The following is a 56,255-nucleotide window of genomic DNA, read 5'->3' on the forward strand; positions in this document are numbered from 1 at the left end:
AACACCGACACGTGCGGCAGGGAACTCGCCTTCTCGGGCGGCCAGTTGTACTTCACCACGCCCTACTCGCAGTACGTGGGCGAGTGCAACAACGCCCAGACCTATCTGGACGGCATCGTCAACGGTGTGCACACGCGCACCGGGTGGAACGACTACGGCAAGCTCAAGCTCGAGGCCGGCCCCGGCGACCGGATGCTGATGGGCCAGCCGCACAACGACTACGCGGCCAACCCCTTCCTCGCGGTGTATGACACCAGCAACGGCTCTCTCGTACGGAACGCCACCCGCCGTTTCGCCGACAGCGCGGGCAACGGCGCACTCGACCTGAAGGACATGGCGTTCTCCGCCGATGGCAGCAAGGTCGCCGTCGCCGACGCCGCCTACGGCACCCGGCTGCTCAACACGGGCGACCTGTCCGACGCGGCGAACGGATACCAGCCGCTCCCGGTCGGCGCCACCGCCAGCTCGGTCGCCTTCAGCGGCGACGGAAAGTACGTGGCACGCGGCGCGGCGGCCACCGGCTCCACACCCGACCTGCTGCTCCAGCCCGCCGACCCCACCGACTCGACGGCCCCGCTGGAGTTCGTCTTCGAGGGCAGCCTCGACGGCGACCGGGTCGCCCCGCGCGGGATGGAGTGGTCGGCCGACGGCTCCCGGCTGTTCACGGTCACCACCAACGCCGTCGGCAGCCAGTACTGGCTGCACATCATCCAGCCCCCGGCCGTCCAGTACGACACCCGCTTCACCGGCGACCTCACCCACAGCCCCGCCCGAGCGGTCGCGGGCGAGCCGCTGGCCGTGCGCGGCAGGCTGGAGTTCGACGGGCCGGCTCCCGGCACTGCGCTGAAGGTCACGGCGACCCGCACGGACGCGACCGGCACCCACGACCTGGGCACCGCCACCGTCAAGGAGGACGGCACCTTCGCGGTCCTCGACGAGCCGGACCTCGTCGGCGACGCCACGTACACGGTGTCCTTCCTCGGCGACCTGACCCACCGCCCCGCCACGGACATCGTCCACACCGTGTCCGTGGCCAAGGCGCCGGCCTCGATCGCGCTGACCGCCCCGGCGCAGGCGACACTCGGCGGCGTCCGGATCACCGGCACCTTCAGCGCGCAGGGCAAGGCGCTGCCGGACCGGGCCGTGCTGAAGGTCGTACGGACCGACAAGCTCGGTACGGGCACGCTGTCGTCGGTGCCCGTCGCCGCGGACGGCACGTTCACCATCGACGACATTCCGCGCGCCCGGCGCGAGGTGACCTACACGGTCAGCTGGCCGGGCGACGACCTGCACGAGGCGTCCGAGGCCCGGGCAACGGTCTACGTCACGCGCTGATCCCTCCGGTCCCGCCCCGGCCCTCCAGGTACCGAGTGCGGGACTCCTGACGGTGGGCCTCCGTCTGCTTCGGACGTCACTCAGGGGCGCACGTTGCCTCGGACACACAGCGCGAGGCCATCAGTCACATGGACCGCCCGCTCAGGCGTCGTCCCGACCGTGAGTGACCGCCCCGGTCGATGTCACCCGTGGACGCCGAACGCCCCGGACCGATCTTCGGCCGGGGCGTTCGTGCTGTTCGGCGGGAGAGCCCCCTGTCGGATTCGAACCGACGACCTTCGCTTTGCAAGTTCGATCGCGAGGCTTAGATGGAGCCTTGGCGCTCTTGCTGGCCCAGCGTTCGCGGTCGCTCAGGGCCGCCTGTGTACGCCGCCGTTGATGTCAACTGGTGATGTCACCGGCTGGCAGGCCGCCTACCGCCGCTGGCGTCCCCCGGTCGAACGCGCCGTCGCCTGGTTCGTCCAGCACGGCAATCGTCGCCTGCGCTATCGCGGAACCATCGCCAACAGCATCTGGCTCCACACCCGCGCAGCCGCCCTCAACCTCCGCCGACTTGTCAACCTCGGACTCACCCAAACCGGCGGCACCTGGCAACTCGCCCCGGCCACCACATAGCGAAAAGAGGCTGCCCGTCCTACGGCCGAACAGCCTCTCACCAAGATCTTCATGAGCCTTCTAGCGTCCGTCGGCGCGCTTCCGGGTGGCGATCACGGTGGCGGCCGTGCCCGCCGTTCCGTACAGCGTGTACAGCAGGCCCTGGCCCAGGAGGTCGCCGCGCTTCACCTCCTGGGCGTACTTGAGCTGGTCGTACGTGGCCGTGCCGGTCGAATCGCCGCCGCGGACGCTGTAATCGAGCGCGCAGGTATAGCCCTGCCGCATGGGGCCGGGGTGGTCCTCGCCGTCCTCGCCCAGCTGGAGCCCCGGGCAGTCCGGGACGCCGTGGGCCGCCCCGGCCCTCAGCAGGGTGATCATCCCCCACGCCAGCGGGACCAGGAAGAATGCGATGAACACTCCGCGTGACCTCATTGCGGCACCCTAGTGCCGTGCTTTAGCCACCCACTTCCTCAACCACAACCCTCCCCGGCTCCCATCCCGTCCGCCGTCGACCCACACACTTTCCAAGTCTGTTGGTGGTCTGGCCGGCCCGATGCCAGGGCGTTCACCAGGGTTCATGTCCGTCCAGCGGTTCAACGAGACCCGACGGCCGAACCCTCTTGAACGTCGGCGTCCGTGCCTGAATGAGACGGAAACTGAGACGGGCAGCCTGGGCCTTCGGGTGCTGGTACACCGAGCACCTCGTCCGCTGGCACCAGTAGCCGAGGAAGTGAAGGGCCGGGTTTCTGACCTTCGATGCGGACTATCGCTGTGGTCTGTCGAGTCAGCCGCGGAGTGCCATGGAGAATTGACCCCATGGCCACGATCCATCGCCGCACCGACACGCTGCCCGTCGGGATAGTTCTGGCATCAGTCGGGGGATTCCTAGACGCGTATACGTTTGTCCGCTATGGCGTATTCGCCAACTTGCAATCCGGCAACCTGGTGCTGTTCTGTGTCCAGGCCACGGACCGTCATTGGCACGCAGCGGTCTTGTCGGTCATCCCGATCGGGGCCTTCATTGCCGGCGTACTCGCCGTGGAGATCCTCGGCGAGTACCACGTGGGAAGGCTCGTTCGCCGCCCCCTCAGGCTTATGTTGACGATTCAGATCGCGCTACTCGCAGCAATTGCATCATTGCCCGATGGCACGCCTGGGCCTGTGACGACGGTAACGGTATCGCTCGTGGCCGCGTTGCAATTCGCGACGTTCACGACCCTGCGCAACGCCCCCTACGCCACGCTGATGGCAAGTGGGAATCTGCGCACGAGCATCGTCGCCGCGCACGAGTGGGTGGTCAGCAAAAAGCCGGAGGACGCGCGGCGCGCGGGAAGGTATGCCGTTGTGGTTGGGGCATTCGCGGTCGGCGCAGTGATCGGTGCGATCTGCACCAGGTTCGTCGGCACCCCGGCGGTCGCCGTGGCTGCCGGCCTACTCGCCGCGGTGCTCGCGATGCTGATCAGCGAGACGCGGCAGCTTGAGCGTGGTCAAGCAAACGTGTAGCCGTCCGCGACATCGCCTCCAACCGCCCGCTGATCAGCACGCATGAAGAAAAGCACGACGCCCGCTTTAGGAGCGAGGTTGGGCGATCTCTGGCTTGCCCTGCGGTTTCCCTAGCCTGGGCACAGTCCGGTGCAACTTACCCCTGCGGACCCTGGTTCCCCGTGAGTCCCCGTCCGTTCTGGCACGGGAGTGGCACGAGCCAGGGAACCCCGCCCCGGACCTCTCGATGCGAGCTACGGGCGGGTAGGGCACTCAGGTCATCCGACCTGGCGGTTCATCACCGAGATGGTTCCGCTCCTCGGATCGGTGGCTCAGCTCTCCGGGTCGTACATGATCTCGCGCACCTCCTGCGCGCACCGGCACGCCTCGGCGATCTTCGCAGCCCACATCAGCGCGTCCTCGCGCGACGGGACCTCGATGATCGAGAAACCGCCGACGACTGTCTTGGTCTCGGGGTACGGTCCGTCCGTGACCGTACCGTCGGTGGCCACGATGCTCGCCTGCTGACGCTCCACTCCGGCGCCGAAGATCCAGACACCTGCGTCCTTGGCCTCCTGGACCACCCGGTGGGATGCCTCGCCTACCGCCGGGAGGTCCTCCTCGGGGAAGGTCATCGATCCGTCGTCGAACGAGATCAGATACCGCGCCATCGTGTTCGCCTCCTTGTTCAGCGACCACCCGGCCGCCTCGTCGCCGCTCCTGGTTAGACAGACCGCGTGTCGGCTTCTCATCGGTCGTCTCGCCCCGCTTCAACGAGAGGTCGGCGGAGCGACTATTGCCGGGAGCCGCTTTGGGGCGAGTGATCACGGCCCCACAAATCCAGCCAGGCAACCGCGGTCGATTCGCTGGACGTGCGCTCGGCGCCCCCGGAGGGCTTGCAGCGGAAGACCAAGGCGACGATGCCCCTGGTTGTGTTCTTGTAGACGCATGGCAGCTGACCAGTTCATTTTCGAGTACAGGATCCCCGCAGCCGACTGGCACGCCTTCAACTCCCCACAGCCCGCCGTGAGTTCTTCTTCGCGGCGCCCCGCGTCGTCATGGAGATCTTGGGCCACAGCCAGATCAGCATCACGATGGACGTCTACACGCACGTGACATCGGACACGCAGCGCGAGGCCATCAGCCACATGGACCGCCTGCTCAGGCGCCGCCTCGACCGTGGGTGACCGCCCCGGTCGATGTCACCTGTGGATGTCAAACGCCCCGGACCGATCTTCGGCCGGGGCGTTTGCGCTGTTTAACGACGGAGCCCCCTGTCGGATTCGAACCGACGACCTTCGCTTTACAAGAGCGGCGCTCTGACCAGCTGAGCTAAGGAGGCCTGCACGCGCGCCCACCGCGGGCGTGCCCGTGCAGTGTACCCACCTCCCCGCCGGGCCCCGTCGAAAATTTCCGCGAAGTTCACAGGGCTCCGGGTGCTGACAGACCACGTGAACGCCAGGTAGCGTCCTGACCCAGTTCACCCTTGTGGACTACACCACCACCTTTACAACGGATCGTCCGGCACGTTCCTGCCGGTGAAGGGGGCCCATTCACCATGGCCACTGTTTCGTTCGACAAGGCGACCCGGATCTACCCGGGTTCCGAGAAGCCCGCCGTCGACGGCCTGGACATCGAGATCGCCGACGGCGAGTTCCTCGTCCTCGTCGGTCCGTCCGGCTGCGGCAAGTCCACCTCGCTCCGCATGCTCGCGGGGCTCGAGGACGTCAACGGCGGAGCCATCCGCATCGGCGACCGCGACGTCACGCACCTGCCGCCCAAGGACCGGGACATCGCGATGGTGTTCCAGAACTACGCGCTCTACCCGCACATGACGGTCGCCGACAACATGGGCTTCGCGCTCAAGATCGCCGGCGTGCCGAAGGCGGAGATCCGCCAGAAGGTCGAGGACGCGGCGAAGATCCTCGACCTCACCGAGTACCTCGGCCGCAAGCCGAAGGCCCTCTCCGGCGGTCAGCGCCAGCGTGTCGCCATGGGCCGCGCCATCGTGCGTGAGCCCCAGGTCTTCCTCATGGACGAGCCGCTGTCGAACCTCGACGCCAAGCTCCGTGTCTCGACCCGTACGCAGATCGCGTCGCTCCAGCGCCGCCTCGGCATCACCACCGTCTACGTCACCCACGACCAGGTCGAGGCCATGACGATGGGCGACCGCGTGGCGGTGCTCAAGGACGGTCTGCTCCAGCAGGTCGACTCGCCGCGCAACATGTACGACCGCCCGGCCAACCTCTTCGTCGCCGGCTTCATCGGCTCCCCGGCCATGAACCTGGTCGAGGTCCCGATCACCGACGGCGGCGTGAAGTTCGGCAACAGCGTCGTCCCGGTCAACCGCGAGGCCCTCAAGGCCGCCGCCGACAAGGGCGACCGCACGGTCACCGTCGGCGTCCGCCCCGAGCACTTCGACATCGTCGAGCAGAACGGCGGCGCCGCGAAGGCCCTCTCCAAGGAGACCGAGGACGCCCCGGCCGGCCTCGCCGTGTCGGTGAACGTCGTCGAGGAGCTCGGCGCCGACGGCTACGTCTACGGCAGCGCCAAGGTCGGCGACGAGCACAAGGACCTCGTCGTCCGCGTCAGCGGCCGCGCGGTCCCGGAGAAGGGCGCCACGCTGCACGTCGTGCCGCGTCCGGGCGAGACCCACGTGTTCTCCACCTCGACGGGTGAGCGTCTCTCCGACTGACACCGCCGAGGCGGATTCCACACCCGCAGGGGTGGAATTCACCCAAGTTGACGAAGAGGGCCCCGCAGCCTGCTGCGGGGCCCTCTTCGTTGTCGACAAATACCCCGGCAGACCGGGCATTTCGATACGTGTGCGTCAACCCACTACCCAAAGAACGCCGATTTCCCATCCCCCGAACCGGTGACTAAATGTCGCCAAATCATCACCGCGCGCTACCCTCACTCGCGTGAAGCACTCCACCACTAACCAACGGACCCGGCGTGGCCGTGGCCCCGCCCGCCGGATCGGCCGCACCCTCGCCCTCGTTCTGCCTGTCGTCCTGGTGCTCTCCGGGACCCTCGCGGTCACCCGAGTCAACTGGTCGGGGAACCCCGCGGACTCGGTGCTCACCGCGGCCGAAGCCTCGTCGGCGGACGTCTCCACCCGGGCCGCCTCCCGCACCCCCCAGGACGTCCTGCGCGACAAGCTGCTCCTGGAACTCCAGGAGAAGGATCCGGGCGTCGCCCTCACCCACCTCCAGGAAGCGGTGAACGGACGGCCGTCGCTGGCGAAGCACTGCGTCTCCATCGCCCGCGCGCTGGGCCGGGCCGCCGTCCGCGCCTACGGCCCGACGCGCGCCCAGTCCTTCGCCCGCCCGGTGTGCGACACCTCGTTCGCCTCCGGGGTCGCGACCACCCGTCTCTGAACCGCGGCACTCCCCCGCTCGACGGGCGGGGGCGGTCGGCCGACGGCTGTCGCGGAACGGCCCGTTCAGGGCCGCCGGGGAACGGCTGATTAAGGAACGGTTGCCGCCGGAAGCCACGAGCGGGGCGCCACGTACAGTTCGGGCATGACCGATCCGAACGCCGCGTCGCGCCCCGTTCAAGCCGTTGTCCTGGCCGGCGGCCAGGGATCCCGGCTGCGCCCGTACACCGACGACCGGCCCAAGCCGATGGTCGAGATCCCCGGCACCGGGACCCCGATCATCGGACACCAGCTGACCTGGCTCGCCGAGGAGGGCGTCACCGACGTCGTCATCTCCTGCGGCCATCTCGCCGACGTCCTGCAGAAGTGGCTGGACTCGGCGGACCTCCCGGTCACCGTCAAGACGGTCGTCGAGACCGAGCCGCTCGGCCGCGGCGGCGGCCTCAAGTACGCCGCCGCGCACCTCCCTCACCCCGACAGGCCCTGGTACGCGACGAACGGCGACATCTGGACCCGTTTCTCGCTGCGCGAGATGGCGGACTTCCACACCGAGCGCGACGCCGTCGCGACCCTCGCGCTGGCCCGGCCGCGCATCCCGTGGGGCGCCGTGCAGACCGACGGGTTCGGTCACATCACGGACTTCATCGAGGCCCCGCCCTCCACCTTCGAGATCAACGCGGGCGTCTACGTCTTCTCGCCGGAGTTCGCCGACCTGCTCCCCGAGCGCGGCGACCACGAGCGCACCACGTTCCCGCACCTGGCCCGCGAACGCCGCCTGGCCGGCTTCCCGATCCCCCAGGGCGCCTACTGGCGCGCCATCGACACGGCGAAGGACCTGACCGAGGCGGCCAAGGAGCTCGCGGCTCTGGGGCGCTGAGCGGCCGGCCCCCGCCCGGCCACACCCCGTACGACGACGAGGGGCCCCGCACGGAACATCGTGCGGGGCCCCTCGTCGTCGTGGCCGGACGGCGTCCACCCCGGTGACGGGGCGTCGGACCGGCGGCCGGTGGGGTCAGCCCAGCAGGCCGCCCACCAGGCCCGGCTGGCCGCCGGAGGAGCTGCCGCCGCCGCTGCCGGAGCCGCCGCCCGTCGAACCTCCGGTGGTGCCGCCGCTCGCGGTGCCGCCACCGGACGTCGGTCCCGCGCTGGTGCTCGGGGCCTGGTCCACCGGGGCGGACTGCTGGGGCGGGGCCTGGCCGGTGCCCTGGGTCTGGCTGGGCCCGCTGGTGACCGTGCCGCTGCCGCGGGTCGCGCCCGGCGTGGTGGCCGCCGCGCCCGACGGGGACGAGGAGCTGCCCTGCGTCGGCGCCTCGGAGGAGGCCGACGGGGACGCCTTGTGGTGGCGCTCGCCCGGCGTCTCGGGGAGCGGGGAGCCGGGCAGTTCGTTGCGCGGTGCCTCGCCGGGGCCGGGCACCACGACGCGGCCGGCGTCGCGGACGGCACCGCCGAGGAGGGAGCCGATGAGCAGGGTGAGGCCGACGACGACGGTCGACACGAGCGCGCCGCGGCGCAGCACGCGCCGTCGCAGCTCCCCGAGCTCCGCGCGCGGTCCGAGCGTGCGCCAGGCCTCGCCGGACAGGCGTCCGTCGACGGAGTAGACGGGGGCCCCGGCGATGATCAGCGGGGACCAGGCGGCGAGGTAGATGATGTCCGGCGCGTCGTAGGCGGGGACCGTCTTCCAGCTCACGGTGACGATGAGGGCGGCGGACAGCATGGCGCCGACGACGGCGGCGACCCGCTGCCACAGCCCGAGCACCGTGAGGACGCCGACGATGACCTGGAAGAAGGCGATGACGAGACCGGCGCCGACGGGGTGCTGGAGCGCGAACTGCCGCAGCGGCTCGGCGACTTCCCAGGGGTGCAGGGTGTTGAGCCACTTCACCATGGAGCCGCGCTTGCCGCCGTCGAAGTAGACGGGGTCGCAGAGCTTGCCCATGCCGGCGTAGATGGAGATGAATCCGAGGAAGACGCGCAGCGGGAGCAGCACGACCCCGAGGTTCATGCGGCGGCCGGGGTAGTAGGCGTGCCGGACGCTCCCGGAGGAGGCGCCCGACGCCGCCCTGGAGCCGCGCCGCTCGTCCTGGTCCTCGTCCTCGTCGTCCGCTTCGTCGAGTTCGTCCTCGTACTCGTACTCGTACTCGTCGAACTGGTCGTCGGCGTAAGGGGGTTCGTCGTAGGCGCTGCCCACGGTGCGCATGCGCGGCAGCAGCCGGGTCTCACTGGCTTCCGGGGTGCGCTGGCTGCCGACGATGGGCGTCTCGACGGTGTCGACGCCCATGTCGGCTGCGTAGCCGGGGTGTTCGCCGACGCGCGGGATGACCTGGGTCGCCCCTGCGTCGACCGGACCCACGCTGGAGCCGCGTACGGCCTGGAGCAGCCGGTGGGCGCCGGTGTCGTCCGGGGCGGACCGCCCGCTCCAGACGACGGGTGCGCGGCGGCGGCCCCCGGCCGCCGACCCCGCTCTGCCCGCCGTGCCGACGGCAGGGAAGCGCGCGGCGTCGCCGGTGGAGCTGAAGTGCCGCGCGATGCGCGGGGATTGTTTCCGCGCCGGGGCGCCTAGCTGCACGCGGAAGCTCGCATGATTGACGATGACCTGCGCCGGATCGCTCGGCACCTTCACCATGCTCAGCGCGGGAGCGTCGTCGAATCCCGACGAGCGGTCCCCCGTGGGTGTGCGGGGTGTTCTGGTGTCCACACTCATCTAACCGAGTGATGTGTGTTTAGGACACTGCTTTGACCGCACCCATCTGTCCGGACCGCGTCAAGGTCGCCCCGAACGTCCCGATCCACCCGCGGGGGTGACGACGCGCACGCCTGTTCAGGCGCGCCGCCGTGCCGCCTCGTACAGCACAACTCCCGCCGCGACACCGGCGTTCAGCGACTCGGCGCCACCCGGCATCGGGATCCGCACCCGGAAGTCGCAGGTCTCGCCGACGAGTCGGGAGAGGCCCTTGCCCTCGCTGCCGACCACGATGACCACGGGGCCGCCGAGCGCTTCGAGTTCGCCGAGCTCGACCTCACCGTCCGCGGCGAGGCCGACGACCATGAGGCCCGCCTTCTTGTACGCCTCCAGGGCGCGGGTCAGGTTGGAGGCGCGGGCGACCGGGGTGCGGGCCGCTGCGCCCGCGGACGTCTTCCAGGCGCCGGCGGTCATGCCGGCCGCGCGCCGCTCGGGCACCACGACACCGTGGCCGCCGAAGGCGGAGACGGACCGCACCACGGCGCCCAGGTTGCGCGGGTCGGTGACCCCGTCGAGGGCGACGATCAGCGGGTCGGCGCCCTCGTCGTACGCGGCGGCGGCGAGGTCCTCGGGGTGCGCGTACTCGTACGGCGGGACCTGGAGGACGAGACCCTGGTGGTTGAGCCCGTTGGTCATGCGGTCGAGCTCGGTGCGCGGGGCCTCCATCAAGTGGATGCCACCGCGCTCGCCGGCGAGCTGGAGCGCCTCGCGCACCCGCTCGTCGTTGTCGATGAACTGCTGGACGTACAGCATCGTGGCGGGCACGCCCTCGCGCAGCGCTTCCACGACGGGGTTGCGGCCGACGACCATCTCGGAAGTGCCCTTGCCGCCCCGGCCGCGCGGCGCGGGACGGCGCTGCGCCTGCTTGGTCTTGGCGGTGGCGATGCGGTTCTTCTTGTGTCCCTTGCGCATCTCGGCGGGCGGGGTCGGGCCCTTGCCCTCCAGGCCACGGCGCCGCTGACCGCCACTGCCGATCTGCGCGCCCTTCTTGCCGGACATGCGGCGGTTGTTAGCGGCCATGACCTACCTGTCTGTGTGAAGCGTGCGTGTGTACGTATATGAAGTGTGCCGCCCGGAGGCCCGGGCGGCACAATCGATCAAGGTCGACGGAGCGGGCCGCTAGCGCGGTCCGAGCGTCCAGCGCGGCCCCTGGGGGCTGTCCTCGATGACGAGACCCGACTGGTTGAGCTGGTCGCGGATCGCGTCGGCGGTCGTCCAGTCCTTGCGTCCGCGGGCCGCCTCACGCTGCTGGAGCACGAGGCGTACGAGGGTGTCGACGACGCCGTGCAGGTCCTCGCCCCGGTCGCCCTCGCCGGCCCACTGCGCGTCCAGCGGGTCGAGTCCGAGGACGCCGAGCATGGCCCTGACCTCGGCGAGGCGCGCGACGGCGGCTTCCTTGTCGTCGGCGGCCAGGGCGGAGTTCCCCTGACGCACCGTGGTGTGCACCACGGCGAGCGCCCCCGGGACGCCCAGGTCGTCGTCCATGGCCTCCGCGAAGGCCGGCGGCACCTCGTCGGCCGGGGCCACGACCCCGCCCGCCTTCTCCACCACGCGCTGCACGAAGCCCTCGATGCGCGCGAACGCCGACTCGGCCTCGCGCAGGGCCTCTTCGCTGTACTCGATCATCGACCGGTAGTGCGGGGTGCCCAGGTAGTACCGCAGCACGATGGGCCGCCACCGCTTGGTCATCTCGCTCACGAGCACCGAGTTGCCGAGCGACTTCGACATCTTCTCGCCGCTCATGGTGACCCAGGCGTTGTGCACCCAGTACTTGGCGAACTCGTCGCCGAAGGCCTTGGCCTGCGCGATCTCGTTCTCGTGGTGGGGGAAGATCAGGTCGATCCCACCGCCGTGGATGTCGAACGCGGAGCCCAGGTACTTGTGGGCCATGGCGGAGCACTCCAGGTGCCAGCCGGGGCGTCCGCGGCCCCACGGCGTCTCCCAGCTCGGCTCCCCGGGCTTCGCCGCCTTCCACATGGCGAAGTCGCGCGGGTCGCGCTTGCCGGTCTCGCCCTCGCCGGACGGCTGGAGCAGGTTGTCCAGCTCCTGGTTCGACAGCGACAGATACCCCTCGAACGAGCGCACGTCGAAGTAGACGTTGCCGTCGGCCTCGTAGGCGTGGCCGCGTTCGATGAGCCCGCGCATCATCTCGACCATCTCGGTGATGTGGCCGGTGGCACGCGGTTCGTAGGTGGGCGGGAGGCAGCCGAGGGCGTCGTAGCCGTCGTTGAAGGCGCGCTCGTTCTCGTAGCCGATGGACCACCACGGGCGGCCCTGCTCGGCCGACTTGGTGATGATCTTGTCGTCGATGTCCGTGACGTTCCTGATGAACGTCACGTCGTAGCCGCGGTACTCGAACCAGCGGCGCATGATGTCGAAGTTGAGACCCGAGCGGATGTGCCCGATGTGCGGCGCTGCCTGCACGGTCGCACCACACAGGTAGATCGAGACGCAACCCGGCACGAGCGGGGTGAAGTCACGGATCTGCCGGGCGCTGGTGTCGTACAGGCGAATAGTCACCACTCCAGGGTAGTGGCCCCCGGGTAGTGCCCCGCGACCCTTCCGGCTCAAGGGGCACGTATTCGTGACATGGAGGGGTGACACCCGGGCAAGTCGGGCCCGTCCCGGGGGTCCGAAGGGTGACACCCCGGCAGGTCGGCCCTGTTCCGCGGTCCCCGCTCCCGGCCTCAGCCGGTGCGCACCACCAGTGCCGTGGCGACCGCCATCAGTCCCTCCTCCCGGCCGGGGAAGCCGAGACCGTCCGTCGTGGCGCCGGAGACCGACACGGGCGCCCCGACCGCCTCCGACAGCAGCTTCTGCGCCTCCTCGCGGCGCTTGCCGATCTTCGGCCGGGGGCCGACGACCTGCACCGCGACGTTGCCGACGGTGAAGCCCGCCTCGCGGACGATCCGGGCCGCCTCGGTCAGCAGCGTGACGCCCGAGGCGCCGGACCACTCGGGCCGCCCGGTCCCGAAGTGGGCGCCGAGGTCGCCGAGCCCGGCCGCCGAGAACAGCGCGTTGCACGCGGCGTGCGCGACGACGTCGGCGTCGGAGTGGCCGGCGAGGCCGGGGCCCTCCCCGTCCCACTTCAGGCCGGCGCACCACAGCTCGCGGCCCTCCTCGAAGGCGTGGATGTCGGTGCCGATCCCGACGAGCGGGATCACGGGTGCCTCAGAACCCATCGTTGAGCCTCCGTCGCGCGAGAACCGCCTCGGCGAGGACGAGGTCCAGGGGGCGCGTCACCTTGAACGCCTCCTCGTGTCCGGGCACGACCACGACCTGAAGCCCCAGCTGCTCGACCATGCTGGCGTCGTCGGTCACGTCGTCCGTCACGGTCTCGTGGGCCCGCACGAGCGTGTCGCGGTCGAAGCCCTGCGGAGTCTGCACGGCGCGCAGCCGCGCCCGCACGGGCGTGGCCACGACCGGCTCGGGCGCCCCGGGGACGGCCGTGGGCTCGACCTCCTTGACGGTGTCGGCGAGCGGCAGGGCCGGTACGACGGCGGGAGCGCCGTCGCGTACCGCCTCGATGACGGCGTCCACGGTGTCGACGGGCACGAGGGGACGGGCCGCGTCGTGCACCAGGACGATGTCGATGCCGGGCGGCAGCGCGTCGAGCCCGTACTTCACGGACTCCTGCCGGCTGTCGCCGCCGGGGACGACGAGGAAGTCGGTCTTCCCCCAGCTGCCGCTGGGGTTGTCCCCGGGCAGGGCGTGCGTGTCGAGCAGCGCCTTCACCTCGGCCGCGCCGTCGGGCGGGGCCACGACGACGACCAGGGACACGGCGCGGGACGCGGCCATCGCGCGTACCGCGTGGATGAGCATGGGGGTGCCGTTCAGCGCGCGGAGCGCCTTGGGGGCGCCCGGACCGAGGCGCACGCCCCGGCCGGCGGCCGGAATCACGACCGCGGTACGTGCGCCCGACGGCGAAGGGCGCGAATCGTCAGACATCGGTTCCTGTCAGGTTTGTGTGCTCGGCCTTGATGGGTATGGCCCTGGGGGTAACCCCCGGCTCACCGAGTTCGGGGGAGTGCCGGGCGCGACGCCTCGACCGGAACCCTTCCGTGACATCCGGTCGAGCGACTGCACGGGCCCGGCACGCCAGTATCGGGTACTTCGGTCACCCGGGACCGGATTCCCGGGTGAACACCGAGTGGGCGCGGGTGAAAGACTTCCGCGGGTACGAACATGCCGCAGCGCCCGGCGACAGCAAATGCGTCATCGGGCACCGCGGCATTTCGTTGCGCAGCTGCGCGGGCGTGTGCGTAGTCGGGAGGACCGCCGTGGAAAGGCGACCGTCTCGGCGACCGCGGCCTGCGTCAGGACGCGAGAACCTCGTCGAGCAGGGCCTCGGCCTTGTCCTCGTTCGTGTTCTCCGCGAGAGCGAGCTCGCTCACCAGGATCTGGCGGGCCTTGGCGAGCATGCGCTTCTCACCGGCGGAGAGTCCGCGCTCGCGCTCACGACGCCACAGGTCACGCACGACTTCCGCGACCTTGATGACATCGCCGGAGGCGAGCTTCTCCAGATTTGCCTTGTAGCGACGCGACCAGTTCGTGGGCTCCTCGGCGTACGGCGCGCGCAGCACCTCGAAGACCCGGTCCAGCCCGTCCTGACCGACCACATCACGCACGCCGACGAACTCCGCATTGTCCGCTGGCACACGCACCGTCAGGTCGCCCTGGGCGACCTTCAGCACCAAGTAGGTCTTGTCCACGCCTTTGATCTGGCGAGTTTCGATGGCCTCGATCAGCGCGGCCCCGTGATGGGGATAGACCACGGTGTCGCCAACCTTGAACGTCATGTGACAGGTACCCCTTCCGTGGCTATCCAGGGTAACACGGATACGGCGTCTTCTGAATGGCGTTTTCGCAGGTCAGGGCATATCTCGGGGCTTGACAACCACAACAGGAACGTGCTGCGAGGGGCGAGCGGAAGAGGGTATTCGCAGGTCGGAGCCGCTGTCCAGGGGGAGCGAAACGCGCACGTTACACACACCGAGAGCCCCTGACCAGCGTCCGAACATCCCGTTTTGTCCCGCTCCAAGGGTGCGACTTCCGCTACTCCGTTCGGGGAGCGGAGCCGAGTACGAGTCGAATCCGGAATTGATCAAGAAGGCCGATGATCGACCGCCGATCTGCCGGCCGTCCGGCCGCGATCAACCGCGGTTCAGTCCGTGATCGATTTTAGAGAGCGCCGAGCATTCCTTCACCCTCTTACGACGCCTTACGGGAAAATCCGCAAGCCGATGACGGGGGAACTTATGTGAATGGCGGACCAGCATGTCACCAAAACAGTCCCGCCGCGTCGGTGAAGTGCGCGACGGACGCGCCGCGCACCCCGCGCGGCGGAGCCCGTCGACGCTTAGAGGCGGGTCGGGTGCGGTGGCGTGGGAACGGCTCGGTAACCTAAGGCCGCTGACAGACCCTTAGGGCGGCTTTACAACGAAGTCGCCCTGCTTCGCCCACGTTCAAGGAGTTGCCGCCGCCGTGAGCAGCAGCCTTCGACGCGGCGCTCTCGCCGCCGCCGCCATCGCGTTCTCGATCGCCTCGCTCGCCGCATGCGGTGCCGGCAGCAACGCACAGACGCTGGAGGTCAAGCCGGACAACGCGGCCACCTCCGTCGGCACCATCAAGATCCAGAACGCCACCGTGATCACGCAGCCCGACCTCCAGTCGACGGGCCCCGCCGTGATCTCCGCGACCATCTTCAACAACGGCCGCACCCCGCAGACGCTGGACTCGATCACCATCGCCGAGACGAACAAGGCGGCCACGATCTCGCCCGCCAAGGGCTCCGGCAAGCTGACCATCCCCGCCGGCGGCTCCGTCGTCATCGGCGGCAAGGGCAACGCCTCCGCGGTCCTGGACAACAGCAGCGAGGCCGTCCAGGACGGCAACGCCCAGAAGGTCACCTTCGGCTTCAGCAGCACCGGGGACGTGAGCCTGCGCGCCTTCGTCGTCCCGGCCGAGAGCTACTTCTCCAAGTGGGGCCCGAGCAACATCCCGGCGGCCCCCGGCGCCTCCGAGACCGGCACGGCGACGACCAAGCCGTCCGGCAGCGCGAGCGGCTCGCCGTCCGGGTCCGCCTCGGGCAAGCCCACGGGCACCGCCTCGTCGAACGCGACGGCCACGGCGACCGCCACGGGCACGGCGACCGCCTCGGCCGGTCACTGACCTGTCCACGACGAAGGGCGGGACCCCCGGAAAGGGGTCCCGCCCTTCGTCGTACTCGCGCGACCGGACCGCCTCGGCGGCACCGCGCCTCGGACGCGCCCGGACGTGAGGCCGGTCTACGGCTCGAACTTGTAGCCGAGGCCGCGCACCGTCACCAGGTAACGCGGCGCACCGGGGTCGGGCTCGATCTTCGCGCGCAACCGCTTCACGTGGACGTCGAGCGTCTTGGTGTCGCCCACGTAGTCGGCGCCCCAGACCCGGTCGATGAGCTGCATACGGGTCAGCACCCGGCCGGCGTTGCGCAGCAGCATCTCCAGCAGATCGAACTCCTTCAGCGGGAGGTCGACCTTGGAGCCGGAGACGGTGACCACGTGACGGTCGACGTCCATGCGGACCGGTCCGGCCTCCAGCGCGGCCGGGGTGACCTCCTCGGGCTCCCCGCGGCGCCGCAGGACGGCGCGGATGCGGGCAACCAGCTCGCGGGAGGAGAACGGCTTGGTGACGTAGTCGTCGGCTCCTATTTCGAGCCCCACGACCTTGTCGATCTCACTGTCCTTGGCGGTGACCATGATCACCGGGACGTTGGAGCGGCCGCGCAGCTGACGGCACACCTCCGTGCCGGGCAGTCCCGGCAGCATCAGGTCGAGGAGGACGAGGTCGGCGCCGTTGCGCTCGAACTCGTCGAGTCCGTCGGGCCCGGTGGTCGCGATGGCGACCTCGAAGCCCTCCTTGCGAAGCATGTACGACAGGGCGTCGGAGAAGGACTCCTCGTCCTCGACGACGAGCACACGGGTCACGGAAGGACCTCCGGGGCAGGAAGCGGTTCGTACGGGGATGAGACGGTGGTCGTCCCGTCGGGCTGCCCGGTCTCGTCCTCTTCGTCGAGTCCGGGCATGTGGTGTTCGTGCGCACGGTCGCGGGCCGCGCCCGCCTCCGGCAGCCGCAGGGTGAACGTGGAGCCCTGACCCTCGGAGCTCCAGACCGTGACCTCTCCCGCGTGCGAGGCGGCCACGTGCTTGACGATCGCGAGGCCGAGACCCGTACCGCCGGTCTGGCGGGAACGGGCCGGGTCCACGCGGTAGAAGCGCTCGAAGATGCGCTCCTTGTCCTTGTCGGAGATGCCGATGCCCTGGTCGGTCACGGCGATCTCGATGAGGTCCCCGCCCGGCGCGGTCACCCTGCGTGCGGCTATGCCCACACGGGTACGGGCCGGGGAGTAGTTGACGGCGTTCTCGACGAGGTTGCCGAGAGCCGCGGCGAGCTGGCCGCGGTTCCCCCAGATGCTCAGGTCGGCGGTGCCGCCCGCGGCCATGGTGATCTGCTTGGTGCCGGCCTGGTGGCGGCACCGGTCGATCGCCTCGGCGACAAGCTCGTCGACACGCACCGGCTCGGCGTCCTCCAGGGGGTCGTCGTTCTGCACCCGTGACAGGTCGATGAGCTCCTGGACCAGGTTGGTCAGCCGGGTGGCCTCTATCTGCATGCGCCCGGCGAAGCGCTCCACCGCCTCCGGATCGTCCGAGGCGTCCATGACCGCTTCGGAGAGCAGGGAGAGGGCGCCCACCGGGGTCTTGAGCTCGTGGCTGACGTTCGCGACGAAGTCGCGCCGTACGGCCTCGATGCGCCGGGCCTCCGTCAGGTCCTCCACGAGCAGGAGCACGAGCCGCGAGCCGAGCGGTGCCACGCGGGCGGAGACGGCGAGGGCCTCGCCCCGGCCCGTCCCGCGCCGCGGGAGGTCCAGCTCGACCTGGCGTATCTCCCCGTCTCGGCGGGTGTCACGTGCCATCTGGAGCATCGGCTCCACGGACAGCTTGCCGCCGCGCACCAGCCCGAGGGCGTACGCCGCCGAGCTGGCCTTGACCACGGCGTCCGCCTCGTCGAGCACGACGGCGGATGACCGGAGCACGGAGAGCACGGTGTCGACACCGGGCGGAAGCACCGGGTCCGTGTGCAGGGAAGTACGGGTAGGGCGTTTCTGGTCGCGCTCGCTCCAGCGGAACGCCAGCATGGCGATGACACCGGTGAGCACTCCGGCGATCGCTGCCGCTGCGGCGACCGCCGCGTTCACGTCCATGCGTCCAGGTTAGGCATGCCGTCATGCCTGGCCACAGCCATCAGAGTGCGAGCTCGAACACTCGTCGCCCAGAGTTCACCTAGGAGCTAGGGTCGGTTCACTTGAGGTGACGGAAACGGACGCGTACGGGCCGGAACGTGGGAGCGTGGGGTTCATGGGGCCTGTCCGAGGTCAGGGCCCTGCCCCCGGACCCCCAAGCTGACGTGAGAGAGGGACAACCAGATGCGGGACGCGTACCACGAGGAACTGGACTCGATCGGCGAGGGCCTGGTCGAGATGGCCCGGCTCGTCGGGTCGGCGATCGGGCGCGCCACGACGGCCATCCTCGACACCGACCTGAAGCTCGCCGAGAGCGTGATCGCGGCCGACCAGAAGGTCGACGATCTGCAGCACGACCTGGAGGCCCGTGCGATAGCCCTGCTGGCCCGGCAGCAGCCGGTGGCGACGGACCTGCGCATCGTCGTCACCTCCCTGCGCATGTCGGCCGACCTGGAGCGCTCCGGCGACCTGGCCCAGCACGTCGCGAAGCTGGCCCGGCTGCGCTTCCCGGAGCGCGCGGTCCCCAGCGACCTGCACGCCACCGTCCTGGAGATGGGCCAGCTCGCCCAGCGCCTGATGGCCAAGGCCGCCGAGGTCGTCATCACCAAGGACGTCGACCTGGCGCTCCAGCTGGAGCAGGACGACGACGAGATGGACCTGCTGCACCGCACGCTCTTCCAGCACCTGCTGGACGACCGCTGGAAGCACGGCATCGAGACGGCCGTCGACGTCACCCTGCTGGGCCGCTACTACGAGCGCTTCGCCGACCACGCGGTCTCGGTCGCCAAGCGAGTGGTGTACCTGGTCACGGGCGAGCACGCGGACGACCTCCAGCCGGACATCCAGCCGGTGACGGGCGTCGAGGGGACCTGATCAGGGACCTCGCGGGGGCCTGACCGGGGTCCTGCGGGCGGCACGATCGGGTCCCTGCGGGGCCTCGGCCATCGTCCCTGCGGGGGCTCGATCGAGGTCCGTGCGGGGGCTCGACCGGGGTTCTGCGGGGGCTCGACCGGGGTTCGTCCGGCGGTCGTCGTCCCGCTGTGGGGCGCGTGTGCACCTCAATGCGCCGTTGATGCGCCTGCCGTACTGGGCATGAAATGGGCGACAGGAGCTGTGCGGTGCAGTGTGCCTCGCACGCCTTCGCGCCTGAAGGAGGGACCTATGGCCGAATCGCCCAGCACGCCCGACCCCACGCAGGACCGCGACACCCAGCAGCCCGCCGAGATCAAGAGCCTCCCACTGTTCGGAGCCTGCGGATGCGGCTCCGGCTGCGGGTGCGGCTGCCAGTCGGGCAATCCGTGCCAGTGCGGCTGACCGAGTAGCACGACGAAGGGCCCCGCTCGTGCGAGCGGGGCCCTTCGTCGTCGTCGCGCCCCGACGGCTCGGGCCTTTCGGCCGCGGCCGACGACACGACGACGGGGTGAAGGCCTTCGAGACCTCCACCCCGTCGAGGTGGGTTCCGCGGGCCGGGCGTCAGGAGCCCGTCCGGTCCGTCGGTGAGGGGCGGTCAGCGGGTGCGACCGTCACTCACCACCGGAGTCCATCGAACCGCCGTCCGATGAACCGGCGTCCGACGAACCCTGGTCCATGGAGCCCTGGTCGGACGAGCCCTCATCGGACGGGCCGGCCTCGGTACCGGGGTCGGTCTGGCTACCGTCGGTACCGGGGTCCGTCTGGCCCGGGTCGGTCTGGCCCGGATCGGTCTGCGGGTCCGTCTTCGGATCGGTCTGCGGATCGGTCTGCGGGTCCGTCTGCGGGTCCGTCTGCGGATCGGTCTGCGGATCGGTCTGCGGGTCCGTCTGCGGGTCCGTCTGCGGATCGGTCTGCGGATCGGTCTGCGGGTCCGTCTGCGGGTCCGTCTGCGGGTCCGTCTGCGGGTCCGTCTGCGGGTCCGTCTGCGGGTCCGTCTGCGGGTCCGTCTGCGGGTCCGTCTGCGGATCGGTCTGCGGATCGGTCTGCGGATCGGTCTGCGGGTCCGTCTGCGGATCGGTCTGCGGGTCCGTCTTCGGGTCGGTCTGCGGATCGGTCTTCGGGTCCGTCTTCGGGTCCGTCTTCGGGTCCGTCTTCGGGTCCGTCTTCGGGTCCGTCTTCGGGTCCGTCTTCGGGTCCGTCTTCGGGTCCGTCTTCGGGTCCGTCTTCGGGTCCGTCTTCGGGTCCGTCTTCGGGTCCGTCTTCGGGTCCGTGCCCGGCTCTCCCGGCTTACCGGGCTCCCCAGGCTTGCCCGGCTCTCCCGGCTTACCCGGTTCCCCAGGCTTGCCCGGCTCCCCCGGCTTACCCGGTTCCCCAGGCTTGCCCGGCTCCCCCGGCTTACCCGGCTCTCCCGGCTTACCCGGCTCACCAGGCTTACCGACCTTGCCCTCGTCCTTCCAGTGGTCCTTGTCCTTGGTGTTCCAGTGGTCCTTGTGGTGCTTCCACCAGTGGTGGTTGTTGTGGGTGTCCCAGAAGTAGTACGCATGGTTGCCCTGCCACACGTAGTAGCACTTGTGGTGGTCGTCCCAGTAGTACTTGTAGTGGTCGCCCCAGCAGTAGTGCTTCCTGTGCTTCTTGTCCCAGTGACCCTTGCCCTTGTTCCAGCAGTAGTGCTTGCCCTTGCCCTTGCCGTGGTGTGCGGCGGCATTGGTCACCATCGAGGCGTCGGACATCGGAGCCGCCGATGCGGCCGCGGCCGGCAGAACCACGCCACCGGCGACCACGACGGACGACGCCACGATCGTGGCGATGTTCAGCCGGCGCTTGGGACGGACGGCGCCGTGCTTTCGGATGATATGGGCCATGATTTGTTTCCTCCTGGCGATGGAATTCGCTTTGTGCGACGCGGAGCCTCGTTTTCCTTCCGGCCTTTCCGGTGAGGCCCGCACCACCAGTAGGCCCGAATCGCGCAGCAGGATCACGTTCCGAGGGTTCGGGACTTGACGAGCGCCAGGACAGCGGGTAAAAGCCACATAAGGGGCACTCTCGCGGATCACCCCCACTTCACAGAAGTGGCATCTGATCTGCGACGGCGTCGACGACATGCCGTCCCCCGCACTCCGAACCCGCCCGGCGTCGAACCGCGCCGCGGAGGACACCGGGGTGACCCGGATCGCGGACGCACCGCGCAGAGACCGACCGGGAAAAATCGATCCACCCCGATATCAATCCGCCTCGATATCGAAGAAATTCGGAATGTGCTCGGCGATTTCACGGCCGCGACCGTCGCCACGCCCTCATCACCGCTCCGTCATCACCGCTCCGTCATCACCGCTCCGTCATCACCACGCCGCCATCGTCACGCGACCGGAATTCCCGGCCGGGGCACGGCCGTACGCCGGCCGGACGGCCACGGTCCGCCCGGCATCACCCGCGGTGGGTGATGTCCTGACGACGCCTCGGGGGAACGCTGGACGAGTGCCGGACGGCCACGCGCGCACGCCGTGGCCGCATCCGTGCGTCGGAGGAGGGCCCGTGAACCAGTACCCGCCCATCGCGGAGCACGGAATGGTCGGCGATCTCCAGACGGCGGCCCTGGTGTCGTCGGGCGGGACGGTCGACTGGTGGTGCACCCCCCGCTTCGACTCGCCCAGTGTCTTCGCCTCGCTCCTGGACAGCGAGCGCGGCGGCCACTGTCGTCTCGCCGCCGACCAGGCGGAACGGAACGGGATGACGGTCCGCCAGTTGTACCTGTCCGACACGGCCATCCTCGTCACCCGGTTCATGGGGCCCGGTGGCGTCGGCGAGGTCGCCGACTTCATGGAGCCGATCGATTCCCCCACGCCGACGGACCGGCACCGGCTCGTCCGGATCGCCCGCGTCGTGCGGGGCAGTCTGCCCTTCACCCTCGACTGCCGTCCGCGCTTCGACTACGGACGGGCCCCGCACACGCTCGCCCTCGTCGACGACCACTCCGCCGTCCTCCACGGACCCGGCACGGATCTTCATGTGCAGTCCACCACCGGTGTCCGGGCCGACGGCGACGACCTCACCGCCCACTTCACCCTCGACGCGGGCCAGGCGGCCGCCGTCGTGCTGACCAGCACCGCGAGCGGCGGTCCCGCTCCGGCCCCGCCCACGCTGGACGGCATCGCCGAAGTACTGGAGTCGTGCCGGGCGTTCTGGCAGTCGTGGCTTCGCTCGTGCACGTACCGCGGACGCTGGCAGGACATGGTGAACCGCTCCGCGATCACCCTCAAGCTGCTCACGTACGCACCCACGGGGGCGCCCGTCGCCGCGGCCACCATGGGACTGCCCGAACAGGTCGGCGGCGAACGCAACTGGGACTACCGCTACACCTGGATCCGTGACGCCTCGCTGTCGGTGCGGGCCCTGATCGATCTCGGCTTCGACACGGAGGCGCACGCGTTCCGCCGCTGGCTGCGCCATCGCATCGAGGCCGGCGGCAACGCCTCCGGCGACCCGCTGCAGATCATGTACCGCGTCGACGGCGACCCCCACCTGGCCGAGGAGACCCTCGACCACCTGGAGGGCTACATGGGTTCGCGGCCGGTGCGCGCGGGCAACGGCGCGGCCGGCCAACTCCAGCTCGACATCTACGGCGAGGCCTCCGACGCGCTCGTCGTGGCCGGCGACATGGGGGCGATCCGCGGCTGGAAGTCGCTGCGCGACGTGCTGGACTGGCTCACCGACCACTGGGACCAGCCCGACGAGGGCATCTGGGAGACCCGCGGAGGTCGGCAGAACTTCACGTACAGCCGCCTGATGACCTGGGTGGCGTTCCAGCGCGGTGTCCACGCGGCCACCCACTTCTCCCGCCCCGCCGACGTCGCCCGCTGGACCGAGGCCCGCGACGCGGTCTTCCGCCAGATCATCGAGAAGGGCTGGCACGAGAAACGGGAGGCCTTCGTCCAGCACTTCGACACCGACGTCCTGGACGCCTCGCTGCTCCTGATGCCCCGGGTCGGCTTCCTGTCGCCGCAGGACCCGGACTGGCTCAGCACGCTCGACGCGATGGACGAGGACCTGGTGAGCGACAGCCTGGTCTACCGGTACGACCCCGCGGCCTCGCCGGACGGACTGCGCGGCTCCGAGGGGACGTTCAACCTGTGCAGCTTCCTGTATGTGGAGGCCCTGGCCCGTGCCGGGCGGCTCACCCAGGCCCGGTACGCCTTCGACAAGATGCTCACGTACGCGAACCCCGTCGGCCTGTTCGCCGAGGAGATCGGCCCCTCGGGCGAACAACTCGGCAACTTCCCCCAGGCGTTCACCCATCTCGCCCTGATCACCGCCGCCATGGCTCTGGACGAGCAGCTCGCCAAGGCGGAGACGGGGCCGGATCACGGCGCCGGCCGGCCGACGCCGTTCCGCTACCGCTACGCGGTGCCCCCCGAGGGCAGGACCGGAGGAGGCGGCACCGGTGGCTGAGACCGTCGCGGCGGGGCAACGGAGCGGACACCGGCGGGAGTTGGCGGCCCTCGCCCTCGCCCAGTTCATCTGCAGCTTCGCCGGCTCCAACATGAACGTGATGATCAACGACATCAGCCGCGACCTGGACACCACCGTGCAGGGCGTGCAGGTGGCGATCACGATCTTCCTGCTGGTCATGGCCGCCCTGATGATCCCCGGCGGCAAACTGACCGACCGCTACGGCCGCAAGCGGTGCCTTCTGACGGGCCTCGTCGTGTACGGCGTCGGCGCGCTGCTCAGCGCCGTCGCTCCGGGCCTGGGCGTGCTCATCCTCGGCAACTCGATCCTGGAGGGCGTCGGCACGGCGCTGCTCATCCCGCCCGTCTACATCCTCACGACGCTCCTCTACCCCGACATGACCTCCCGCGCCCGCGCGTTCGGGGTGATCATGGCGCTGGGCGGCATCGGGGCCGCCGCGGGTCCGCTGATCGGCGGACTCATCACGACGGGCATCAGCTGGCGGGCGGCCTTCGTGTTCCAGGCCCTGGTGATCGTGGTGATCGTCGTGCTGAGCCGGGGGATCGAGGATCCGCTGCCGCCCGAGCCGGACCGCCCCTTCGACACCGTCGGCGCGGTCCTGTCCGCGGTCGGTCTGGTCCTGATCGTCATGGGCATCCTGGCCGCGGACAACGACGTGTGGCTGATGCTCGGCCTGCTGCTCCTCGGCATCTTCATGCTCTGGTGGTTCTTCCACTGGGTGCGCGCCAGGGAGACGTCCGGCAAGGAACCGCTGCTCTCGCTCTCCCTGTTCCGCAACCGCACCTCCAACCTGGGGCTCGTGACCCAGAACGTCCAGTGGCTGCTGCTCATGGGCTCGTCGTTCACCGTGGCCGCCTACCTCCAGGTGGTGCGCGGCTACGACGCCATCGGGACCGGTGTCATCTTCACGGCGGCGACGCTCGGGCTGCTGGTCTCGTCGCTGGCGGCCGAACGTCTCGCCCGGCGGCACCCGCAGCGGACGCTGATCATGACCGGTTTCGCCGTCTCCGTGGTGGGCGTGGCCGTCCTGATCGTCCTGGCCGGCAGCCTGTCCTCGGCCTGGGCCTTCGCCCCCGGTCTCCTGCTCCTCGGCCTCGGCCTCGGCGTGATGCTGACCCCGTCGGTGAACGTCGTCCAGTCGAGCTTCCCCGAGGAGCAGCAGGGCGAGATCTCCGGCCTGTCCCGCAGCGTCTCGAACCTGGGCTCCTCCTTCGGCACGGCGATCGCCGGCACCATCCTGGTCTCCGGCCTCACCAGGGGCGCCTACGCCGCGGCGATGCTCGTCCTCGCAGCGATCGGCCTCGCCGGCCTGGCAGCGGCCGCCCTCCTCCCCCACGACCGGCCTCGGCCTCCGGCCCGCCCCTCCTGATCACGGGCGCCCGGCGTCCGGCGCTCCGACGACGGCCGGCACGTACACGTTCACCGTGACGGCCACCGACCCCGATTCCGACGTGCCCGCGGCCTCACGGCCCAGTTCCCGGCCGATCCGCCGGTGGTCCGGGCCGCCCTCTGGGAGGAAGGCGGCCCGGACACGGGGTCACTTCGAGACCGTCACCTTGAGCGGGGCCAGATTCGGGCTCGGAACGAGCTTGCCGGTGCTCGCGGACAACGGCTGGGAGGCCGGGCTCTGCGGGATGTCACCCTTGTAGTACGAGGTGTACGTGTAGTTGCTGTCGACGCCGATGGCCCTGCCGATCAACGGGACCACCTTCGCGTCGACGGAGGCGTTGCCGCCGAACACGGCCACGTGGTTCAGGCTCGCCGACGTGCGCATCATGTACCACTTGGTGTCGTACGTCAGCGAGGTGACGTCGGTCCACAGCAGCGGGCCGAACGTGGTCATCGCCGACGACGCGGAGACGCCGCCGGTCCAACTGTTCACCGAAGCCAACGCGGCGTCCGACGGCGACGACCACCAGAACTCGGCGAGCCTCGCGGCGACCGGCGCCGGACTGCCGCCGAAGCGGTAGTAGCTGTACTTGCTGGGCCAGTGGGGCAGCTTGCCGGCGTTGTACGCCTTGGCCAGCGCCGACTCGGCGTCGACCCCCACCGTGATGATCTTCGTCGTGCTCGGGCTGTACTTGTTCAGGTAGCCGTACACGGACGGGGTCATGGTCGAGCCCTCGGTCAGCAGGACGACCGCGGTGCCCGAGGTACCCATGGCGCCGGCGGCGGAGCTGGCCGCGAGGGCGTTGTGGTAGTCGGTGCCGGTCGCCAGGAACACGTACTTCGGGGCGCTGGTGATCGTCTTGGCCACGGCCACCGAGGTGGAGTAGCGCGACACGTCGGACAGCCGCTTGGCGACATACCCGAGCGAGGTCACCTTGGACGCCACCGAGCTGTTGAGGATGCTGGTGCCGCCGACCAGGTAGACGGTCTTGCCCTTGGGCAGCATGCGCTTCAGCTCGGTCTGGACGGAGGAGTCCAGGCCCGTGCGGGAGGTCATCAGCACCGGTCCGTGCTTCTTGCCGGCCAGCGAGGTCGCGGTGGTGGCGTACGCGGAGTCCGACTTGCTGATCAGGACGGCCGCGCTCGCGTTCATCAGGCCCGGCACGCTCTTGCCGAGGGTGTTCCACGTCCACTTGGACGACGCGATGTTCGTGCCGTAGGTGTCGGCGCCGTAGACCCGGGAGATCGCGTTCTTCCGGAGCGGCTGCCAGGCCACGTCCGTGCCGTCGGCCATCGGCACACGTGTCTCCGTGCCCGCGGCGAGGTCGCGGATCCATATCTGCGAACCGCTGGCGGTGTCCGCGCTGCCGGTGAAGTAGGTGTCGTACGCGATCCGGTCGCCCTTGGGCGACCAGGCGGGACGGTTGTGGTCGACGGGGTCCGTGGTGACCTGGGTCAGCCCGGTGCCGTCGGCCTTGACCGTGAAGAGCTGCTTGTGCCCGGCGACGCTCCGGGTGAAGACGAGCGACTGCCCGTCCGGGGACATGCTCGGCTCGTCCGCGTTGGCGGCCACCTTCGTGAACGCCTTGGTGGGGCCGTTGTAGACCCAGACGGCCGGAGTGCCGGTGGTGGAGCAGCTCGTGCCGGTGCGCACGAAGGCCAGCTTGCCGTTGACGGCGCCGCTGGCCTTGGAGTCGCAGCCGTCGACATCGGTGCCGAACAGCGCCTGAGGAGCGCGGGCGCTGTTGGCCACGGCCAGCCGAAGCCGGCCTCCGGCGGTGAAGACGATGTCGCCTCCGCCGTACCAGAACGTCGGATCGGTCGGATGCCAGCCACTGCCCGTCGGCATGACGATGTCGTCGCCCGATATCGACTCCTGGGCGTACGTCTTCGTGCGGAGACGGCCGTCGGCGGAGCCCACATAGGCGATCTGGCTGCCGTCGGCGGACCAGGCGGCCTGATTCGCCGTCTCGTTGAACGAGGCGCTCTTGGTCCCGTCGGGGTTGATGTAGCGCAGCCAGCCGCCCTCGTTGTACAGCAGCCTGCCGTCCGTGGCCGGCCAGCCGGCGGTGTCGGCGGTCGCCCGGCCCGGGAGCCCGGCGACGAGACCGGCCGCGAGTGCGGCGACGGTCGTGAGCGCCGCGAATCCGCGACGCGCAGAGATGTTCAATGTGCCCCCACAGATGAATGGATGGCTGCGTCGCCCCTCCCCCGAGGCGAACGGACGGCATCGTGTTGGTCGTCCGTACGGCAGCGGCGAAACCTTAGCGCCGTGCCACGGCATTTGTGGAGGCAGGGGCACCCGGTGCCGACGCGCGCGCTCGTGAACCGCCGGCCGACGGCCAGCCCGTCCGACGGCAGCAGGGGGCGGGGGCGGCTCACGCACGGCGCCGCCACAGCATCAAGCCCCCTGCCACGCGAAAGATCGCAGGTAGGGGGCTTGATCGCGTCTGGTTACTTCTTCTTGCCCTGGGTCTTGTCGGGGATCTTGATGAGCTGGGTATTTGCAGGTCAGGGGCGATGCGCTCGTGCCCTTGGTGGTCGTCATTGGTCATCATTGGCCGCTGTTGAGCAACCTCGCACGGCCCAGGGACGGCCCAGGACTCGGCCGCCCGGCGTCCACACCGGAGCGGGAAGCGACGGTCCGCCGATCACTCAAGAGGTTGGGGAGCGGCTGGAAGCTGTTCGCTGTGGAGCCAGCCAACCGGGACCGGCATTGGCCGTGGCTGGCCGCCCGTGGTGGCACGGCTGTGGCTCGCGGTTGGGGGAGAACGGCTCCGGGCGGGTGGTACGGCCCAGGCGCGGCAGTGGTGCGACGGACGCGGGCCACCGTCCAAACCGGCGGGGGTGGGATTGTTCTGCGCCGAGGAGTTCGCGTACCCGGGCAACCGGCTCATACTGGGTGCAAAAGACGCGCACGTCCTGGAGCACCCGCAATGCCGGATCCCATGATGGCGGGGGAGCCGATCGCTAGGGTCGGGAAGGCCGCGGCCTGGTGCAATGTGCTGCCGGTCGCCTTGATCGTCTCGGACGGCGCCGGACGGATCATGCAGTGGGCGAAGGCTGCCCCGGAGCTGCTCGGCTACACCGCAGATGAGGCCATCGGCCGTACCATCACCGACCTCGTACTCCCTGACAGCAGCCTGGCGGTTCGCACCGTGCAAGACTCGGTCGCTTCCGGACGCAGCGTGACCGGACTGTTCCCGGTGCGGCACAAGAACGGCGCCATCGTCGAGGTGGAGGTGTGGGCGTGCCCTGTCGCGGCCCAGGTCGGGCCGGGCTGGAACGCGCTGATCCTGGCCGCCGAGGCCCACGCCGCACGGCAGGCCCGTGAGGGCGGTGCGCTGCTGGACGGACTGTTCGCCCGCTCGCCGGTCGGTATGGCGGTCTTCGACACCGAGCTGCGTTTCCAAGAGATCAATCGCGCATTGGAAGTGATGACCGGACTACCCAGCTCGGCGCATGTAGGAAGGCGACTGCCGGAGATGCTGCCCGGCGTCAACAGCGAGCAGATGGAGGCGGCGATGCGCCGGGTACTGGTCACCGGCGACCCCGTGGTGAACTTCCGCAGCGTCGGCCGCACCCCCGCCGACCCCGGCCACGACCGCTCCTGGTCCTCCTTCTACTTCCGCCTGGAGAACGCGGTCGGCAAGTCGCTCGGGATCAGCGCCTCGATCATCGACATCACCGCGCAGGCGGAGACCGCACAAGAGGCCAGCGGCCATCAACGCCTGGAACTGCTCAACAAGGCCGCGATGCGGGTCGGCACCACCCTCGATGAGACCCGCACCGGGCAGGAGCTGGCCGACATCGCCGTACCCGGCCTTGCCGACATCACCACGGTCGACGTCCTGCCCGTTCTCACCGACGACGCCGACCCCATGATCAGCCTGAGGGGCGGCGCCGTCCTGCGCCGCCTCGGCAAGGCCCACGCCCGAGGGTTCCCGGGCGCCGACATCCTCACCCCCGTCGGCAGCACCCTGCGCTTCCCCGCCGTCGCCCCCTACACGCAAGCCATGATCGACCGGCGCCCGTTCCTCCTGCCACACATCGACGCCAGTGCTATCGACCCTGCCGCTCCCTACACATCCACCCCCGAAAGGCTCCGCTCCCTGGGCGTGCACTCGATGATGATGGTCCCACTCATCGCCCGTGGCCTGGTCCTCGGCGTCGCCACCTTCCTGCGTGGTGACGAGAGGTCGGCCTTCGACGCCGCCGACCTCACGCTCGCCGGTGATCTAGCCGCCCACGCCGCTGTCTGCATCGACAACGCCCGGCTGTACCACCGCGAGCGCGACACCGCGCTCACCCTGCAGCGGAGCATGCTCCCCCGCCGGGTGGAACCCCCGTCAGGCTTTGAGATCGCCCACCGCTACTGCCCCGCCTCTGACGTCAACGAGGTGGGAGGGGACTGGTACGACGTCACCACCCTCGCCCCCGGCAGGGGCTCCCTCGCCGTCGGTGACGTCATGGGGCACGGCATCCAAGCCGCGGCCATCATGGGACAGATGCGCACCACCGTGCGTGCTCTTGCTCACCTGGATCTGGCCCCCGACCAGCTCCTGGACAACCTCGACCATGCATTGCAGGAACTCGACAGCCCCGTGCTGGCCACCTGCCTGTACGGCGTCTGCGACGCCACGGCCCACCGCTGCTGGTTCAGCCGCGCAGGCCACCCCCCGCCCGCGCTTGTCACTCCCGACGGCACCGCCCGCCTCCTCGATCTGCCGTCCGGCGTCCCCCTCGGTATCGGCGGGATCCCGTACGCCACGACCGAGGTCACCCTCGAACCCGGCAGCGTCCTCGTCCTGTACACCGACGGCCTCGTCGAAAGCCGTGCAACCGACCTGGATCAGGGCCTGGACGAACTCATTCACCTCCTCACTGGCGCCCACCTCGACGTCGACCAACTGTGCGGCACCCTCATCGACCACCTCGCCCCGTCCCCTGTCGAGGACGACATCACCATCCTTGCCGCCCGCATCGGCTCTCCCACGCCTTGACGGCTGATCGTCGCGTCAGTACGGCCTCTGTACCGCTGACAGCACCTGGAGGACGAGCACGGCGGCCTGGCAGACCAAGCGATCGATCCTGAAGAGGATCGTCTGGAGGCCATCCCGGCCGAAAAGTTCCAGCGGGTGTGGGCCCGGTGAGCGCGCTGTACAACCACTTTAGGAGCGAGGTTGGGCGTTCGAGGGCCTGACCTGCGGGATACCGACGCCGCGCCTGCCGGGTCTGGGCTCCCCCAGCAGCCGCAGTTCCCCCTGAGTCCCCGCCCAATCTGGTGCGGCTGTGGCACGGGGACTCCTTCGAGCCCTCTTTTCCCTACCGGGCGCGGTCACCCTCGCGCCCTGACAGACTCGGTCCAATGATCGGAGTGCCTGCTGCCGAAGAGCAGCCCGAGAGCCTCGTATCGTCCCTTCCAGCCGCTGCGGTCGTGGGGGCGATGGCTCTTCTCTTCACGGTCGCTACGTTTTGGTGGCTCAATGCTCGTCTGGGAGCGTTGAAGAGTTGGGAGCCTCAGACATACGCCATGTCGCTCAGTCCGGACTACGTGCGTGCACGCCTGCCACTCGTTCTGTTTAACACCGGAGCCAGATCGATCGTGGTGTTGGACATGCGGATGAGATTTCCGGATGAACCTGAGGCAATCTGGCCGTTGCGCTGGACCGGCATGTCCGACGAACTCATGCCCAAATCAGCGGACGATGTCGTAGCCCCAGCGGGCTTCGCCATCGGGGGGCGGACAGCAGAACAACGGGTCGTCAGTTTCAGTGTGCCGTCACCAGGCTTCATACCTGAAGTGCGCGAGTACCAGGTGGTGCTTGAAGCGGTTCTGGGGCAGCGAAAGCTGTGGCAGCGTGCGCTGAGGCGGGACAGTAGGTGGCAGCCGTTTCTGCACTTCACTCTGCGTTTGGGGCCTATGCAGTACTCGGGTTCGTACGGCGCCTACTCAAATTCTCCTCTCGAACTGAAACCGGAAGATCTACGGGCGCCAGACGTCGCGATGGAGCGCCTTGCTCTTCGTCTACGAGAGGAACGAAAGAACAGGGCCTAGCGGCACCAGCTCGCTGCCTGCGAACAGATACCGGGTGGTGGACGCGATTCGTCGGCTCCCCACCTCAACCCACCACTTACCCCAGCTCCCATCCCGTCCGCCGTCGACCCACACACCGTGGAGCGGGCGTGGTTCATGGCGTCCAGGTGGAGCGCCCCACTGTACGAACGACCTGGACGCCATGGGCCGCGTCTGCTCGGCTCTGCCTGGGTCGATGGCGGACGGGATGGGAGCCCCTAACGCTCGCCACTATGTGCCCGCGGCCGGGAACGGCGCCCCCTCCACCCCGGTGCCGGCCGATCCCCCGCCGGAGGCATCGCCTTTGACCGATGGCCGTGAATGTCGGGTGCTCGACTCATGACCTCCGGGCCTATCCAATGTGGGCAGGCGTCGGCTCAGCCGGGGCAGAGCGGGCCGAAGGCAGGAGCGGCGCCCCGAGCGGAGCCGGGAGCCCGCCCGGCGGAGCGGAGCGCAGCCGGGTGCTTGAACCAGTAGAGAAAGTTGTAACTCAGTAGGTCTGCTGGGGCTTGTCCGGTCCCGGTTGATGCTTGACGTTCCTGTCCCAGCTGATGGTTGACGGTGGCCGTGATCGGCTAGGTCGTGCCCGTCCGTGTGGCGTGGTGCGGGAGGCCGGGATTGGCTCTGGCAGTGTTGGGGCCTGCCCGCCGTCCCGGGTTGCGTCCCTATGCTCTGGTGTATGACGAGCCGGACGCGCCGGGCGGCTTCCGCTACTTGCGGCTGAGGGTTTGGTGTTTCCCGTACGAAGGATCTCCCACGAGGCGCCGCATTTCCGGATGCTCCTTCGAGCCGCCGAATTCCCACGGGTTGCCGTCGCAGACGGTGATCCACGACTGCTCCGCTTCCTTGTCGTCGGGATACACGCCCCACTTGCCGGTGCCGCTGCACTCCGAAACCTTGTCGCCGTCGTTGTTGAACTCGGCAAGGTTAGTTACGACGACGGTGCCATCGTCCTTGAAGACCAGGGTCCCGGTATCGCCCTCGGTCCAGGTGCCTACGATGTCGGCCCGAGCCAGTGTCTGTTGCTGCCATATGCACCCCGTGGCCAGCGTCAAGACCGCGACCGCCAAGACCACTCCACGCAACCCTGCAGCGACTCGCCCTCGTTCATCACGCATGACTCCCCCTTGCATACGTCAAACCCTGGTTGCTTCGCACACCAGATCGTCAAGCCCTCACGCTGCCACGAAAGTTGAACATGTTCAACTCTGCTCGGTGTGCACTGGTAGCCCCGCTCCGCACCGCATGGAGCGGTGCACCTTGGTCGCTCACCCAAAGTCTCTCCGTACCGCTGCGCGGGCTGCATCCGGTCGGCCCCCGCCGCGTCCCGCACGGAGCCGGTCACGGTGCAGTGCCGGATCAGCGACAACGGCTCCCCTGATGGTGTGTCGCCAGCGGATCTCCGTCGGACGCCCGTATGCCGGTCGCACCATCGCCGTGCAGGTCACGACCACACCTTGACCATCGAGCTGGACGGCCAGGTGCGCATCCTCGTCCGTACCACCGACCTGCCCGTCCGCCACCACAAGGCCAACCAGCCTGGGAGACACCCCGTGGCGTCTAGGCCCACCGTCAAGCATCACCTGGGACCAGATCGTCAAGCATCAGCTGGGATCCGACAAGGTCTGCTGGGACTTGAAGTCGTCTGCGCAAGCGGGAAGTTCGATGCCGTGTCGGTGTGCGAGCGGCACGAAGAGGACTGGGCGGAGTGTCCAGGTGATGCGGATGCCGGCGTGGGTCACTGAGACTGTGCAGGGCTGCATGCGCGTGAGGGCTCGCCGGGTCTGGACTCGTTCCTCGTACAGCCCGACCCAGGCTTCGTCGGAGCTGTCGGCGTCGAGCACCGGGGAGATCGTGCGGAGTGCGATCGCGACCCATCGGTCAGCTTGGGGTGCCGTGTAGGCGTCGAAAGACGCCTGCAACTCCGGCGGTTCACCCTCGGCGAGATCTTCCGTCCAGCACTCGCACCAGTAGCCCCGCTGCGGCTTGTCCATCAGCACGGCTGGCCTCCCTCGCGGGTCCGGGTGAAGAGCTCCGCGGTGACGGTATGGCCGCCGTTGCTGTCGTGGACGACGACTCGGTGTGCGATTGCGCTGACCATGCCGAGTCCCCGGCCGTGCTCCGCGTCCTGGTCCTGGTGCTCGACCTTCGGGGACGATCCCGAACCTCCGTCATCCATGACCGACAGGGCAACCACCTGCGCGGAGACTGCAAGCGCCAGGTGGAAGCTGCCCGCCTCCCGGCCGCTGGCCGTGTGGAGGATTGCGTTCGCGCTGAGCTCGCTCACGATCAGTTCGGCGTCCTCGGCTAATGGCGAGCCGCGCAGGATGTCGCGTGTCCAACGGCGGGCCCTGCTGACCTCCTCGGGAAATCCTGGGCAAGTGAGTCCCCAGACCCGCGCAGTGCTCGTATACTCGTGCATACAAGTTCCTTCGTGCTGGTAGGCCGCCATGTGCAGCGGGTTCGGGCTAGACGAGTTTCACGCCGTCGTGGGCGCGGATGGCCGGCGGGGACATCGCGTCGAGTGCGTCGAGGACGCGGATCGCGTATGCCTCGTCGGCGAGGTCGGTGACTTCTTCGCGGGTGGCCCAGCGCAGTGCGCGGGTCTCGTCCCCAGTAGTGGGAGTGCCGTCGGCGGCCTGGCAGCGGAAGACCAGGGAGACGATCAGCCCCGTCATGTTCTTGTAGACGCCGGTGAGGGTAGCGGGAAGCGCGATCTTGATGCCGGTCTCTTCCAGAACTTCGCGCTGAAGTGCCTCGGGGAGGGTTTCATCCCGCTCGACAACGCCACCCGGAGGTTCCCACTGGCCGTTGTCGCGACGCTGGATAAGGAGGGCGCGGCCCTGTTCGTCAACGATGACTCCGGCAACGCTCACGGAGTGCGGACGGTCAGTGGTCACGTTCCTCGACCCTCTCAGATGGCTAGGCTCTCCACCGTAGCAACAACACTCGCCCACTCGTCTAGATACCTAAAGGAGTACTCGTGACCTCACTTCCGTCCCTGCTCGGCGATCTGGACCCCACGAGCGATCGTGCGGTGTTCCGGCAGATCGCCGACCAGCTGCGCGAGGCCATCGACCGTGGGCGATTCAAGGAGGGTGAGAAGCTCCCCTCGGAGGCCGAACTCGTCGAGCACTACGGCGTCTCCCGGATGACGGTCCGCAACTCCTTCTCCATCCTCCAGGGCGAAGGCCTGGTCGCCGCCGAGCACGGCAAGGGCGTCTTCGTCCGGCCGCGTCCGCCCGTACGGCGACTGGCCTCCGACCGTTTCGCCCGGCGCCACCGCGAACAGGGAAAGTCCGCGTTCATCGTCGAAGCGGACGCCGCGGGCAGTCACCCCCAGGTCGACAGCCTTGAGGTCAAGGAGGAGAAGGCCACTCAGGACATCTCCACCCGGCTCGGATCCGTACGACGTGTGCTCGCCCGCCGGCGCCGATACCTGCTCGACGGCCGCCCGGTCGAGTTCGCCACCTCCTACCTCCCGCTCGACATCGCGCGCGGTACGCAGATCGCCGAGCCCAATCCCGGCCCCGGCGGCATCTACGCCCGGCTTGAGGAGCTCGGCCACCACCTCGACCACTTCGAGGAGGAGATCCGCGCCCGGATGCCCTCGCCGTCCGAGGTCAAGACGCTGCGGCTGGCTTCCGGTGTGCCGGTGATCCACCTCATTCGCACGGCATTCGACACGGAGGGGCGGCCCGTGGAGGTCTGCGACACCGTGATGGCGGCGGACGCCTACGTCCTCTCCTACCAACTCCCAGCGACCTGATCGACGGTGCGCGAGGCCACTTCTTCGGACTCGTACACCTCAACAGGCATACTCGTATAGACGAGTGGGCAAGTTGTGTGGCAAGGTGGTCCGCGTTCCCGAAGTCATCGGGTTCGAAGGTTGCATCTTGTATAGACGAGTAGATGGGAAGAATCTGTGCGCACCATCCGTGTGGAGACCTCGGCCGCGACGATCCTCCTGACCGAGGCGCCCGAGCCCAAGGTCCGCGACCGTCAGACCGGCGAGATCGCCAAGGACGTCAACAGCGGAGAGGCGCTGATGACGATCGGCGTCGTCTACATCGAGGAGGGGGAGTCGTCCCTGATCAAGGTCACGGTTCCGGAGAGCGGGGTGTCCGAGGGGCTCACGCTCGGGGCGCCGGTCTCGCTGCCGGGGCTCGTGGCCCGGCCGTGGGAGAGCGTGTTCAACGGGCAGCAGCGGCACGGCATCGCCTACCGCTCTGCCGCCGTCACTCCGGCCGCGTTCCCGGCCGCCATGGGAGCCACGGCCTGATGACCGACCTGACAACGCTCCTGGAGGTGGGTGGTCCTGTCGCCGCGCTCGGCGGCGGGGCTGCCTACGCCCGGGCCAAGCACCCCGGGGTCTACTGGTCCACGTTCGGCCTGCCGATATCCACGGCCCGGCTGCTCAGCTCGTACGGCTCGGTCATGGAGGCGTGCGGTCTGACCGTGGCTCCGTCCCGGCTGCGGGCCCTGGCGGTCAAGGCCACCACCCGCCGTGAGGTCCGACCCGTACCACCCCGCCGGGGCATCATCCGCCCCACATCGACCGGGTTACGCCTTCGTCTTCGGCTCGCTCCAGGACAGGAGCCGGCGGACGTCGCCGCCTCGGCCGAACGACTGCGGCACGCCTGGGGAGTTCACGCCGTGTACGTCACCACCGTCAAGCCTGGCGTGGTCGAACTGCGGCTCGTCGGCTTCGACGTACTGCGGCGCGTGCGGATGCCCCGCAAGCTCGCGTCTGGGCTCCTCAAAGTGCCCGTGGCCCTGCGGGAGGACGCCACCCCGTTCGTACGCGACTACCGCACCGTTCCTCACCAACTCACCCTCGGTGCAACGCTCTCCGGCAAGTCCATGTACCTGCGCCACCTGGTCGCCGGACTCGCCCCCCAACCCGTCTCCCTGGTCGGCATCGACTGCAAACGCGGCGTGGAACTCGCGCCCTTCGCCGCGAGGCTCTCCGCTCTCGCCACCGACCCCCAGCAGGCGGCCGAACTGCTGCCCGTGCTCATCCAGGAAATGGAAGACCGGTACGAACTGATCAAGGCTCGCCAAGGCCTCGCCCCGGGCACGCCCGTCGAAGAGATCACCTCCGACGTCTGGGGACTTCCCGACGACGAACGTCCCGTCCCGATCGTGCTGTTCGTCGACGAGGTGGCCGAACTCTTCCTCGTCGCCACGCGCAAGGAAGAGGAACGGCGGGACGAGATGGTCACCCAGCTCATCCGCCTCGCCCAGCTCGGCCGCGCTGCCGGGATCTACCTGGAAGTCTGCGGGCAGCGCTTCGGCGCCGAACTCGGCAAGGGAGCGACCATGCTCCGGGCCCAGTTGACCGGCCGCGTCTGCCACCGCGTCAACGACGAAGCCTCCGCCAAGATGGCCCTGGGCGACATCGCCCCCGAAGCCGTCTCCGCCGCCTGCGCCATCGCTCCTGAGCGGCCCGGCCTCGCCGTCGCGGGCGACTCCTCCGGCGGCTGGTCCCGCATCCGAACCCCGTACCTCTCCCTCGGTGACGCCGCAGGGACCTGTCGTGAATCCGCGCACCTGGTGCCCGACCTGCCCGCGCTCAAGCCGTTCCGGCCGGACGTGCCCGTATACCCGGTCGAGTCTCCGGCCCCGGCCGTCCAGTCCCGCCCTGTGACTGACTGAGCGCTCTCTTCCTCTCGGCCGGCGCGACCGTCTCGCGCCACGTCCCTACCCCTCCCATGCCTGAAACCGGAAGGAGTCGCTGCATGCGCGCCCAACTGGCCCGCGTCGACGCGGTGCTCGTCCAAGCGGTCATCGCGGCAGCGCTGTCCTTCGCCCACCTGCACGACGTGGCCTCGGCGGCCGGACAGGACGGATGGAAAGCCTGGGCCTACCCGGTCTCGGTCGACCTGCTGCTCGTCGCCGCCTGGCGTCGACTGCGCTCCGGCGACGCGAAAGCCGCCGGCTGGTGCTGGTTCGTCATCGCACTCACGGCGTCCCTCGGAGCGAACGTCGCCACCGCCGGACTGCTCGACCTGGACCAGGTGCCTGCCTGGCTGCGCATCCTCGTAGCGGGCTGGCCCGCGGTCGCCTTCCTCGGCGGCACGCTCCTCGCCCATTCGGCGCCAGCACCGCAAGTGGGCGCGGAGGACGCCATACACGCCGTGGACCAGGAGGACGCGCCCGACCCGGCCCCAGCGGTCTCCGCTCAACCCGCCCCGCCCCTTGCTCCGACTCCCGTATCCGTCCCGGTCGCCCTGGTCGAGCACGCACGCAAGGTCGCCGCCGAGCACCAGACCCGTACCGGGGCGGCCATCGACACCCCGACCCTCCGCGCCCGACTCGGCGTCCCCGCTGCCATGGCCGACGCCATCGCCGCCCAGCTCTGAAAGGAGACCCGCGTGACCGCCAACCGTCGCTTCCGCTCCGTCACCCGCATCGGTCCCGTCCAGGTCGGCACGTCCTACGACAACCGCGGCCGAGAGAGGCACACCGCCGCCTGTACCGCTCCGCGCTGCGGCTTCTCCGCCGACTACGACAGCCGCGCTGCCGCCGAGCTGGCAGCCCGCACCCACCGCTGCCCCGTCCGCTGAAAGGACCTGCCCCGTGACCGTCAGCCTGCCCCTTGTCTTCGTCCTCGGGCTCATCGCCTGGGGAGCGGTCAAGTTCCTCGGCGTCCGTACCTGGGTCGTCGTGGTGGTCGCCCTGTTCGGCTTCCTGCTCTCACAGACCTTCATGGCCCCGGCCATCGACTCCGGCACGCGCTCCGGCGTGGACGTCATAAACGGCTCACACGACTAGACGAGTAGGCAAGGAGAGGACTGCCGTGTTCCTGCCCAAGTACCCCGACAACCCGACACCGCCGCCCGCGCACACCCACGCCCCGGCCGAATCGGCACCCGCACGACGCGCTGCCCCGCAGATCTCAATCAGCACGGGAGCAGTCGCGGCCGTCCTCGCCGGCGGAGTCGTCCTCACCGCGCTCCTGGCCGCCGTCGCCGTCACAGCCATCTCCGTGGCCATCGCCGCCGTGGTCCTGCGCTCGATGCTCCGCGACCAGCACCGCCGCTGAAAGCCGCTGACCAACAGGCCCCGGGGCGGCCTCGGTGCCGCCAAGCATCCACCGCCCCGGAGGCCTTACCCCTCCTGACGAAGCCAGAAGGAGAAAGCCATCAGCACCCGTTCCACTCCGCCCCCGCTTCCCGAACTCGCCGAACTGGCCTCGCTCGGCACCATGCCCGATCTGCTGCGGCAACTCTCCAGCCTCGGCGGCTGCACCCACCCGATTCGCCTCGACGGCTACCGCACCGAGTACGACGTGAATACCCGCACCGGCGAGATCGGCACCGTCCTCCACCGCCTCGACTCCACCAGCCTCCCGGCCGATCACCTCCTGGTCCGCTGCAACAACCGCCGCTCAAGCCGCTGCGAACCCTGCGCCGAGGTGTATCGCCGCGACACCTTCCACCTGATCACCTCCGGCCTACGCGGCGGCAAGGGCGTCCCCGAACGCGTCGCCGCACACCCTCGCGTCTTCGCCACCTTCACCGCCCCCGGTTTCGGCCCCGTCCACAACCGCCCCACGGGCCCGGCAGGTTCGGCCCGCCGCTGCCGATGCGGCGTCCACCACGACCAGGATGACTACACCCTCGGCACCCCGCTCGACCCGGACACCTACGACTACGAGTCCGCCGTCCTCTGGAACGCGCACGCAGGTCCGCTCTGGCGCCGCTTCTCCACCTACCTGCGCCGGGAGGTCGCCAAGCGCGCCGGACTCTCACAGCGCGCGTTCCGCCAGTACGCCCGCGTCTCCTTCGCCAAGGTCGCCGAGTACCAGAAGCGCGGCGCCGTCCACTTCCACGCAGTGATCCGCATCGACGGCCCCGAGGGCGGCGACACATCACCTCCCGCCTGGGCCACTGCCGAACTGCTCACCGACGCCATCGGCGCCGCTGCTGCTCACGTCCGCGTGGACGGCCCGGTCATCGACGGACGCGCGCACGCCTTCACCTTCGGTCGACAGCTCGACGTCCGCGCTATCCGCTCAGCCGACTTCGACGGCGGCCAGGAGCTGACCGAGCGAGCTGTCGCCTCTTACATCGCCAAGTACGCCACCAAGGGCGCCGAGACCGCGACGGGGGCCCTCGATCGTCCGCTGAAATTCCTCGCCGAACTCGCCCAACTCGACATCAGCGACCACGCTCGCCAGCTGATCCGAACGGCTTGGACGCTCGGCGCCCGCAAGGAGTTAGAGGAGCTCCGGCTCCGGGCCTGGGCTCACATGCTCGGCTTCCGCGGCCACTTCTCCACCAAGTCCCGCCGCTACTCCACCACCCTCGGTGCCCTCCGAACCGCCCGCGCCGAATGGCGCCGAGCGCAAGCCGCAACGGCAGCCGAGGGCGGCACGGACACGACCCTCGTCGTCTCGCACTGGGTCTTCGCCGGAACGGGACTGTCCTCCGCCGAAGCCTGGCTCGCCTCATCGCTCGATCCCGCCCCCGGAACAGAAGGAGAACCGACTCATGGCTGAGCGGCGCCTTACCGTGGCGCAGGTTCCCGAGTCGCCGCGCCCTCTTCCAGCGCGGTACCTCACTCCTCTCGATGTCGCCGAACTTCTGGGTGTGCCGATCGAGACGGTCTACCAGTGGCGCCGGAAGCGGACCGGTCCCCGCGGCTTCCGGGTCGGCCGGCACCTGCGCTACGACCCCGACGACGTCCGGGCGTGGGTCGAGTCCCTACTGAAAGGGGCTGTTGCCTGATGGCCGGACACATCCAAGACCGCTGGTACAAGAGTGAGACGGGTCCGGACGGCAGGGTCCGCAAGGTCAAGAGCGACCGCTACGGCTCCGGACTTCGCTACCGAGCGCGGTACGTCGGCCCGGACGGTACAGAGAAGGCCAAGAGCTTTCCCGACCGGCAGAAGCGGCTTGCCGATCAGTGGCTCGCCCACATCGAGGCGGATATGGCACGCGGGCAGTACATCGACCCGCGCGCGGCCCGGATCACGTTCCAGCAGTACGCCGAACGCTGGGTAGGGACGCAGGGCGCCGACCCGAACACCCAGGCTTCGATGGAGTCGCAGCTTCGGCTGCACGCCTTCCCGTACCTCGGTACGCGTCCGCTCGGCGCCTTCCAGCCTGCTCACATCCGCGACTGGGTGCGGCAGCTCCAGGAGAACGGCATCCGTGGCTCGTATGCCCGGACGATCTACTCCAATGTGCGTGCTGCGCTGAGCGCGGCCGTGGATGACGGGCATCTCCCCCGCAACCCGTGCGCGGCTCGCTCGGTCCGGCCGCCGACCGTCGACAGCAAGCGCGTCATGCCGTGGACGCCGGAACAGGTCTTCGCTGTTCGTGCCGCCATGCCCGAGCGCTTCCGGGCGATGGTCGACCTGGGCGGTGGCTGCGGGCTCCGCCAGGGCGAGATTCTTGGGGTCGCCGTCGACGCGGTCGACTTCGAGTCGGACACGCTTCACGTAGTCCAGCAGCTCAAGCTGAGCCGCAGCAAGGCGGTGTTCGCTCCGCCGAAGGGCGGCAAGCTGCGGGACGTCCCGCTCCCCGGGCCGGTCGCTGAGGCCCTCCGGGCGCACATGAAGGAGTTCCCGCCGGTCGAGATCACGTTGCCGTGGAAGGTCGCGGACGGTCCCCCGGTGACCAAGCGGCTGATCTTCACCGGGCCGCGTGGAGGTCATGTCTGGCGTACGTCGCTCAACGAGGAGGCGTGGAAGCGGGCGCTGGCAGGCGCCGGGGTGATCCCGGTCCCCGAGCGTGGACAGCCGTACGCCGAGTCCCGCGAGAACGGCATGCACGCGCTCCGACACTTCTACGCGTCGGTGCTCCTGGACGCCGGAGAGAACATCAAGGCCCTCGCCGAGTACCTGGGCCACTCGGACCCCGGTCTGACGCTCCGTGTGTACGCACACCTGATGCCGTCCAGCCAGGAGCGCACGCGTAAGGCGATTGCAGCTGTCTTCGCCTGATCTGGGGCAGTGCCGTTGACCATGGGTTTGACATGTTGAGCGCCATGATTCGCGGAACCAGGGAGTGAAATCACCATCACCGATATGACGTCGCCCACATCAAATCACGAACCACGATTCGCGGAACCAGGAAGTGAAATCACCATCACCGATATGACGTCGCCCGCACCAAATCACGACCACGATTCGCGGAACCAGGAAGTGAAATCACCATCACCGATATGACGCCACCCACACCAAATCACGACCACGATTCGCGGAACCAGGAAGTGAAATCACCATCACCGATATGACGCCACCCACACCAAATCACGAACCACGATTGCCTACCAGCTCTACTGCCTGGCCGGCCGCCCGGCCAGCCGTCCGCCCACCCGACCACCCGGCCGCCCGGCCGCCCAGTTCCGCGAATCCTCGTTTCCGAGAATTCTCACTTCTGCCCTCTCGCAGTTTTCGAGAGATACCGGAGGCGGTGTGCGCCCAACACCTCTTCGGAAGCGTCACCCTTCGGACCGAAGCGTGCTTATTGCAGGCCCTAGCTGCGGGTTTGCACGGCTCACAGATAAGCCGCTAAATTCTCCGTGCCGCCAAGGGAACACAAGGGGCCGCTCACTGGCATGAGCGGCCCCTTACCCCGTCGGTGCACTTATCCCCCGACCTATAGGAGAAGCAATGCGTCCTGCGGAGGAACCCATCCTGGCACGCCGCGGCCTGCGTATCGACCTCACCCCTCGTGAGCTGCACCTCGCCATCGTCGGCATCGGAGGCGCAGCACTGGCCATGTGGGTCGGCGCTGAACCTCTCACCGTCCTCCCGTTGGCCTTCCTCGTGGCGGTTCGAGTGAGGATCCACCGCATCTAGCGCGACGGCCCCGACACGGCCCAAGCGCACAGAAGAGCCCCCTCCTGCTCGCAAAGCTGCAGGTAGGGGGCTTCTTCAGCTGGGCTTACTTCTTCTTGCCCTGGTTCTTGACCGCCTCGATGGCGGCCGCGGCGGCATCCGGGTCGAGGTAGGTGCCGCCGGGCTTGACCGGCTTGAAGTCGGCGTCCAGCTCGTAGGCGAGGGGGATGCCGGTCGGGATGTTCAGGCCCGCGATGTCGGCGTCGGAGATGCCGTCGAGGTGCTTGACGAGGGCGCGCAGGCTGTTGCCGTGGGCGGCGACCAGGACCGTGCGGCCGGTGAGGAGGTCCGGGACGATGCCGTCGAACCAGTACGGGAGCATGCGGACGACGACGTCCTTCAGGCACTCCGTCTGCGGGCGCAGCTCCGGCGGGAGCGTGGCGTAGCGCGGGTCGGAGAACTGGGAGTACTCGGCGTCACGCGCGAGCGGCGGGGGCGGGGTGTCGTACGAGCGGCGCCAGAGCATGAACTGCTCCTCGCCGAACTCGGCGAGCGTCTGCGCCTTGTCCTTGCCCTGGAGGGCGCCGTAGTGCCGCTCGTTCAGGCGCCAGGAGCGGTGCACCGGGATCCAGTGGCGGTCGGCGGCCTCCAGCGCGAGCTGCGCCGTGCGGATCGCGCGCTTCTGCAGCGAGGTGTGGACCACGTCGGGCAGCAGGCCGGCGTCCTTGAGCAGCTCACCGCCGCGGACTGCCTCCTTCTCGCCCTTCTCGTTGAGGTTGACGTCCACCCAACCGGTGAACAGGTTCTTCGCGTTCCATTCGCTCTCGCCGTGGCGGAGGAGGATCAGCTTGTACGGTGCGTCGGCCATGGCCCCGAGCGTAATCGAACCCGCTGATCGCTCGCGCCCTCGCCCGGCAGGCGGACAGTACGGCCCGTCGTCGCCGGTCGGTTGACGGCATCTGTTAATCGAGTGGCCTTCCCGCCCCCTCTCTTCGTAAGTTGTGCTCACCGCTTGAGCCGCTTACTCACCTGCCTGACCGGGGGGTCCCGCATGTCACTCGTCTCGCTGAGACGCGCCGCCCGAGAGTCCGTCTCGGGGCTGCCCCGCGAGTTCTGGTGGCTGTGGACCAGCACCCTCGTGAACCGGCTCGGCGCCTTCGTCGCCACCTTCATGGCGCTGTACCTCACCCTGGACCGCGGGTACTCCGCCTCGTACGCGGGTCTGGTGGCGTCCCTGCACGGCCTGGGCGGTGTCGTCTCCTCGCTCGGCGGCGGTGTGATGACCGACCGCCTGGGCCGCCGGCCCACCCTGCTGATCTCCCAGCTGTCGACGGCCTTCGCGGTCGCGCTGCTCGGCTTCGTGCACGATCCCGTGGCGATCGCCGCGGTCGCCTTCCTGGTGGGCATGGCCTCGAACGCCTCCCGGCCCGCCGTGCAGGCGATGATGGCCGACATCGTCCGCCCGGAGGACCGCGTGCGCGCGTTCTCCCTCAACTACTGGGCGATCAACCTGGGGTTCGCCGTCTCCTCCATGGCGGCCGGATTCATCGCCGAGTTCAGTTACCTCGCGGGCTTCCTGATCGAGGCCGGGATGACGCTCGTCTGCGCCGTCGTCGTCTTCGTGAAGCTGCCGGAGTCCCGGCCGGTCCTCACCGACAAGGCCGCGGCGGAACCGGCGGTCGGTCTCGGGACCGTGCTGCGCGACGGACGGTTCATGAGCGTCGTCGGGCTGTCGTTCCTCGTCGCCCTCGTCTTCCAGCAGGGGTCCGTGGGGCTTCCGGTCGCGATGGGCGAGGCGGGCTTCACCCCGGCCGACTACGGCATGGCGGTCGCCGTCAACGGCTTCCTCATCGTCGCGCTGCAGATCCCGGTCACCCGTTTCATCGAGCACCGGGACCCGAAGCGGCTGCTCGTGGTCTCGTCACTGCTCGCCGGGTACGGCTTCGGCCTCACCGCCTTCGCCGGCTCGGTCGGGGTCTTCGCCCTGACGGTGTGCGTGTGGACGCTCGCGGAGATCGTCAACGCGCCCACCCAGACGGGGCTGGTCGTCCGCCTCTCCCCGGTGCACGGCCGTGGCCGCTACCAGGGCATGTACACCCTGTCCTGGTCCCTCGCCGCGCTCGTCGCTCCGCTGATGTCCGGCCTGGTCATCGACCGGTTCGGCGCGGAGTGGCTGTGGGGGCTGTGCGCCGTGGTCGGCACGGCGGCGGGACTGGGGTACGCGATGCTGATGCGAAGCCTGCCCGCGGAGGAGCCCTCCTTCGTGGAGACGCCGGCCGCGCCCTCCGCCGCGCCGCCGGTCTCCCCGGCGACGGAGGTCGGAGCCGCCTGACGCCGGGGCACGGACGCCGGGACGACGGGACACGGAGAGACAGGGAACACAGGGACGCAGGGACATCGGTGCGATGCGGGCCGGACGGGGACAACCCCGTGCGGCCCGCATCGGGACACCCGTCGGCCGCGGCGTTCCGCCGTACATGTCCGGCCCGCCCGTGTTCAGTGGTGCATCCGCGCGCCCTTCATCACCTTGTCCACCCCGTTCCGCGGCCCGTACACGGCCATCCCCACGAGGTCCAGGTCCGCCGCCGGCACGGCCCGCACGGCCGCCCGGTTGTCCCGGTCGTTGCCGGTGGCGAACAGGTCGGAGGTGAAGACGGCCCGCGGCAGCTGCCGGGACAGCGCACGGCCGTGGGCGGCGGTCAGCGTCTCCTTGGACCCCTCGAAGACGAGGACGGGCTGCCGGAACATGGGCAGATAGGCGGTCCCGTCGGCGTCCTCGTACGGCTCGCCGATCACCTCGGGGACGGCGCTGCCGAGGCCGCTGACGAGGAACGCCGTCACATTGAGCCGCTGCCAGGGCTCCAGGTCGTCCCGCAACAGGACGGCGATCTTGGTGTCGAAGCGGATGGGTTCGATGTCCGGGCTGCCGGTGCTGCTGCTCATGCGTCGAGACTGCCGACCGCCCTACCGCGTCGTCTTGTACGTTCTTTGCATGGCCCCGCACCGGGAGATCACGGCGTGGCGTCCGGGAGTCCCGGGTGTCGTGGAGGTCTTCCACGCCCACTACACCGAGTACGCGTACCCGATGCACGTCCACGAGGCGTGGACGCTGCTGATCGTCGACGACGGAGCGGTGCGGTACGACCTCGACCGGCACGAGCACGGCACCCCGCACGACACGGTCTCGCTGCTCCCGCCGTACGTCCCCCACAACGGTTCGCCGGTCACCGAGCACGGCTTCCGCAAGCGCGTCCTCTACCTCGACCTGAGCATGCTCGACGAGAGCTGGATCGGGCCCGCGATGGACGGGCCGGACCTCGTCGATCCGGTGCTGCGACGCCGCGTCGGGCAGATGCACACCGCGCTCGCACACCCCGGGGACGAGCTGGAGGCGGAGAGCAGGCTGACGCTGGTCGCGGAGCGGCTGCGCGGCCGGCTGCGCCCCCGGGCGGCCGGCGCACCGGCGCGCCCCGACCGCCCGCTCGCCCGCCGGCTGCGCGAACTCCTCGACGAGCGGCTGGTCGCGGGCCTGACCCTCGACGAGGCGGCCGGGCTGGTGCACGCCCATCCCGCCCATCTGGTGCGGGCGTTCAGCGAGGCGTACGGCATCGCCCCGCACCAGTACCTGATGTCCCGTCGCGTCGACCGCGCCCGCCGTCTGCTGCTCGACGGCGGGGCGCCGGGCGACGTCGCCGCCGCGACCGGCTTCTACGACCAGTCCCATCTCGGCCGCCATTTCAAGCGGTTGGTGGGCGTGACACCGGGCCGGTACGCGCGCACCGACCTCGGCAGGCCGATCTAGAGGTCGCGCTGGGCCTCGTACAGATTGCGCGGGCGCACCACGCCCGTGGTCCCGTACAGCTCCAGACGGGAGTGCAGGTCCCCGGTGAAGTCCGGTACGTCGATCTGGTCGAACTCGCTGACCTCGTCGACCCCGACGGTGGCGCTGCGGGGCGCGAGGCCGTCGATCTTCATGAGGCCGGCGCGGCCGTTGGTCACGCGGATGTTCCAGTGGGTGAAGCGCGCGCCGAACAGCGGTCCGGCGGAGGCGTCGCCGCCGTGGCGGCCGTTGTTGTTCACCGTGATGTCGGTGCGGACGTTCGCGAACGGCAGCCCGCGGTGGCTGTCGAAGGTGCCCATCTGCATCTCCCCGCGCGACCAGACGTTGTACGAGGACAGGCCTTCGACGTTGATGCCGTGGAGCTGCGTCCCGGCGGGGGCGGGCACCGTGCGCTGCTCGACGGTGAAGTCCTCGACGAGGTTGTCGTGCGAGCCTTCGCGGCAGAAGTACGGGTGGTGCGAGCCGCGGCCGGCGACCCTGGTGCGGCGCAGGGTGCAGGCGGAGGCGGCGACGAGGCCGAAGCCGTTGTCCACGTGGCGCACGACGACGTCGTCGGCCCAGCAGTCGTAGGCGCACTGGAAGACGACGCCGTTGTACCCCTTGTCGAGCAGGTGCGGGGACTGCGGGGTCTCGACGGCCTCCAGGGTGAGTCCCTCGACCCCCGAGCCGGTCAGTTCCGGCACGTGCGTGGTCAGGCGCGGGTCCCATTCGGGCCGGACGTCGAGCGGGAGGGGGCGCTCCAGGGTGACCTTGCGGCCGCGGACGTGCGTGATGCGCACGGGCCACTCGTAGGGGACGTACGAGGTGAGTTTCGTCTTGTCGTCCCAGTAGTACGCCTCGGGGCCGGGGCCGCCGCCCGACATGTGCTCCAGGAGCGTGTGTCCGTCGTCGTCGGCGAGGCGGAGCAGGACGAGCCCGCCGGGCCGCAGCCGGGACGCGTCGGCGACCGTCACGGTCCAGGAGCCCTGGCGGGCGGGTTCGACCGTCGTGAGGGTCTCCCACTCGTCGCGCCTGTTGCCGGTCCAGCCCTCGAAGGGCCAGGCCTTCGCCCTGATCGCGGCGACGAGCGACTCCCAACGGGCGGTCGGGGCGAGCCAGATGAGGCCGCCCGCCCAGGACCAGGACGATTTGTCGCCGCCGTAGCGGGAACCGTAGGCGCCGATCAGCTCGGTGAGGTTCCGGGTCGCGTACAGCTTCGTACGGTCGCTGCCGGCACCGCGCAGGACGACGTTCGAGTGCCCGAGGCGAATCAGGTCGTCGATGCGGAAGGTGCCGGGCGGGATGAGAACCGTGCCACCGCCGGCCCTCCCGGCAGCGGCGATGGCACGGTTGATCGCGGGGGCGCAGTCGGTGCTGCCGTCGTCCGTCACATCGCCGTGGTCGCGGATGTCGGCGACGACGGGGCGGCGGGGGAAGCGCGCCGCCCCGCCGCCGCGGCCGGACCGGCCGACGTACGGGATCTGCGGGTGGGTGAACGGCGTGCGGGTGAACTCGTGCCAGAGGGCGGGGACTTGGCCCTGTCCCGCGGACGGGGCGTGTCCCTGTCGTGCGGGGGACGCGGCGGCCGTCCCCGCCGCGCCGGTCACGGCGACGGCCGCCACGGCGGTGGCGCCGGCGAGCAGGCGCCGTCTGCTGACGGTGTCGCGCCCACCGCTCACCTCGCCGCGGTCGAGCGCTGAGTTCCCGCCGTTCCCGTTGCTCCCGAAGCTCCCGTTGCTCATGCCCGTCCGCCCTCCATTGCTTCCATGGATGTGAACGACGTTCAGATCTGCGTCGGCGGTGAGCATGCCATGAGGACTCCGGGCGGGGAAGAGGGTGCGCGACCCCTAATTACCGATCGGCGTCGGTCAGTTGGCGGGACGCTGGGTCAGATGACTGAACGCGTCCAGATTGCGGGTCGACTCGCCGCGGGACACCCGCCAGGCGTACTCCCTGCGGATCGCGGACGCGAAACCGAGCTCCAGAAGGGTGTTGAAGGCGCCGTCGGCGGCCTCCAGGACGGAGCCGAGCAGCCGGTCGACCTCCTGCGCGGTGACCGCGGCCAGCGGCAGCTTGCCGACCAGGTAGACGTCCCCGAGCGGGTCGACCGCGTAACCGACCCCGTAGAGCTTCAGGTTGCGCTCCAGCAGCCAGCGGTGGACCGCTTCCGCGTTCTCGTCGGGGTGGCGGATCACGAACGCGTTCAGCGACAGCGAGTGCTTGCCGACGATCAGCGAGACGGTCGTGGACAGCTTCCGGGTGCCGGGGAGCTTGACCACGTAGGTGCCGGGCTCGGGGCTCTCCCACTCGAGCTCGGCGTCCTTGAAGACCCCCTCGATGACCTGTGCCGCCCGCTGTACGTCCGCCATGCAGGGAGCGTACGTCAGAGCGGGCACGGCCCGGAGGCCGGTGCGACCGCGGCGGGCGCCGCCGCGGGCCGGTGTCGGCCGGTGCGGGCACGCACCCCGTACCCCCGCGGACGAGTGTCGGCCGTGACGGGCGCGCACCCGCCACCGCCGCGGCCGGGTGTCAGCCGGTGCGCGCACGCACCCGGCGCCGGTGGGCCTGCGCCGCGGCCGTATACACGTCCGCCGTGGCACCGGCGGCGGCGTCCCAGCCGAAGCACTCCGCGTGACGTGCGGCGGCGGCGCCCATCCGGTCCGTGAGCGCCCGGTCGTCCGCGAAACGGCGCAGCACGCTCGCGTAGGCGGCGGGGTCATGGCCCTGCACGAGGAAGCCGGTCTTCTGGTCGCACACGGCGACGGGCAGTCCGCCGACCGACGCCGCGAGCACCGGCGTACCGGCCGCCTGCGCCTCGATGGCGACCAGGCCGAAGGACTCGCTGTACGAGGGCATGACCAGCACCGACGCCGCCCGGAACCAGTCCGCCAGCTGCTCCTGGCCGACGGGCGGCCGGAAGCGCACGACATCGGCGATGCCCAGCCGCGCGGCGAGCTTCTGCAGTCCCTCGGGCTTGGCGAGACCGCTGCCGCTGGGGCCGCCGACCACGGGGACGACGATCCTGCCGCGCAGCTCCGGACGCTCGTCGAGCAGGACGGCGACCGCGCGCAGCAGCACGTCGGGGGCCTTCAGGGGCTGTATGCGGCCCGCGAACAAGGGGATCAGCGCGTCCTGCGGGAGCCCGAGGCGGGCCCGGGCGGCGGCGCGGCCGTCGGCGGGACGGAAGCGGTCGAGGTTGACGCCGGGGTGGACGACGGCGACCTTTCCGGGTTCGGCCTCGTAGTGGCGGACGAGCTCGTCCGCCTCCTCCGCGGTGTTCGCGATGAGGCGGTCGGCGGCGCGCACGATCTGGGTCTCGCCGATGACACGGGCGGCCGGCTCGGGGGTGTCGCCCTCGGCCAGCGCGGCGTTCTTGACCTTCGCCATGGTGTGCATCGCGTGCACCAGGGGCGCGCCCCAGCGCTCGGCGGCGAGCCAGCCGACGTGACCGGAGAGCCAGTAGTGCGAGTGGACCAGGTCGTAGTAGCCGGGGCGGTGACCGGCCCAGGCCTGCATCACGCCGTGCGTGAAGGCGCACAGCTGGGCGGGCAGGTCTTCCTTGGCGAGGCCCTCGTAGGGGCCCGCGTCGACGTGCCGGACGAGGACCCCGGGGGCCAACTCGACGGCCGGCGGCAGGGCGCCGGTGGTGGCGCGCGTGAAGATCTCGACCTCGATGTTGATCGCCGCGAGGCGCTGCGCGAGCTCCACGATGTACACGTTCATGCCGCCCGCGTCGCCCGTGCCGGGCTGGTGCAGCGGCGAGGTGTGCACGGAGAGCATCGCGACGCGACGGGGCCTGCGGTGCAGCCTGAGCCGTGCGGACGCCGTCGGGGAGCGACGCCCGAGCCTGCCGACATACTGGCTCACGTGGCGTTCCTCCTTGCTGCGGGCATGCCGGTCGGAGGACGCTGCACGCCCTCCGAAGAGGGCAAACGCCGGAGCGGCCTGCTCCATTTCCTCTTTGCCGAATCATTACCCCTGCTCGCTCAACCGTTCGATACCGGGATGCGTACACCGCCGTGCCCCATTGGCGTACGAGCTCCGAGGCGAGCCCCGGAGCGGGCATCCGCCGGGGGCGCCCGAGGGTGCTGGGCCGGGATGTTTTCCACAGGTGTGGGCAAGGGGCCGGGGGGTTGTCCACAGGCGCGACCGGCCCCCGCCGGACGCGCCTACTCTCGTACGCATGACAACCCGCGCCGCGTCCCGCCCCGTGGGTACGGTGACGCGCGGGACGACCAACCCCAACCGCCTGCGCCGCATGGACCGCTGGATCGCGGCCGTCCACGGCGCCGAACTGCGCAGGTCCACCGACCCGATGGCCGTCGACCTCGGGTACGGGGCGGCGCCCTGGACGGCCGTCGAGCTCCTGACCCGTCTGCGCACCACGGCACCGCGCACCCGCGTGGTGGGCGTGGAGATCGAACCGGCCCGCGTCGCGGCCGCCCGTCCGTACGAGCGCGAGGGCCTCACCTTCCGGCACGGCGGCTTCGAGGTGCCCGTGCCCGGCAGCCCGACCCTCATCCGCGCGGCCAACGTGCTGCGCCAGTACGACGAGGAGCAGGTCGCCGAGGTGTGGCGGCGCCTGTGCGCCCGCCTCGCGCCGGCCGGACCCGCCGGCCTGGGCGGGCTGCTGGTCGAGGGCACCTGCGACGAGATCGGCCGCCGGCACGTCTGGGTCGCCCTCGGCCCGGAGGGCCCCCGCACCGTCACCTTCGCCGCCCGGCTCGGCTCCCTGGACCGGCCGTCCGACCTGGCCGAGCGCCTGCCGAAGGCCCTCATCCACCGCAATGTCCCGGGCGAGCCGGTCCACGCCTTCCTGCGCGACTTCGACCGCGCCTGGGCTGCCGCCGCGCCCTACGCCTCGTACGGCGCGCGACAGCGCTGGATACGCACGGTCCGCGACCTGAAGGCCGACTGGCCGGTGACCGACGGCGTGACGCGCTGGCGGCAGGGCGAAGTCACCGTGCGCTGGGAGGCGTTGGCGCCGGGCACGGCCAAGGAGTCTTCCTCCGCCCGGTTCTGACACCGGGGCACCTCGGCCTAGAAGCTCTGCCTGGTGGCCGCCAGGGGGCCATGGCCTGCCGCGATCCGACATCTCGGCGCGAGCGGAACGAATTCGGTGACTGATTCGTCACACCGGCGGGGAGATCGTCTTGCGGAAGCGGGTGCGGGGGAAGGGAGTTCTTGCCCGCCTCTGTCGCATTGCGCTCCGACATGGCACGATCCCCGATGCATCCGTAAGTTACTGACGGTAAATCAGTTTGGGGGCAGGTACATGGGATCCGGCAAGCGGAGCCTGACCACGGCGGCCATGGCCCTGGCCTGCGCATGTGCCTGCGCGGTGCTGGCAACACCGGGCGTGGCGTACGCGAGTCCGACACCGACACCGACCCGGACACCCACCGCGACCCCCACGCCCGCGGCCGACAAGGACCTCGAAGCGGTCCGCGCGAAGCTGGACGAGCTCTACCACGACGCGGCACTCGCCACGGATGCCTACAACGCGGCCGAGGAGAAGGCGAAGAAGCAGTCCGCCGAACTCGTCGACCTGGCCCGCGAGATCGTCAAGGGCCAGGCGAAACTGGACAAACTGAAGGACCGGGCGGGCGCCGCGGCGCGGGCGCAGTACCGCGGCGGAGGGCTGCCCCCCGAGGCACGGCTGTGGCTGAGCGACGACCCGCAGGAGTTCCTGGACGGCGCGGGACGCGTGCGGCAGGGCCAGCACGCGACCAAGGGGCTGATGGGCGAGCTGACGCGCACCCAGCAGGACTTGGAGCAGTACGCGAAGGACGCCTCCGCGCAGTGGCAGAAGCTGGAGGCCAACCGCAAGGCCAAGGCTGCGGCCAAGAAGAAGATCAAGCAGCGCATCTCCGACGCCGAGAAGCTGGAGTCCCAGCTGGAGAAGGAGGAGAAGGAGCGGCTGGCCAAGCTGGAGGAAGAGGCCGCCTACCAGGCGCAGACGGCCTGGCTGAGCTCCGGCGTCCTCGCCGAGATCAACAGCGAGGCGTCCGCGCAGGGCAAGAAGGCCGTGAAGTACGCGACCGGCCAGATCGGCAAGCCCTACGAGTGGGGCGCCGAGGGCCCGAAGTCCTACGACTGCTCGGGGCTCACCTCCCAGGCCTGGGCGTCCGCCGGCCACCCCGTCCCGCGCACCTCTCAGGAGCAGTGGAAGCAGCTCCACCGCGTCGACATCAAGGACATGCGCCCCGGCGACCTGATCATCTACTTCGACGACGCGAGCCACGTCGGGATGTACATAGGAGACGGCGCGATCGTGCACGCCCCCCGGCCCGGCCGGACGGTGACGATCACCGGAGCGGGTTCGATGCCGATCCTCGGGGTCGTCCGCCCCGACGCGTGACCCGGACACCCCACCCCGGGCGCCGGGTGACCCGGACCCCGCCCCGGGGACCCGCGCGCCCCGGACCCGACCCCGGGGAGCCGCATGACCCGGATCCCGTCCCGGGGAGCCGCGTGACCTGCCCCACGTGACCCACCGCACGGTTGCCCTCGGGAGTCAACCCCGGGGACGTGACCTTCGTCATCCCCGGTGAGACCGCGTCCTGTCCAAATGCGTTACGGGATGCGGCATATGACGCTGGCGGTTTGCCGGACGCCGTGCCGTACGCCATTCCGCTGCGGCACCGGCTGACGCTATGGTCCCCGTCGGTGGGTCGAGGTCCCTTGCCCCACCACGCCCTCGGGGGGAGGGAAGGAACCCACACGATGCCCGTACCCGTACCGCGGCAGAGAGCGATCCCGGCCGTGGAGAGTGGTCAGGCTCAAGCCGTGTTCTCACCCGGCGGCCCATCCGGACATGCGACCGGCGGCCCCTCCGGGTCAGTCCCGGCTCCTCGCGCCACCGCTCCGGTCGACAGCACCACCAATCTGACCCTGCTGGTCATCGAGGACGACCCGGCCGGTTCCCTCAGCGTGCCCGAAATGCTCGACGCGGCCGGCAAGCCGATCCGCGTCCGTACCGCCCGCAACCTCACCGAGGCCGAGCGGCTGCTCACCGACGACGTCCACTGCATCCTGCTCGACCTCGCGCTGCCCGCGCCGGGCCGGGCGGCGGAGGGCGACGACGAGCTGACCGTGCTCAAGCACGTCCTTCAGCTCGCCCCCCGGCATGCCGTCCTCGCGCTCACCGCGTCCGGCGACGCCGAGCGCGGCGCCGAGGCGGTGCGGGTGGGCGCCCAGGACTACCTCCTGCGCGAGGAACTCGACGGGCGACTGCTGAGCCGCGCCATCCGGTACGCGGTGGAGCGCAAGCGTTCCGACCGGGCCGAGCGCCGGCTCACCGAGTCGAAGCTCCGCGCCCAGGAGAACGCGCGCCTGGAGCGCGGCCTGCTGCCGACCCCGCTGCTGGACGGCTCCCCGCTGCGTTTCGCCGCGCGCTACCGTCCGGGCCGCTCCCGCGCCCTGCTCGGCGGCGACTTCTACGACACCGTGCGCACCGCCGACGGCACCGTGCACGCGATGATCGGCGACGTCTGCGGGCACGGGCCCGACGAAGCGGCGCTCGGCGTGGAGCTGCGCATCGCCTGGCGCGCCCTGACCTTTGCGGGCCTGTGCGGCGACGAGCTCCTCTCGACGCTCCAGCAGGTCCTGGAGCACGAGCGCGAGAGCGACGAGATCTTCGCGACGCTCTGCACCGTGGACATCGCTCCGGACGGCCGCCGCGCCGGGCTCTGCCTGGCCGGTCACCCGTCCCCGCTGATCGCCCGACCCGGCCGCCAGGCCGAGCTGCTGCCGTACGAGAACAACGGCCCCGCGCTCGGTCTGCTGCCGCACGCGCGCTGGCCGCGCATGCAGGTGGAGCTGGGCGCCGCATGGAGCCTGATGCTGTACACCGACGGCCTGATCGAGGGCCACATCGGTGAGGGCAAGGACCGGCTCGGCCAGGACGGCATGGTGGACATGGTCCGCCGTCAGCTGGCCCAGGGACTCCAGGGAGAGGAACTGCTGCGCGCCGCGGTGAGCGAGGTGCGCGAACTCAACGGCGGTGAGCTGACGGACGACGTGGCGGTGCTGCTGCTGGACAGGACGCCCTGAGGCCCACCTGTCGGATCGTGCCCGGGCCACGGGGTCCGCGGCACGCCCACCTGTGCCGTGCGGGGAGGGGCGGGCGAGATACGGCTGGCGTGGTCACCGGCCGCCGCTGTCCGGTCGGCGTGGTCACCGGCCACCGCTCATCCGGTCGGCGGGGTCACCGGCCACCGCTCATCCAGTCGGCGGGGTCACCGGCCGCCGCTCATCCAGTCGGCGGGGTCACCGGCCACCGCTCATCCGGTCGGCGTGGTCACCGGCCGCCGTTGTGTCGGCAGGTCACCGGCCGCCGTTGTACGGGCCGTAGGGGCCGTCGCTGCTGCTTCCGCCGCGGCGGCCGCCGCCGGAGACCTGGCGGAGGGCGGGGCGGACGTCCACGAAGAAGACGATGGTGGCGATCAGGCCCGCGATCTGCAGGAACAGCATCGGCACCAGAAGGTTCACGGCGACCGTGACGCCGAGGATGATCAGCCAGAACATCTTGTTCTGCTTGTCGGCGGCGCGGTACGCGTCCTCGCGGGCGACCGCGGCCATCACCAGCGCCACCACGGCGAGCACCAGCATGGCAGTGAAGATCAGCCACATGAAGCCGCCGAATGCCGTCATCAGCACTATGCCCACCGCCCGGGTCGAGTCGTCTCTACGGCCACCGTACCCGGAGAACGGGCCGGGAACTCCGAGAGTGCCCGGCCCGTGCCCACATCGCGACGTGCCGGCCCGAGCGGGCCGGCACGTCGTGCGCTACTGCCCGCCGGGCGGCGGGCTGCCGCCTACTTCGCGGGCGGGGTGGTCTTCTTCGCCGTGGCCTTGCGGGCCGCCGGGGCCTTCTTCGCCACGGGCTTCTTGGCCTGGGCGGGCTCGGCCACGGCCGTGACGGGCCTGCCCTCGTCCTTGACCTCGACCGGCTCGGCCTTCGGCTCGACGGCCACCGCGAGGTCCTCGATCTCGTCGGCGACCTCGCCGCGCCAGGTCTTCACGGTCTGCTCGCCGCGCTCGGCGACCTTCTCGTAGGTCTCCCGGGCCTTGACGGCGTACTCGGCGGCGACGCCGACACCGCGCAGGGCGAGGTCCTGGGCGGACTCACCGAGCTTCTTCAGGTCGGTGTCGAGAGTGCTGATGAACTCCGTGACCCGGGTCTGGATCGTCTCCTGCGCCTCCTTGGCGCGGGCGGCGGCCTTCTCCTGGACGGCGTTCGGATCGATGTTGCGGACGGTCTCGATGCGTGCCGGGGCCTCGGCACGGATCTGCTCCACGATGCCGGGGACCTTCCGGGCCTGCTCCACGGCCAGGTCGGCGGTGCCGGCGAGGAAGTAGAGCGGGGTCGGGTCGGTGGCGGCCTTGCGGATGTCGTCGGTGATGGCCATGACGGTGGTCCTCCCGTGTGGCGTTCGGCTGAGGGTTTTGGTGGTCCGCGGCAAGACCGGCCTGCGTACGGTCGTTCCGGCGGTGCTCGTGCTGCTCATCTGCGGATCAACTGGCGGTCTGCTGCGGATCGGCACCGCTGCCGTCGGCCGTGCGGGGGCCGTGGGCTGCGCTGTCCGGTCTGTCCTGAGCTGCGGGTATGCCGGTGCCGTCGTGCAGATCGGCACCGGGCACCTCGGGGCTCCGCGCGTCCTCGTCCGGCCGGGCGATCTCGAATCCGTTCTCCTTGCGGAAGGACTCGTAGATCTGGAGCAGCACCTGCTTCTGCCGCTCGTTCAGCGTGGGATCGGCGAGGATGACGGCGCGCGTCTCCACCTCGTCCCGGTCCCGCTCGGCGTCGAGGATGCCGGCCCGCACGTAGAGCGTCTCGGCGGAGATCCGCAGGGCCTTGGCGACCTGCTGCAACACCTCCGCGCTGGGCTTGCGCAGCCCGCGCTCGATCTGGCTCAGGTACGGATTGGACACTCCGGCGGCGTCGGCGAGCTGCCGCAGCGACAGCTGCGCGTTGCGCCGCTGTTCCCGCAGATACTCACCAAGATTGCCGACGTTGAGCGATGCCATGCCTCCACCTTGCCGCACTCCCGCTAACAATTGCAAGCACCCGCTTGCAAAAGTGCGCCATGCCACACGGCGACCGCCTCGTCACACAGTGACACGGCTGTGCGGCCGTACGGCTGAGCGGACAGGCGGCTGACGCCTGGCGCCAGCGGCTGGCGCCGACGGCTGGGCCGGGCGCCCGAAGCAATCACCGGCATCGGGTCGCGCCCGAGCCGTCGAGCCGGTCCGGCCCGGCTAGGGGAACCCCGGTTCCGGCTCCCGGTCACCCGTGCCGGCCCCCGACGCCTCCATGAGCACCTCCCCGGCCGCGGTCCGCACGTACAGCACCGACCGCCCGGCCCGCCGGCGCTCCACCAGCCCCGCATGCAGCAGCACCCGCAGATGCCGCCCCACCGACCCCAGCCCCTGTCCGGTCACGGCGACCAGCTGGGTCGTGCTCATGGGGGTGCCGAGCAGCACCAGCAACCCGGCGCGCGCGGACCCGATGAGCGCCCCGAGCCCGGCCGGCACGGGCCGCCGGTCGTGGTCCTCGGCGAGCACGCCGAGGCACGGGTAGACGACGGCGTACCGCTCGCGCCCCTCCCACGACACCCACCCGGTCCTCGGGGTCACCGGCATGAACAGCAGCTCGGCCCCGGCGGCGATCTCCCGCGGCGGATACGCGTTCAGGTTGACCTGGAACCGGCTCTCCCCGAGCCACCGGATCCCCGGCCGGAGCGAGTTCAGCACGGCGGCCCAGCCTCCCTGGCTCACCCGCGCGGTCCGCGCGACCATGTCGGCCTCCAGCACGCGCCGCCGACGCTCCCAGTACGGCCGCACCGTCTCCGTCCAGACGTACGTCAGGAGCGCCGCCGCGCGTTCGGGCAGGTCGTCCCGCTCCAGGGCGGCGGGGAGCGGGCCCCGGAGGGACACGCGGAGGTCGGCCCGCGCGTCCCCGGCCCCGGCCGCCCGCACCC

54 protein-coding genes, 1 tRNA gene and 2 pseudogenes (2 of these 57 running past the window's edge) are annotated in these 56,255 nt (G+C 70.0%); 30 read left to right on the forward strand and 27 right to left on the reverse strand.

The genetic code is table 11. The features are described from left to right. Window positions 1-1,335, forward strand: partial view of a YncE family protein gene (locus BKI49_RS17035; RefSeq protein WP_179332472.1) — the 3' portion only. The gene continues 393 nt to the left of window position 1, outside the view; 1,335 of the gene's 1,728 nt are visible here — the last part of the coding sequence; the start codon falls outside the window, past its left edge; it ends in the stop codon at window positions 1,333-1,335. A gap of 378 nt (window positions 1,336-1,713) precedes the next feature. Continuing rightward, a complete protein-coding gene (locus tag BKI49_RS17040; RefSeq protein WP_257004831.1) occupies window positions 1,714-1,950 on the forward strand; it encodes a transposase in 237 nt (78 codons plus the stop codon). A 60-nt stretch (window positions 1,951-2,010) separates the two neighbouring features. Here the strand turns inward: BKI49_RS17040 and BKI49_RS17045 are convergent, their stop codons facing one another. Next, entirely contained in the window at window positions 2,011-2,361 is a 351-nt protein-coding gene (locus tag BKI49_RS17045) for a hypothetical protein (RefSeq protein WP_257004832.1), read from the reverse strand. Between the two features lie 384 nt (window positions 2,362-2,745). On the opposite strand from BKI49_RS17045, the gene BKI49_RS17050 reads away from it, so the two are divergent. Next, on the forward strand, window positions 2,746-3,432 hold the full coding sequence (locus tag BKI49_RS17050; protein ID WP_179332473.1) for a YoaK family protein: 687 nt from the start codon (window positions 2,746-2,748) through the stop codon (window positions 3,430-3,432). A 311-nt stretch (window positions 3,433-3,743) separates the two neighbouring features. Here BKI49_RS17050 and BKI49_RS17055 read toward each other — a convergent pair whose 3' ends face one another. Together BKI49_RS17055 and BKI49_RS35860 are read right to left on the reverse strand one after the other, a co-directional pair. Continuing rightward, window positions 3,744-4,163, reverse strand: coding sequence for a YciI family protein (locus tag BKI49_RS17055; RefSeq protein WP_257004833.1), 420 nt, complete (start codon window positions 4,161-4,163; stop codon window positions 3,744-3,746). 89 nt (window positions 4,164-4,252) lie between these two features. Beyond that, window positions 4,253-4,369: pseudogene (locus tag BKI49_RS35860) on the reverse strand (NUDIX hydrolase); the annotation flags it as partial. 85 nt (window positions 4,370-4,454) lie between these two features. Here BKI49_RS35860 and BKI49_RS17065 point away from each other — a divergent pair. Beyond that, window positions 4,455-4,598 (forward strand): annotated as a pseudogene (locus tag BKI49_RS17065) (site-specific integrase); the annotation flags it as partial. 81 nt (window positions 4,599-4,679) lie between these two features. Here the strand turns inward: BKI49_RS17065 and BKI49_RS17070 are convergent. Next, window positions 4,680-4,753, reverse strand: a tRNA-Thr gene (locus BKI49_RS17070). Between the two features lie 216 nt (window positions 4,754-4,969). Here BKI49_RS17070 and BKI49_RS17075 point away from each other — a divergent pair. The 3 genes from BKI49_RS17075 to BKI49_RS17085 all read left to right on the forward strand — a co-directional run bounded on the left by BKI49_RS17075 (window position 4,970) and on the right by BKI49_RS17085 (window position 7,667). Next, window positions 4,970-6,106, forward strand: coding sequence for an ABC transporter ATP-binding protein (locus BKI49_RS17075; RefSeq protein ID WP_095935142.1), 1,137 nt, complete (start codon window positions 4,970-4,972; stop codon window positions 6,104-6,106). A 226-nt stretch (window positions 6,107-6,332) separates the two neighbouring features. Next, window positions 6,333-6,791, forward strand: a complete 459-nt coding sequence (locus tag BKI49_RS17080) for a hypothetical protein (RefSeq protein WP_095935143.1) — start codon at window positions 6,333-6,335, stop codon at window positions 6,789-6,791. Window positions 6,792-6,935: 144 nt separating this feature from the next. Further along, window positions 6,936-7,667: a nucleotidyltransferase family protein gene (locus tag BKI49_RS17085; RefSeq protein ID WP_095935144.1), complete on the forward strand. Its 732-nt coding sequence runs from the start codon at window positions 6,936-6,938 to the stop codon at window positions 7,665-7,667. 135 nt (window positions 7,668-7,802) lie between these two features. Here the strand turns inward: BKI49_RS17085 and BKI49_RS17090 are convergent, their stop codons facing one another. The 6 genes from BKI49_RS17090 to BKI49_RS17115 form a co-directional block, all read right to left on the reverse strand. Beyond that, window positions 7,803-9,491 (reverse strand): DoxX family protein, encoded by a 1,689-nt coding sequence (locus BKI49_RS17090; protein WP_179332474.1) that lies wholly within the window; start codon window positions 9,489-9,491, stop codon window positions 7,803-7,805. Window positions 9,492-9,608: 117 nt separating this feature from the next. After that, entirely contained in the window at window positions 9,609-10,550 is a 942-nt protein-coding gene (rlmB, locus tag BKI49_RS17095) for a 23S rRNA (guanosine(2251)-2'-O)-methyltransferase RlmB (protein ID WP_095935146.1), read from the reverse strand. Between the two features lie 99 nt (window positions 10,551-10,649). Further along, complete coding sequence (gene cysS, locus BKI49_RS17100; RefSeq protein WP_095935147.1) at window positions 10,650-12,050, reverse strand: cysteine--tRNA ligase; 1,401 nt, start codon at window positions 12,048-12,050, stop codon at window positions 10,650-10,652. Between the two features lie 167 nt (window positions 12,051-12,217). Beyond that, on the reverse strand, window positions 12,218-12,712 hold the full coding sequence (ispF, locus tag BKI49_RS17105) for a 2-C-methyl-D-erythritol 2,4-cyclodiphosphate synthase (RefSeq protein ID WP_095935148.1): 495 nt from the start codon (window positions 12,710-12,712) through the stop codon (window positions 12,218-12,220). Next, the gene (gene ispD, locus BKI49_RS17110) at window positions 12,702-13,478 is read right to left on the reverse strand and encodes a 2-C-methyl-D-erythritol 4-phosphate cytidylyltransferase (protein ID WP_095935149.1); all 777 of its coding nucleotides are present in this window, start codon (window positions 13,476-13,478) and stop codon (window positions 12,702-12,704) included. Before ispD ends, ispF begins: the two co-directional genes overlap by 11 nt. Window positions 13,479-13,846: 368 nt before the next feature. Further along, window positions 13,847-14,329 carry a CarD family transcriptional regulator gene (locus BKI49_RS17115; protein WP_003953493.1) on the reverse strand — a complete coding sequence of 161 codons (483 nt, stop codon included), beginning with the start codon at window positions 14,327-14,329 and terminating at the stop codon, window positions 13,847-13,849. Between the two features lie 685 nt (window positions 14,330-15,014). Here BKI49_RS17115 and BKI49_RS17125 point away from each other — a divergent pair. Beyond that, window positions 15,015-15,701, forward strand: a complete 687-nt coding sequence (locus BKI49_RS17125) for a copper chaperone PCu(A)C domain-containing protein (protein ID WP_095935151.1) — start codon at window positions 15,015-15,017, stop codon at window positions 15,699-15,701. Between the two features lie 116 nt (window positions 15,702-15,817). On the opposite strand, the gene BKI49_RS17130 is transcribed toward BKI49_RS17125, so the two are convergent. Further along, on the reverse strand, window positions 15,818-16,498 hold the full coding sequence (locus BKI49_RS17130; RefSeq protein WP_009340348.1) for a two-component system response regulator PhoP: 681 nt from the start codon (window positions 16,496-16,498) through the stop codon (window positions 15,818-15,820). Then, complete coding sequence (locus BKI49_RS17135; RefSeq protein WP_095935152.1) at window positions 16,495-17,772, reverse strand: two-component system sensor histidine kinase PhoR; 1,278 nt, start codon at window positions 17,770-17,772, stop codon at window positions 16,495-16,497. Before BKI49_RS17135 ends, BKI49_RS17130 begins: the two co-directional genes overlap by 4 nt. Window positions 17,773-17,994: 222 nt before the next feature. Between BKI49_RS17135 and phoU the strand changes: the two genes are divergently transcribed. Both phoU and BKI49_RS35330 read left to right on the forward strand, forming a co-directional pair. After that, window positions 17,995-18,684 (forward strand): phosphate signaling complex protein PhoU, encoded by a 690-nt coding sequence (gene phoU / locus BKI49_RS17140; protein ID WP_095935153.1) that lies wholly within the window; start codon window positions 17,995-17,997, stop codon window positions 18,682-18,684. A gap of 288 nt (window positions 18,685-18,972) precedes the next feature. After that, window positions 18,973-19,125: a hypothetical protein gene (locus tag BKI49_RS35330; RefSeq protein WP_167455652.1), complete on the forward strand. Its 153-nt coding sequence runs from the start codon at window positions 18,973-18,975 to the stop codon at window positions 19,123-19,125. A 209-nt stretch (window positions 19,126-19,334) separates the two neighbouring features. On the opposite strand, the gene BKI49_RS35335 is transcribed toward BKI49_RS35330, so the two are convergent. Continuing rightward, window positions 19,335-20,585 (reverse strand): hypothetical protein, encoded by a 1,251-nt coding sequence (locus tag BKI49_RS35335; RefSeq protein ID WP_179332475.1) that lies wholly within the window; start codon window positions 20,583-20,585, stop codon window positions 19,335-19,337. 670 nt (window positions 20,586-21,255) lie between these two features. Here BKI49_RS35335 and BKI49_RS17155 point away from each other — a divergent pair. Continuing rightward, window positions 21,256-23,169, forward strand: a complete 1,914-nt coding sequence (locus BKI49_RS17155) for a glycoside hydrolase family 15 protein (RefSeq protein WP_095935154.1) — start codon at window positions 21,256-21,258, stop codon at window positions 23,167-23,169. Continuing rightward, a complete protein-coding gene (locus BKI49_RS17160; protein ID WP_095935155.1) occupies window positions 23,162-24,559 on the forward strand; it encodes an MFS transporter in 1,398 nt (465 codons plus the stop codon). Before BKI49_RS17155 ends, BKI49_RS17160 begins: the two co-directional genes overlap by 8 nt. A 168-nt stretch (window positions 24,560-24,727) precedes the next feature. Here BKI49_RS17160 and BKI49_RS17165 read toward each other — a convergent pair whose 3' ends face one another. Further along, window positions 24,728-26,749 (reverse strand): cell wall-binding repeat-containing protein, encoded by a 2,022-nt coding sequence (locus tag BKI49_RS17165; protein WP_179332476.1) that lies wholly within the window; start codon window positions 26,747-26,749, stop codon window positions 24,728-24,730. A gap of 766 nt (window positions 26,750-27,515) precedes the next feature. Between BKI49_RS17165 and BKI49_RS17170 the strand changes: the two genes are divergently transcribed. Together BKI49_RS17170 and BKI49_RS35060 are read left to right on the forward strand one after the other, a co-directional pair. Beyond that, complete coding sequence (locus BKI49_RS17170) at window positions 27,516-29,582, forward strand: SpoIIE family protein phosphatase (RefSeq protein WP_095935157.1); 2,067 nt, start codon at window positions 27,516-27,518, stop codon at window positions 29,580-29,582. 365 nt (window positions 29,583-29,947) lie between these two features. Next, the gene (locus BKI49_RS35060) at window positions 29,948-30,637 is read left to right on the forward strand and encodes a type 2 periplasmic-binding domain-containing protein (RefSeq protein ID WP_143658460.1); all 690 of its coding nucleotides are present in this window, start codon (window positions 29,948-29,950) and stop codon (window positions 30,635-30,637) included. Window positions 30,638-31,365: 728 nt separating this feature from the next. Here BKI49_RS35060 and BKI49_RS17175 read toward each other — a convergent pair. The 4 genes from BKI49_RS17175 to BKI49_RS17190 form a co-directional block, all read right to left on the reverse strand. Beyond that, window positions 31,366-31,725: a hypothetical protein gene (locus BKI49_RS17175; RefSeq protein WP_143658462.1), complete on the reverse strand. Its 360-nt coding sequence runs from the start codon at window positions 31,723-31,725 to the stop codon at window positions 31,366-31,368. A 534-nt stretch (window positions 31,726-32,259) separates the two neighbouring features. Beyond that, window positions 32,260-32,649, reverse strand: coding sequence for a hypothetical protein (locus BKI49_RS17180; protein ID WP_095935282.1), 390 nt, complete (start codon window positions 32,647-32,649; stop codon window positions 32,260-32,262). Next, window positions 32,649-33,077 carry an ATP-binding protein gene (locus BKI49_RS17185; RefSeq protein WP_095935159.1) on the reverse strand — a complete coding sequence of 143 codons (429 nt, stop codon included), beginning with the start codon at window positions 33,075-33,077 and terminating at the stop codon, window positions 32,649-32,651. The genes BKI49_RS17180 and BKI49_RS17185 overlap by 1 nt, the downstream gene beginning before the upstream one ends. Before the next feature lie 46 nt (window positions 33,078-33,123). Further along, entirely contained in the window at window positions 33,124-33,531 is a 408-nt protein-coding gene (locus BKI49_RS17190; RefSeq protein WP_095935160.1) for an NUDIX hydrolase, read from the reverse strand. 107 nt (window positions 33,532-33,638) lie between these two features. Between BKI49_RS17190 and BKI49_RS17195 the strand changes: the two genes are divergently transcribed. From BKI49_RS17195 to BKI49_RS35065, 11 genes are all read left to right on the forward strand, one after another. After that, entirely contained in the window at window positions 33,639-34,424 is a 786-nt protein-coding gene (locus BKI49_RS17195; RefSeq protein ID WP_095935161.1) for a GntR family transcriptional regulator, read from the forward strand. Window positions 34,425-34,580: 156 nt separating this feature from the next. Further along, entirely contained in the window at window positions 34,581-34,937 is a 357-nt protein-coding gene (locus tag BKI49_RS17200; RefSeq protein ID WP_095935162.1) for an SCO3933 family regulatory protein, read from the forward strand. Continuing rightward, window positions 34,937-36,313 carry an FtsK/SpoIIIE domain-containing protein gene (locus BKI49_RS17205; protein ID WP_095935163.1) on the forward strand — a complete coding sequence of 459 codons (1,377 nt, stop codon included), beginning with the start codon at window positions 34,937-34,939 and terminating at the stop codon, window positions 36,311-36,313. The genes BKI49_RS17200 and BKI49_RS17205 overlap by 1 nt, the downstream gene beginning before the upstream one ends. A gap of 83 nt (window positions 36,314-36,396) precedes the next feature. After that, window positions 36,397-37,020: a DUF2637 domain-containing protein gene (locus BKI49_RS17210; RefSeq protein WP_095935164.1), complete on the forward strand. Its 624-nt coding sequence runs from the start codon at window positions 36,397-36,399 to the stop codon at window positions 37,018-37,020. 12 nt (window positions 37,021-37,032) lie between these two features. Then, on the forward strand, window positions 37,033-37,224 hold the full coding sequence (locus tag BKI49_RS17215; protein ID WP_095935165.1) for a mobile element transfer protein: 192 nt from the start codon (window positions 37,033-37,035) through the stop codon (window positions 37,222-37,224). Window positions 37,225-37,237: 13 nt separating this feature from the next. Continuing rightward, window positions 37,238-37,432: a hypothetical protein gene (locus BKI49_RS17220; protein ID WP_095935166.1), complete on the forward strand. Its 195-nt coding sequence runs from the start codon at window positions 37,238-37,240 to the stop codon at window positions 37,430-37,432. 25 nt (window positions 37,433-37,457) lie between these two features. After that, window positions 37,458-37,703, forward strand: coding sequence for a SpdD protein (locus tag BKI49_RS17225; protein ID WP_095935167.1), 246 nt, complete (start codon window positions 37,458-37,460; stop codon window positions 37,701-37,703). 162 nt (window positions 37,704-37,865) lie between these two features. Further along, a complete protein-coding gene (locus tag BKI49_RS17230; protein ID WP_095935168.1) occupies window positions 37,866-39,161 on the forward strand; it encodes a replication initiator in 1,296 nt (431 codons plus the stop codon). Next, the gene (locus BKI49_RS17235) at window positions 39,154-39,390 is read left to right on the forward strand and encodes a helix-turn-helix domain-containing protein (RefSeq protein ID WP_095935169.1); all 237 of its coding nucleotides are present in this window, start codon (window positions 39,154-39,156) and stop codon (window positions 39,388-39,390) included. The genes BKI49_RS17230 and BKI49_RS17235 overlap by 8 nt, the downstream gene beginning before the upstream one ends. Next, on the forward strand, window positions 39,390-40,610 hold the full coding sequence (locus tag BKI49_RS17240; protein ID WP_095935170.1) for a tyrosine-type recombinase/integrase: 1,221 nt from the start codon (window positions 39,390-39,392) through the stop codon (window positions 40,608-40,610). Before BKI49_RS17235 ends, BKI49_RS17240 begins: the two co-directional genes overlap by 1 nt. A 672-nt stretch (window positions 40,611-41,282) precedes the next feature. After that, window positions 41,283-41,471, forward strand: coding sequence for a hypothetical protein (locus tag BKI49_RS35065; RefSeq protein ID WP_143658464.1), 189 nt, complete (start codon window positions 41,283-41,285; stop codon window positions 41,469-41,471). Between the two features lie 85 nt (window positions 41,472-41,556). Here BKI49_RS35065 and BKI49_RS17250 read toward each other — a convergent pair whose 3' ends face one another. Beyond that, the gene (locus tag BKI49_RS17250) at window positions 41,557-42,318 is read right to left on the reverse strand and encodes a phosphoglyceromutase (protein ID WP_028804384.1); all 762 of its coding nucleotides are present in this window, start codon (window positions 42,316-42,318) and stop codon (window positions 41,557-41,559) included. Window positions 42,319-42,501: 183 nt separating this feature from the next. Between BKI49_RS17250 and BKI49_RS17255 the strand changes: the two genes are divergently transcribed. Next, on the forward strand, window positions 42,502-43,782 hold the full coding sequence (locus tag BKI49_RS17255; protein WP_095935172.1) for an MDR family MFS transporter: 1,281 nt from the start codon (window positions 42,502-42,504) through the stop codon (window positions 43,780-43,782). Between the two features lie 164 nt (window positions 43,783-43,946). Here the strand turns inward: BKI49_RS17255 and BKI49_RS17260 are convergent, their stop codons facing one another. After that, entirely contained in the window at window positions 43,947-44,393 is a 447-nt protein-coding gene (locus BKI49_RS17260; RefSeq protein WP_095935173.1) for a DUF2000 domain-containing protein, read from the reverse strand. A 49-nt stretch (window positions 44,394-44,442) separates the two neighbouring features. Between BKI49_RS17260 and BKI49_RS17265 the strand changes: the two genes are divergently transcribed. Beyond that, entirely contained in the window at window positions 44,443-45,252 is an 810-nt protein-coding gene (locus tag BKI49_RS17265; protein WP_095935283.1) for a helix-turn-helix transcriptional regulator, read from the forward strand. On the opposite strand, the gene BKI49_RS17270 is transcribed toward BKI49_RS17265, so the two are convergent. The 3 genes from BKI49_RS17270 to mshA form a co-directional block, all read right to left on the reverse strand. After that, the gene (locus tag BKI49_RS17270; RefSeq protein ID WP_095935174.1) at window positions 45,249-47,012 is read right to left on the reverse strand and encodes a glycosyl hydrolase family 28-related protein; all 1,764 of its coding nucleotides are present in this window, start codon (window positions 47,010-47,012) and stop codon (window positions 45,249-45,251) included. The two genes, BKI49_RS17265 and BKI49_RS17270, sit on opposite strands and share 4 nt — an antisense overlap. Window positions 47,013-47,138: 126 nt before the next feature. Beyond that, a complete protein-coding gene (locus tag BKI49_RS17275) occupies window positions 47,139-47,639 on the reverse strand; it encodes a type III secretion system chaperone family protein (protein WP_095935175.1) in 501 nt (166 codons plus the stop codon). A 160-nt stretch (window positions 47,640-47,799) separates the two neighbouring features. Next, window positions 47,800-49,137 carry a D-inositol-3-phosphate glycosyltransferase gene (gene mshA, locus BKI49_RS17280; RefSeq protein WP_179332478.1) on the reverse strand — a complete coding sequence of 446 codons (1,338 nt, stop codon included), beginning with the start codon at window positions 49,135-49,137 and terminating at the stop codon, window positions 47,800-47,802. A gap of 316 nt (window positions 49,138-49,453) precedes the next feature. Between mshA and BKI49_RS17285 the strand changes: the two genes are divergently transcribed. From BKI49_RS17285 to BKI49_RS17295, 3 genes are all read left to right on the forward strand, one after another. Next, window positions 49,454-50,293 (forward strand): class I SAM-dependent methyltransferase, encoded by an 840-nt coding sequence (locus tag BKI49_RS17285; protein WP_179332479.1) that lies wholly within the window; start codon window positions 49,454-49,456, stop codon window positions 50,291-50,293. A gap of 252 nt (window positions 50,294-50,545) precedes the next feature. Next, a complete protein-coding gene (locus BKI49_RS17290) occupies window positions 50,546-51,631 on the forward strand; it encodes a C40 family peptidase (protein ID WP_095935178.1) in 1,086 nt (361 codons plus the stop codon). A 365-nt stretch (window positions 51,632-51,996) separates the two neighbouring features. Next, on the forward strand, window positions 51,997-53,325 hold the full coding sequence (locus tag BKI49_RS17295) for a PP2C family protein-serine/threonine phosphatase (protein WP_095935179.1): 1,329 nt from the start codon (window positions 51,997-51,999) through the stop codon (window positions 53,323-53,325). A gap of 273 nt (window positions 53,326-53,598) precedes the next feature. On the opposite strand, the gene BKI49_RS17300 is transcribed toward BKI49_RS17295, so the two are convergent. The 4 genes from BKI49_RS17300 to BKI49_RS17315 all read right to left on the reverse strand — a co-directional run. Beyond that, entirely contained in the window at window positions 53,599-53,925 is a 327-nt protein-coding gene (locus tag BKI49_RS17300) for a DUF2516 family protein (protein WP_373557557.1), read from the reverse strand. Window positions 53,926-54,089: 164 nt separating this feature from the next. Beyond that, window positions 54,090-54,683: a hypothetical protein gene (locus tag BKI49_RS17305; protein WP_095935180.1), complete on the reverse strand. Its 594-nt coding sequence runs from the start codon at window positions 54,681-54,683 to the stop codon at window positions 54,090-54,092. A 106-nt stretch (window positions 54,684-54,789) separates the two neighbouring features. Further along, on the reverse strand, window positions 54,790-55,302 hold the full coding sequence (locus BKI49_RS17310) for a helix-turn-helix domain-containing protein (RefSeq protein WP_095935181.1): 513 nt from the start codon (window positions 55,300-55,302) through the stop codon (window positions 54,790-54,792). Between the two features lie 231 nt (window positions 55,303-55,533). Beyond that, window positions 55,534-56,255 carry the 3' portion of an ArsR/SmtB family transcription factor gene (locus BKI49_RS17315; protein WP_095935182.1) on the reverse strand. It continues 283 nt past the right edge of the window, so 722 of the gene's 1,005 nt are visible here — the last part of the coding sequence; its start codon lies beyond the right edge, outside the window; it ends in the stop codon at window positions 55,534-55,536.

This window comes from Streptomyces sp. Tue6028, from assembly GCF_002300165.1.
Lineage (GTDB): Bacteria > Actinomycetota > Actinomycetes > Streptomycetales > Streptomycetaceae > Streptomyces > Streptomyces siamensis.

Excerpts from the sequence above, each read along its gene's own strand:
- BKI49_RS17040 (WP_257004831.1), top strand. The coding sequence starts at position 1,714 with ATGTCAACTGGTGATGTCACCGGCTGGCAGGCCGCCTACCGCCGCTGG.
- BKI49_RS17045 (WP_257004832.1), bottom strand. The coding sequence starts at position 2,361 with ATGAGGTCACGCGGAGTGTTCATCGCATTCTTCCTGGTCCCGCTGGCG.
- BKI49_RS17050 (WP_179332473.1), top strand. The coding sequence starts at position 2,746 with ATGGCCACGATCCATCGCCGCACCGACACGCTGCCCGTCGGGATAGTT.
- BKI49_RS17055 (WP_257004833.1), bottom strand. The coding sequence starts at position 4,163 with ATGAGAAGCCGACACGCGGTCTGTCTAACCAGGAGCGGCGACGAGGCG.
- BKI49_RS17075 (WP_095935142.1), top strand. The coding sequence starts at position 4,970 with ATGGCCACTGTTTCGTTCGACAAGGCGACCCGGATCTACCCGGGTTCC.
- BKI49_RS17085 (WP_095935144.1), top strand. The coding sequence starts at position 6,936 with ATGACCGATCCGAACGCCGCGTCGCGCCCCGTTCAAGCCGTTGTCCTG.
- BKI49_RS17090 (WP_179332474.1), bottom strand. The coding sequence starts at position 9,491 with ATGAGTGTGGACACCAGAACACCCCGCACACCCACGGGGGACCGCTCG.
- rlmB (WP_095935146.1), bottom strand. The coding sequence starts at position 10,550 with ATGGCCGCTAACAACCGCCGCATGTCCGGCAAGAAGGGCGCGCAGATC.
- ispF (WP_095935148.1), bottom strand. The coding sequence starts at position 12,712 with ATGGGTTCTGAGGCACCCGTGATCCCGCTCGTCGGGATCGGCACCGAC.
- ispD (WP_095935149.1), bottom strand. The coding sequence starts at position 13,478 with ATGTCTGACGATTCGCGCCCTTCGCCGTCGGGCGCACGTACCGCGGTC.
- BKI49_RS17115 (WP_003953493.1), bottom strand. The coding sequence starts at position 14,329 with ATGACGTTCAAGGTTGGCGACACCGTGGTCTATCCCCATCACGGGGCC.
- BKI49_RS17135 (WP_095935152.1), bottom strand. The coding sequence starts at position 17,772 with ATGGACGTGAACGCGGCGGTCGCCGCAGCGGCAGCGATCGCCGGAGTG.
- phoU (WP_095935153.1), top strand. The coding sequence starts at position 17,995 with ATGCGGGACGCGTACCACGAGGAACTGGACTCGATCGGCGAGGGCCTG.
- BKI49_RS35330 (WP_167455652.1), top strand. The coding sequence starts at position 18,973 with ATGGCCGAATCGCCCAGCACGCCCGACCCCACGCAGGACCGCGACACC.
- BKI49_RS35335 (WP_179332475.1), bottom strand. The coding sequence starts at position 20,585 with ATGGCCCATATCATCCGAAAGCACGGCGCCGTCCGTCCCAAGCGCCGG.
- BKI49_RS17170 (WP_095935157.1), top strand. The coding sequence starts at position 27,516 with ATGCCGGATCCCATGATGGCGGGGGAGCCGATCGCTAGGGTCGGGAAG.
- BKI49_RS35060 (WP_143658460.1), top strand. The coding sequence starts at position 29,948 with ATGATCGGAGTGCCTGCTGCCGAAGAGCAGCCCGAGAGCCTCGTATCG.
- BKI49_RS17180 (WP_095935282.1), bottom strand. The coding sequence starts at position 32,649 with ATGGACAAGCCGCAGCGGGGCTACTGGTGCGAGTGCTGGACGGAAGAT.
- BKI49_RS17185 (WP_095935159.1), bottom strand. The coding sequence starts at position 33,077 with ATGCACGAGTATACGAGCACTGCGCGGGTCTGGGGACTCACTTGCCCA.
- BKI49_RS17205 (WP_095935163.1), top strand. The coding sequence starts at position 34,937 with ATGACCGACCTGACAACGCTCCTGGAGGTGGGTGGTCCTGTCGCCGCG.
- BKI49_RS17210 (WP_095935164.1), top strand. The coding sequence starts at position 36,397 with ATGCGCGCCCAACTGGCCCGCGTCGACGCGGTGCTCGTCCAAGCGGTC.
- BKI49_RS17230 (WP_095935168.1), top strand. The coding sequence starts at position 37,866 with ATGCCCGATCTGCTGCGGCAACTCTCCAGCCTCGGCGGCTGCACCCAC.
- BKI49_RS17235 (WP_095935169.1), top strand. The coding sequence starts at position 39,154 with ATGGCTGAGCGGCGCCTTACCGTGGCGCAGGTTCCCGAGTCGCCGCGC.
- BKI49_RS17240 (WP_095935170.1), top strand. The coding sequence starts at position 39,390 with ATGGCCGGACACATCCAAGACCGCTGGTACAAGAGTGAGACGGGTCCG.
- BKI49_RS35065 (WP_143658464.1), top strand. The coding sequence starts at position 41,283 with ATGCGTCCTGCGGAGGAACCCATCCTGGCACGCCGCGGCCTGCGTATC.
- BKI49_RS17250 (WP_028804384.1), bottom strand. The coding sequence starts at position 42,318 with ATGGCCGACGCACCGTACAAGCTGATCCTCCTCCGCCACGGCGAGAGC.
- BKI49_RS17255 (WP_095935172.1), top strand. The coding sequence starts at position 42,502 with ATGTCACTCGTCTCGCTGAGACGCGCCGCCCGAGAGTCCGTCTCGGGG.
- BKI49_RS17260 (WP_095935173.1), bottom strand. The coding sequence starts at position 44,393 with ATGAGCAGCAGCACCGGCAGCCCGGACATCGAACCCATCCGCTTCGAC.
- BKI49_RS17265 (WP_095935283.1), top strand. The coding sequence starts at position 44,443 with ATGGCCCCGCACCGGGAGATCACGGCGTGGCGTCCGGGAGTCCCGGGT.
- BKI49_RS17270 (WP_095935174.1), bottom strand. The coding sequence starts at position 47,012 with ATGAGCAACGGGAGCTTCGGGAGCAACGGGAACGGCGGGAACTCAGCG.
- BKI49_RS17275 (WP_095935175.1), bottom strand. The coding sequence starts at position 47,639 with ATGGCGGACGTACAGCGGGCGGCACAGGTCATCGAGGGGGTCTTCAAG.
- BKI49_RS17285 (WP_179332479.1), top strand. The coding sequence starts at position 49,454 with ATGACAACCCGCGCCGCGTCCCGCCCCGTGGGTACGGTGACGCGCGGG.
- BKI49_RS17290 (WP_095935178.1), top strand. The coding sequence starts at position 50,546 with ATGGGATCCGGCAAGCGGAGCCTGACCACGGCGGCCATGGCCCTGGCC.
- BKI49_RS17295 (WP_095935179.1), top strand. The coding sequence starts at position 51,997 with ATGCCCGTACCCGTACCGCGGCAGAGAGCGATCCCGGCCGTGGAGAGT.
- BKI49_RS17300 (WP_373557557.1), bottom strand. The coding sequence starts at position 53,925 with ATGACGGCATTCGGCGGCTTCATGTGGCTGATCTTCACTGCCATGCTG.
- BKI49_RS17305 (WP_095935180.1), bottom strand. The coding sequence starts at position 54,683 with ATGGCCATCACCGACGACATCCGCAAGGCCGCCACCGACCCGACCCCG.
- BKI49_RS17310 (WP_095935181.1), bottom strand. The coding sequence starts at position 55,302 with ATGGCATCGCTCAACGTCGGCAATCTTGGTGAGTATCTGCGGGAACAG.